At 72.5% G+C, this 56,259-nt stretch carries 52 protein-coding genes (1 of these 52 only partly in view); 7 read left to right on the top strand and 45 right to left on the bottom strand.

The window, feature by feature from the left end; all coding sequences use genetic code 11:
* Positions 1–499 precede the first annotated feature (499 nt).
* Positions 500–1,801: a tyrosine--tRNA ligase gene (gene tyrS / locus IEY71_RS14050; RefSeq protein ID WP_229781762.1), complete on the bottom strand. Its 1,302-nt coding sequence runs from the start codon at positions 1,799–1,801 to the stop codon at positions 500–502.
* Between the two features lie 76 nt (positions 1,802–1,877).
* Here tyrS and IEY71_RS14055 point away from each other — a divergent pair, with 76 nt between their 5' ends.
* Positions 1,878–2,546 (top strand): DNA-binding protein, encoded by a 669-nt coding sequence (locus tag IEY71_RS14055; protein WP_229781763.1) that lies wholly within the window; start codon positions 1,878–1,880, stop codon positions 2,544–2,546.
* Entirely contained in the window at positions 2,543–3,136 is a 594-nt protein-coding gene (locus IEY71_RS14060; protein ID WP_189086000.1) for a hypothetical protein, read from the top strand. Before IEY71_RS14055 ends, IEY71_RS14060 begins: the two co-directional genes overlap by 4 nt.
* Before the next feature lie 18 nt (positions 3,137–3,154).
* Here the strand turns inward: IEY71_RS14060 and IEY71_RS14065 are convergent, their stop codons facing one another.
* The 18 genes from IEY71_RS14065 to infC form a co-directional block, all read right to left on the bottom strand.
* Positions 3,155–3,760, bottom strand: a complete 606-nt coding sequence (locus IEY71_RS14065; RefSeq protein ID WP_189086001.1) for a DNA-3-methyladenine glycosylase — start codon at positions 3,758–3,760, stop codon at positions 3,155–3,157.
* 8 nt (positions 3,761–3,768) lie between these two features.
* Positions 3,769–5,217, bottom strand: a complete 1,449-nt coding sequence (argH, locus tag IEY71_RS14070) for an argininosuccinate lyase (RefSeq protein ID WP_189086002.1) — start codon at positions 5,215–5,217, stop codon at positions 3,769–3,771.
* Positions 5,214–6,149: an ornithine carbamoyltransferase gene (gene argF, locus IEY71_RS14075; RefSeq protein ID WP_189086188.1), complete on the bottom strand. Its 936-nt coding sequence runs from the start codon at positions 6,147–6,149 to the stop codon at positions 5,214–5,216. Before argF ends, argH begins: the two co-directional genes overlap by 4 nt.
* Positions 6,150–6,172: 23 nt before the next feature.
* Positions 6,173–7,357 (bottom strand): acetylornithine transaminase, encoded by a 1,185-nt coding sequence (locus IEY71_RS14080; RefSeq protein WP_189086003.1) that lies wholly within the window; start codon positions 7,355–7,357, stop codon positions 6,173–6,175.
* Positions 7,354–8,277 (bottom strand): acetylglutamate kinase, encoded by a 924-nt coding sequence (argB, locus tag IEY71_RS14085; protein WP_189086004.1) that lies wholly within the window; start codon positions 8,275–8,277, stop codon positions 7,354–7,356. The genes IEY71_RS14080 and argB overlap by 4 nt, the downstream gene beginning before the upstream one ends.
* Positions 8,278–8,279: 2 nt before the next feature.
* On the bottom strand, positions 8,280–9,437 hold the full coding sequence (gene argJ / locus IEY71_RS14090) for a bifunctional glutamate N-acetyltransferase/amino-acid acetyltransferase ArgJ (protein WP_189086005.1): 1,158 nt from the start codon (positions 9,435–9,437) through the stop codon (positions 8,280–8,282).
* Complete coding sequence (gene argC / locus IEY71_RS14095) at positions 9,434–10,477, bottom strand: N-acetyl-gamma-glutamyl-phosphate reductase (protein WP_189086006.1); 1,044 nt, start codon at positions 10,475–10,477, stop codon at positions 9,434–9,436. Before argC ends, argJ begins: the two co-directional genes overlap by 4 nt.
* 280 nt (positions 10,478–10,757) lie before the next feature.
* Positions 10,758–13,283: a phenylalanine--tRNA ligase subunit beta gene (gene pheT / locus IEY71_RS14100; RefSeq protein ID WP_189086007.1), complete on the bottom strand. Its 2,526-nt coding sequence runs from the start codon at positions 13,281–13,283 to the stop codon at positions 10,758–10,760.
* Between the two features lie 2 nt (positions 13,284–13,285).
* The gene (gene pheS, locus IEY71_RS14105) at positions 13,286–14,326 is read right to left on the bottom strand and encodes a phenylalanine--tRNA ligase subunit alpha (protein WP_189086008.1); all 1,041 of its coding nucleotides are present in this window, start codon (positions 14,324–14,326) and stop codon (positions 13,286–13,288) included.
* Between the two features lie 46 nt (positions 14,327–14,372).
* Positions 14,373–15,275, bottom strand: coding sequence for an amino acid ABC transporter permease (locus tag IEY71_RS14110; protein ID WP_189086009.1), 903 nt, complete (start codon positions 15,273–15,275; stop codon positions 14,373–14,375).
* Positions 15,272–15,928 carry an amino acid ABC transporter permease gene (locus IEY71_RS14115; protein ID WP_189086010.1) on the bottom strand — a complete coding sequence of 219 codons (657 nt, stop codon included), beginning with the start codon at positions 15,926–15,928 and terminating at the stop codon, positions 15,272–15,274. Before IEY71_RS14115 ends, IEY71_RS14110 begins: the two co-directional genes overlap by 4 nt.
* Before the next feature lie 68 nt (positions 15,929–15,996).
* Positions 15,997–16,896 carry a glutamate ABC transporter substrate-binding protein gene (locus IEY71_RS14120; RefSeq protein ID WP_189086011.1) on the bottom strand — a complete coding sequence of 300 codons (900 nt, stop codon included), beginning with the start codon at positions 16,894–16,896 and terminating at the stop codon, positions 15,997–15,999.
* Between the two features lie 56 nt (positions 16,897–16,952).
* The gene (locus IEY71_RS18650; RefSeq protein WP_505594848.1) at positions 16,953–17,285 is read right to left on the bottom strand and encodes an amino acid ABC transporter ATP-binding protein; all 333 of its coding nucleotides are present in this window, start codon (positions 17,283–17,285) and stop codon (positions 16,953–16,955) included.
* The gene (locus tag IEY71_RS14125; protein WP_505594847.1) at positions 17,222–17,740 is read right to left on the bottom strand and encodes an ATP-binding cassette domain-containing protein; all 519 of its coding nucleotides are present in this window, start codon (positions 17,738–17,740) and stop codon (positions 17,222–17,224) included. Before IEY71_RS14125 ends, IEY71_RS18650 begins: the two co-directional genes overlap by 64 nt.
* A 68-nt stretch (positions 17,741–17,808) precedes the next feature.
* Positions 17,809–18,609, bottom strand: coding sequence for a TrmH family RNA methyltransferase (locus IEY71_RS14130; RefSeq protein WP_189086012.1), 801 nt, complete (start codon positions 18,607–18,609; stop codon positions 17,809–17,811).
* A 144-nt stretch (positions 18,610–18,753) separates the two neighbouring features.
* Entirely contained in the window at positions 18,754–19,137 is a 384-nt protein-coding gene (rplT, locus tag IEY71_RS14135) for a 50S ribosomal protein L20 (protein ID WP_189086013.1), read from the bottom strand.
* Positions 19,138–19,166: 29 nt separating this feature from the next.
* Positions 19,167–19,361 (bottom strand): 50S ribosomal protein L35, encoded by a 195-nt coding sequence (gene rpmI / locus IEY71_RS14140; RefSeq protein WP_189086014.1) that lies wholly within the window; start codon positions 19,359–19,361, stop codon positions 19,167–19,169.
* A gap of 46 nt (positions 19,362–19,407) precedes the next feature.
* Complete coding sequence (infC, locus tag IEY71_RS14145; RefSeq protein WP_189086189.1) at positions 19,408–20,028, bottom strand: translation initiation factor IF-3; 621 nt, start codon at positions 20,026–20,028, stop codon at positions 19,408–19,410.
* A 278-nt stretch (positions 20,029–20,306) separates the two neighbouring features.
* On the opposite strand from infC, the gene IEY71_RS14150 reads away from it, so the two are divergent.
* Positions 20,307–20,714 carry a DUF1844 domain-containing protein gene (locus tag IEY71_RS14150; RefSeq protein WP_189086015.1) on the top strand — a complete coding sequence of 136 codons (408 nt, stop codon included), beginning with the start codon at positions 20,307–20,309 and terminating at the stop codon, positions 20,712–20,714.
* A gap of 25 nt (positions 20,715–20,739) precedes the next feature.
* On the opposite strand, the gene IEY71_RS14155 is transcribed toward IEY71_RS14150, so the two are convergent.
* From IEY71_RS14155 to IEY71_RS14190, 8 genes are all read right to left on the bottom strand, one after another.
* Entirely contained in the window at positions 20,740–21,537 is a 798-nt protein-coding gene (locus tag IEY71_RS14155) for a DNA-formamidopyrimidine glycosylase family protein (RefSeq protein ID WP_189086016.1), read from the bottom strand.
* Positions 21,524–26,134 carry an ATP-dependent helicase gene (locus IEY71_RS14160; RefSeq protein WP_189086017.1) on the bottom strand — a complete coding sequence of 1,537 codons (4,611 nt, stop codon included), beginning with the start codon at positions 26,132–26,134 and terminating at the stop codon, positions 21,524–21,526. The genes IEY71_RS14155 and IEY71_RS14160 overlap by 14 nt, the downstream gene beginning before the upstream one ends.
* A gap of 39 nt (positions 26,135–26,173) precedes the next feature.
* Positions 26,174–27,031: an SseB family protein gene (locus tag IEY71_RS14165; RefSeq protein WP_189086018.1), complete on the bottom strand. Its 858-nt coding sequence runs from the start codon at positions 27,029–27,031 to the stop codon at positions 26,174–26,176.
* A 10-nt stretch (positions 27,032–27,041) separates the two neighbouring features.
* On the bottom strand, positions 27,042–27,788 hold the full coding sequence (priA, locus tag IEY71_RS14170; protein ID WP_189086019.1) for a bifunctional 1-(5-phosphoribosyl)-5-((5-phosphoribosylamino)methylideneamino)imidazole-4-carboxamide isomerase/phosphoribosylanthranilate isomerase PriA: 747 nt from the start codon (positions 27,786–27,788) through the stop codon (positions 27,042–27,044).
* Between the two features lie 122 nt (positions 27,789–27,910).
* A complete protein-coding gene (gene hisH / locus IEY71_RS14175; RefSeq protein ID WP_189086020.1) occupies positions 27,911–28,549 on the bottom strand; it encodes an imidazole glycerol phosphate synthase subunit HisH in 639 nt (212 codons plus the stop codon).
* Complete coding sequence (gene hisB / locus IEY71_RS14180; RefSeq protein ID WP_189086190.1) at positions 28,546–29,154, bottom strand: imidazoleglycerol-phosphate dehydratase HisB; 609 nt, start codon at positions 29,152–29,154, stop codon at positions 28,546–28,548. The genes hisH and hisB overlap by 4 nt, the downstream gene beginning before the upstream one ends.
* A 2-nt stretch (positions 29,155–29,156) precedes the next feature.
* Positions 29,157–30,257 (bottom strand): histidinol-phosphate transaminase, encoded by a 1,101-nt coding sequence (locus IEY71_RS14185; protein WP_189086021.1) that lies wholly within the window; start codon positions 30,255–30,257, stop codon positions 29,157–29,159.
* Positions 30,258–30,317: 60 nt separating this feature from the next.
* Complete coding sequence (locus IEY71_RS14190; RefSeq protein WP_229781764.1) at positions 30,318–30,686, bottom strand: LysM peptidoglycan-binding domain-containing protein; 369 nt, start codon at positions 30,684–30,686, stop codon at positions 30,318–30,320.
* 255 nt (positions 30,687–30,941) lie between these two features.
* Between IEY71_RS14190 and lexA the strand changes: the two genes are divergently transcribed.
* Complete coding sequence (gene lexA, locus IEY71_RS14195) at positions 30,942–31,631, top strand: transcriptional repressor LexA (RefSeq protein WP_229781765.1); 690 nt, start codon at positions 30,942–30,944, stop codon at positions 31,629–31,631.
* A gap of 81 nt (positions 31,632–31,712) precedes the next feature.
* Here the strand turns inward: lexA and metE are convergent, their stop codons facing one another.
* The 3 genes from metE to hflX form a co-directional block, all read right to left on the bottom strand.
* Positions 31,713–34,043 carry a 5-methyltetrahydropteroyltriglutamate--homocysteine S-methyltransferase gene (metE, locus tag IEY71_RS14200; RefSeq protein ID WP_189086022.1) on the bottom strand — a complete coding sequence of 777 codons (2,331 nt, stop codon included), beginning with the start codon at positions 34,041–34,043 and terminating at the stop codon, positions 31,713–31,715.
* A 108-nt stretch (positions 34,044–34,151) separates the two neighbouring features.
* Positions 34,152–35,105, bottom strand: coding sequence for a methylenetetrahydrofolate reductase (locus IEY71_RS14205; RefSeq protein WP_189086023.1), 954 nt, complete (start codon positions 35,103–35,105; stop codon positions 34,152–34,154).
* 248 nt (positions 35,106–35,353) lie between these two features.
* Positions 35,354–36,880, bottom strand: a complete 1,527-nt coding sequence (gene hflX, locus IEY71_RS14210; protein ID WP_189086024.1) for a GTPase HflX — start codon at positions 36,878–36,880, stop codon at positions 35,354–35,356.
* Between the two features lie 42 nt (positions 36,881–36,922).
* On the opposite strand from hflX, the gene IEY71_RS14215 reads away from it, so the two are divergent.
* On the top strand, positions 36,923–37,537 hold the full coding sequence (locus IEY71_RS14215; RefSeq protein ID WP_189086025.1) for a class I SAM-dependent methyltransferase: 615 nt from the start codon (positions 36,923–36,925) through the stop codon (positions 37,535–37,537).
* Between the two features lie 45 nt (positions 37,538–37,582).
* Here the strand turns inward: IEY71_RS14215 and IEY71_RS14220 are convergent, their stop codons facing one another.
* The 11 genes from IEY71_RS14220 to IEY71_RS14270 all read right to left on the bottom strand — a co-directional run bounded on the left by IEY71_RS14220 (position 37,583) and on the right by IEY71_RS14270 (position 48,497).
* The gene (locus tag IEY71_RS14220) at positions 37,583–38,842 is read right to left on the bottom strand and encodes an MFS transporter (protein WP_189086026.1); all 1,260 of its coding nucleotides are present in this window, start codon (positions 38,840–38,842) and stop codon (positions 37,583–37,585) included.
* Positions 38,839–39,720, bottom strand: coding sequence for a diaminopimelate epimerase (dapF, locus tag IEY71_RS14225; protein ID WP_189086027.1), 882 nt, complete (start codon positions 39,718–39,720; stop codon positions 38,839–38,841). The genes IEY71_RS14220 and dapF overlap by 4 nt, the downstream gene beginning before the upstream one ends.
* A 5-nt stretch (positions 39,721–39,725) precedes the next feature.
* Entirely contained in the window at positions 39,726–40,646 is a 921-nt protein-coding gene (gene miaA, locus IEY71_RS14230; RefSeq protein WP_189086028.1) for a tRNA (adenosine(37)-N6)-dimethylallyltransferase MiaA, read from the bottom strand.
* A 1-nt stretch (position 40,647) separates the two neighbouring features.
* Positions 40,648–42,249 carry a tRNA (N6-isopentenyl adenosine(37)-C2)-methylthiotransferase MiaB gene (gene miaB / locus IEY71_RS14235; RefSeq protein ID WP_189086029.1) on the bottom strand — a complete coding sequence of 534 codons (1,602 nt, stop codon included), beginning with the start codon at positions 42,247–42,249 and terminating at the stop codon, positions 40,648–40,650.
* A gap of 12 nt (positions 42,250–42,261) precedes the next feature.
* On the bottom strand, positions 42,262–42,912 hold the full coding sequence (locus tag IEY71_RS14240) for a regulatory protein RecX (protein ID WP_189086030.1): 651 nt from the start codon (positions 42,910–42,912) through the stop codon (positions 42,262–42,264).
* Positions 42,913–43,163: 251 nt separating this feature from the next.
* Positions 43,164–44,228 (bottom strand): recombinase RecA, encoded by a 1,065-nt coding sequence (gene recA, locus IEY71_RS14245; protein WP_189086031.1) that lies wholly within the window; start codon positions 44,226–44,228, stop codon positions 43,164–43,166.
* A 263-nt stretch (positions 44,229–44,491) separates the two neighbouring features.
* Positions 44,492–44,722 (bottom strand): DUF3046 domain-containing protein, encoded by a 231-nt coding sequence (locus IEY71_RS14250; protein WP_189086032.1) that lies wholly within the window; start codon positions 44,720–44,722, stop codon positions 44,492–44,494.
* A 92-nt stretch (positions 44,723–44,814) separates the two neighbouring features.
* The gene (locus tag IEY71_RS14255) at positions 44,815–45,123 is read right to left on the bottom strand and encodes a helix-turn-helix domain-containing protein (RefSeq protein ID WP_189086033.1); all 309 of its coding nucleotides are present in this window, start codon (positions 45,121–45,123) and stop codon (positions 44,815–44,817) included.
* Between the two features lie 212 nt (positions 45,124–45,335).
* On the bottom strand, positions 45,336–46,895 hold the full coding sequence (locus IEY71_RS14260) for a tripartite tricarboxylate transporter permease (protein WP_189086034.1): 1,560 nt from the start codon (positions 46,893–46,895) through the stop codon (positions 45,336–45,338).
* Complete coding sequence (locus tag IEY71_RS14265) at positions 46,888–47,442, bottom strand: tripartite tricarboxylate transporter TctB family protein (protein WP_189086035.1); 555 nt, start codon at positions 47,440–47,442, stop codon at positions 46,888–46,890. Before IEY71_RS14265 ends, IEY71_RS14260 begins: the two co-directional genes overlap by 8 nt.
* Positions 47,439–48,497 carry a Bug family tripartite tricarboxylate transporter substrate binding protein gene (locus IEY71_RS14270; protein ID WP_189086036.1) on the bottom strand — a complete coding sequence of 353 codons (1,059 nt, stop codon included), beginning with the start codon at positions 48,495–48,497 and terminating at the stop codon, positions 47,439–47,441. The genes IEY71_RS14265 and IEY71_RS14270 overlap by 4 nt, the downstream gene beginning before the upstream one ends.
* Before the next feature lie 183 nt (positions 48,498–48,680).
* Here IEY71_RS14270 and IEY71_RS14275 point away from each other — a divergent pair, with 183 nt between their 5' ends.
* Both IEY71_RS14275 and IEY71_RS14280 read left to right on the top strand, forming a co-directional pair.
* A complete protein-coding gene (locus tag IEY71_RS14275; RefSeq protein WP_229781766.1) occupies positions 48,681–50,282 on the top strand; it encodes an ATP-binding protein in 1,602 nt (533 codons plus the stop codon).
* Complete coding sequence (locus tag IEY71_RS14280; RefSeq protein WP_189086038.1) at positions 50,279–50,965, top strand: response regulator; 687 nt, start codon at positions 50,279–50,281, stop codon at positions 50,963–50,965. The genes IEY71_RS14275 and IEY71_RS14280 overlap by 4 nt, the downstream gene beginning before the upstream one ends.
* Positions 50,966–51,002: 37 nt before the next feature.
* Here IEY71_RS14280 and IEY71_RS14285 read toward each other — a convergent pair whose 3' ends face one another.
* From IEY71_RS14285 to IEY71_RS14300, 4 genes are all read right to left on the bottom strand, one after another.
* Entirely contained in the window at positions 51,003–51,554 is a 552-nt protein-coding gene (locus IEY71_RS14285) for a CinA family protein (RefSeq protein ID WP_189086039.1), read from the bottom strand.
* Positions 51,551–52,156, bottom strand: a complete 606-nt coding sequence (gene pgsA, locus IEY71_RS14290) for a CDP-diacylglycerol--glycerol-3-phosphate 3-phosphatidyltransferase (RefSeq protein WP_189086040.1) — start codon at positions 52,154–52,156, stop codon at positions 51,551–51,553. The genes IEY71_RS14285 and pgsA overlap by 4 nt, the downstream gene beginning before the upstream one ends.
* 18 nt (positions 52,157–52,174) lie before the next feature.
* Entirely contained in the window at positions 52,175–55,009 is a 2,835-nt protein-coding gene (locus IEY71_RS14295; protein ID WP_189086041.1) for an FtsK/SpoIIIE family DNA translocase, read from the bottom strand.
* 75 nt (positions 55,010–55,084) lie between these two features.
* Positions 55,085–56,259, bottom strand: partial view of an ABC transporter permease gene (locus IEY71_RS14300; RefSeq protein WP_229781767.1) — the 3' portion only. The gene runs 61 nt beyond the window's last position; the window shows 1,175 of its 1,236 coding nt (coding positions 62–1,236); the start codon falls outside the window, past its right edge — the gene reads right to left on this strand; it ends in the stop codon at positions 55,085–55,087.

Here is a 56,259-nt window from a genome sequence, read left to right on the forward strand (position 1 = left end):
ATCAATCAAAGGAATCCATACCCACTCCAAAAAGCAGGCTGGGGTTCAATAAATTGGCATTGAACATAGTGCACGCTGTTGAGTTCTCAAGAAACGGACGCACCCGCTTCACGACGTCAGACGCCGCTCATTCGGAGCAATCGTTCTTCACCCGGGCATCCTGAAAGGACGGAACCGAATGCTTCGAGAACAGAAGGAAGAACCTTCATGTCTCGGGATTGTTCTGCCACCTCGAAGCGGTGAGCTTCTCGCTCTTCCCGCTGCTGTGGGGCAACAGATGAATACTTTACGGAGATCGCCACCTCCCCGCAACTTCGCCCTACATCCCGGGCGTGTCGCGCCTTCGGCTGCCACCGCTGCGACACGGAAGTGCCGGATCAGCGCCGGATTCCGGGCTGCGCGAGCCGGAAACACGAGGCGGGCTCGAGGACCGCTCCCCGGACGCGAATCGGCCCCGCCTCCGAGATGGAGGCGGGGCCGATTCGAGGATTCGCGCGGATCAGACGACGAAGATGCCGGCGAGGGTCTTCTTGCCGCGCCGCAGCACGGCCATGCCGCCCGGCGCGACCCGCCCTTCGAGCGTCGCCTTCTCGTCGTCGACGCGGACGTTGTCGAGCGAAACCCCGCCCTGGGCGATCGCGCGACGCGCCTCGCTCGCGCTGGCGACCAGTCCGGTGTCGACGAGCAGCTGGGCGATCGGCGCATCCGGCGAGGTCGTCGTGTTCGGCAGCTCGCGCAGCGCGGACTCGAGGGTCGCGGCATCCAGTTCCGAGAGCTCGCCCTGCCCGAACAGCGCCTGCGATGCCGCGATGACCGCGGCCGTGGCCTCCGCCCCGTGCACCATCGTCGTCACCTCGTGCGCCAGCACCCGCTGCGCCTCGCGACGGAACGGCTCGCGCTCGACGAGCTCCGCCAGCTCCTCGATGCGGGCACGGCTCAGGAACGTGAACACCTTCAGGCGCTGCACCACGTCGGCGTCGTCGGTGTTGAGCCAGAACTGGTAGAAGCGGTACGGGCTGCACATGGCCGGATCGAGCCAGATGGCGTTGCCCTCGCTCTTGCCGAACTTCGTGCCGTCGGCGTTCGTGATGAGCGGGGTGCCGATCGCGTGCACCGAGGTGCTCTCGACGCGGTGGATGAGGTCCGTGCCGCTCGTGAGGTTGCCCCACTGGTCGCTGCCGCCCGTCTGGAGCACGCAGTCGTACTGGCGGAAGAGCTCGAGGTAGTCGTAGCCCTGCAGGATCTGGTAGCTGAACTCCGTGTAACTGATGCCGGCGTCCGAGTTCAACCGCGACGCGACCGCGTCCTTCTTCAGCATGGTGCCGACGCGGTAGTACTTGCCGATGTCGCGCAGGAAGTCGATGGCGCTGAGGTCGGCGGTCCAGTCGAGGTTGTTGACGAGACGCACCGCGCTCGGACCCTCGGCCGAGAGGAATCGGCTGACCTGCGCCTGCAGGAAGCCCACCCACTCCGAGACGGTCTCCTTCGTGTTGAGCACGCGCTCGGCCGTGGGCCTGGGGTCTCCGATGAGCCCGGTCGATCCGCCCACCAGTCCGAGCGGGCGGTGGCCGGCCAGCTGGAGCCGGCGCATCGTGAGCAGCTGCACCAGGTTGCCGAGGTGCAGGCTCGGCGCCGTGGGATCGAACCCGCAGTAATACGTGATCGGCTCGCCGGAAAGGAGCTCTTTCAGCGCAGCCTGGTCGGTCGACACGTGCACGAGGCCGCGCCAGACGAGCTCGTCCCAGACGTCCTCGAAGGAGGCGTCGTTCTGCTGGGTCGCGAGGATCTCGGGATCTGACACCACGTCAGGCTACCAGCGGAGAGATTCAGGATGGGTCACTAACTGATCTGTGATTAATGCCCTATCCTTATGGTGGATGACGCGGTCGCTCCGGCCGCTCGTCCCGACCCCGAGGAGCACCGTGATCGTCGTCACCGCCGACCAGGTCGCGAGCCGCACGCGGCCCGATCTCACCGCCGGCGAGCGCGACCGCCTCCAGACCGCGTACGGCGAACGCCTGCTGCTGCCGGTCGCCCGGAACGCCGGCGACGAGCTGCAGCTGCTGAGCGACGACCCGGGCGTCATCGTCGACATCGTCCTCGAGCTCGTGCGTTCGGGCGACTGGAGCGTCGGGGTGGGCGTCGGCGAGGTCCGTGAACCGCTGCCGGACGACATCCGGGAGGCGAGCGGCGCGGCGTTCTTCGCCGCGAGGGACGCGGTCGAGCGCGCCAAGAAGAGCTCGCCGCGCTTCGCGATCGGGGCCGCCTCCACGGATGCCGCCCACGTCGAGGCGCTGTTCCGGCTCGCCCTCGTGCTCCGAGACCGGCGCTCCCCCGAAGGCTGGGAAGTGTACGACCGACTCCGTGCCGGCGCCCGCCAGACCGACATCGCCGACGAATTGGGCGTCAGCGCCCCCGCGATCAGCGCCAGGATGAAGTCGGCGAACATCCGCACCGAGCTCGACGCCCTCCCCGCGCTCGCCCGCCTGCTCGAACTCCTCGATGCCGCATCCGGCTCCGACGCCCCGATGGAAGGACGACCGTGACCACCTGGTACCTCGGCGAACTGCTCGGATGGATCCTGCTCGCGCTCGCACTGGGTGCTGCGACCGTCTTCGCGGTGCTCGCCTACTGGCGGCCCCGACGCCTGCACCTCTGGCTCGCGGCCGGTGCGCTCGCGCTCGCGCTCGTCGCCGCGGCGAGCCTGCCCTCCCCCGCCCCGCTCGGCATCGGCGTGCTGACCTCCGCGGCGGCGATCGCCGTCGCGGTCTTCGGCGGCGGCCCGGCGGCCGCCGTCGCGCTCGACCTCGCGATGGGCGGCTCGGTGCGGCACGGGCTGCACGGCGGCATCCTCGTGGACGCCAAGCACGGCGAGGATGTCGCGGGCGCTCGTCCGGCGCAGCGCGAGGTGCTGCGGGGCGGACGCACGATCGGGGTGCTCGAGCGGCTCGCGACGGCCGGGGCGATCGTCGCCGGCTTCCCTGAGGCGCTCGCGATCGTCGTCGCCGTGAAGGGCGTCGGCCGATTCACCGAGCTCGAGGCCCCCGAGGCGCGGGAGCGATTCATCATCGGCACTCTCGCGAGTCTCATCTGGGCCGCCGCCGCCGGGCTCGTCGCCCACCTCGTGCTGCGCTGAAGCCCGGCGCGAGTCCGCTCAGGCGTGCGCGCCAGCGTGCCGGCGGTACGGGGAGACGCCCGGATCTCCCGGGATCCAGAACCGCCACGGATACGCGGCGCCGCCGCCGGCCCCGTTCACGCCGGTGCGCGGTCCCGTCGCGAACGGGACCGGCGCGCTCGGCACGCGAAGCTCGAACGGCGACGCCAGCAGGTCGGCGCCCGTCGCCGCGAGCGGCACGCCGAGCGCGATGGCGAGCCGCGCCGGCCCGCGGGCGAGGTCCCGATCGGATGCCCCACCACGGCGAACCCGCGCGAGCTCGATCCCCTCGACCACGGTGGCGCCGCGAAGCAGCACGGCCGAAGCCTCGCCTGCCGGCCGCGACACGATGTTCAGGCAGGTGTGCATGCCGTAGCTGAAGTAGGCGTAGAGGTGCGCGGCCTCGCCGAACATCACCGCGGTGCGCGGCGTGAGCCCCCGATTCGCGTGCGAGCCGGGATCCTCGCCGACCCCGCGGTACGCCTCGACCTCGGAGAGGCGGATCGCGACCCGGCCTTCGGGCGTCTCGTGACTGAGCACGGCGCCGAGCAGCAGCGGCGCGAGCTCGACGGGGTCGCGCTCGAAGAAGGAGCGCGACGCCGTCATGAGCTCGCTCAGCGCACGGCCTCCGGGAGCTGCCCCACGAGCTGGCGGACGCGATCGGCGAGCGCCGAGAGCTGCTCGGCGACGCGCGCGGGCGCCGTGCCGCCGATGCCGTCGCGGCTCGCGACCGAGCCCTCGACCGAGAGCACCTCGCGCACCTCGGGAACCAGGTGCGGCGAGACCGCGGCGAGCTGGGCGTCGTCGAGGTCTTCGAGGCCGACCCCGCGCTCCTCGGCGGCCCGGACGAGCGCGCCCGTGATCTCGTGCGCATCGCGGAACGGCACATGGCGCTTCACGAGCCACTCGGCGACATCCGTCGCCAGAGAGAAGCCGGCGGGCGCGAGCTCCGCCATCCGCTCGGTGTGGAAGGTCAGCGTCGCGACCATGCCGGTGAAGGCCGGCAGGAGCACTTCGAGCGTCTCGACGGAGTCGAAGACGGGCTCCTTGTCCTCCTGGAGATCGCGGTTGTATGCGAGCGGCAGCGCCTTGAGCGTCGCCAGCAGGCCGGTGAGGTTGCCGATGAGGCGGCCGGCCTTGCCGCGAGCGAGCTCCGCGATGTCGGGGTTCTTCTTCTGCGGCATGATCGACGAGCCCGTCGAGTAGCCGTCGTCGAGGGTCACGAAGCCGAACTCGCGGGTGTTCCAGAGGATGATCTCCTCGGAGATGCGCGAGAGGTCGATGCCGATCAGGGCCGCGACGAAGGCGAACTCCGCGACGACGTCGCGGCTCGCCGTGCCGTCGATCGAGTTCGGCGCGGGGCTCGCGAGGCCGAGATCGCTCGCCACGGCGGCGGCGTCCAGCCCGAGGGTCGAGCCCGCCAGCGCTCCCCCGCCGTACGGCGAGACGTCGGCGCGCTTCGTCCAGTCCACGAGTCGCTCGAGGTCGCGCGACAGCGCCCAGCCGTGCGCGAGCAGATGGTGCGCGAGCAGCACCGGCTGCGCGTGCTGCAGGTGCGTGCGGCCCGGCATGATCGCCGAGGGGTGGGCGTCGGCCTGCGCGACGAGCGCGTCGATCAGGTGCACGAGTTCGCGGCCGATGACGGCGGCGTGATCCTTCAGGTACAGGCGCACGAGCGTCGCGATTTGGTCGTTCCGGCTGCGCCCCGCGCGGAGCTTGCCGCCGAGCTCGGGGCCGACGACCTCGATGAGCGCCGCCTCGAGCGCGCCGTGCACGTCCTCGTCAGACTCGGCGGCGACGAGCTCGCCCGTCTCGATGCGCGCTTCGAGCGCGTCGAGGCCGGCGAGCATGCCGTCGAGCTCGGCCGGCTGCAGGTACCCCGCGGCGGCGAGCGCGCGGGCGTGCGCCCGGGACCCGGCGAGGTCGTAGCGGGCGAGCTGCCAGTCGAAGTGCGTCGACTTGGACAGCCGGGCGAGCTCGGGCGAGGGGCCGCTCGCGAAACGGGCTCCCCAGAGCGAGCCCTCGTTCGTGCCGTGCGCCTCGGTGTTCGTGCCGTCGGTCATCGTGCCTCCTCCTGCTTCGCGAGCAGCCAGACCAGCAGCGCCTTCTGCGCGTGCAGCCGGTTCTCGGCCTCGTCCCAGACGACGGACTGCGGCCCGTCGATGACCTCGGCGTCGACCTCGACCCCGCGGTACGCGGGCAGGCAGTGCAGGAACACCGCCTCGGCGCCGGCCTCGGCCATGAGCCGCGCGGTCACCCGGTAGTCGCCGAAGGTCGCGAGCCGCTCGGCCTTCTCGCTTTCCTGGCCCATGGAGACCCAGGTGTCGGTCACGATCACGTCGGCGCCGCGAGCCGCGGCCGAGGCATCCGTCGTCACGGTCACCGAGCCGCCGGTCTTCGCGGCGATGCGCTCGGCGTCGGCGACCAGGTCGGCCCGCGGCGCGTAGTCGGCCGGCGCGGCGATGCGCACGTGCATGCCGGCGGTCACGCCGCCGAGCAGGTACGAGTGCGCCATGTTGTTCGCCCCGTCGCCGAAGTAGGCGAGGGTGAGCCCGGCGAGCTCGCCCTTGCGCTCGCGCACGGTCTGCAGGTCCGCGAGGATCTGGCAGGGGTGGAAGTCGTCGGAGAGGGCGTTCACGACGGGAACCGTGGTGCCCGCCGCCATCTCCTCGAGCCCCGACTGGGCGTAGGTGCGCCACACGACCGCGGAGACCATCCGCTCGAGGACGCGGGCGGTGTCGGCGACCGACTCCTTGCCGCCCAGCTGGCTCTCGGAGGAGCTGATCACGAGCGGCACGCCGCCGAGGTCGGCGATGCCGACCGAGAAGGAGACGCGCGTGCGGGTGGAGGTCTTGTCGAAGAGCACGGCGACCGTCTGCGGGCCGGCGAGCGGGCGCTCGGCGTAGCGGTCGGCCTTGAGCCGGGCGGCCAGCTCGAGCACCTCGGCCTGCTCGGCCGGGCTCAGATCGTCGTCGCGGAGGAAGTGGCGGGTCATCGGCATCCGTTCGTTGCGTGCGGTCATCCGGCGACGGCAGCGAGCGCGCGGCCGAACCGCGCCTCGAACTCGTCGAGCTCCGCGTCGCCGATCGTGAGCGGCGGCGCGATCCGGATGGTGTGGTCGTTGGCGGCGTTCACGATGAGCCCCTCGCGCATCGCCTCGGCGACGACGGCCTGGGCCGCCGGTTCGGCGAGGCCGACCCCGACGAGGAGCCCGCGCCCGCGGACGCCGGAGACGAGGGGCGAGCCGAGGCCGAGCACACGCTCGCGCAGCTCGATCCCGCGCCGCGCGGCGTTCTCGACGAGCCCGGCGCGCTCGATCTCGCCGAGCACCGCGTTCGCGACCGCCGTCGCGAGCGGGTTGCCGCCGAAGGTCGAGCCGTGCATGCCCTTCTGGTACAGCTCCGAGGCGGCACCGAAGGTGACCAGGCCGCCGATCGGGAAGCCGCCGCCGATCCCCTTGGCGACCGTGATGGCGTCGGGCGTGATGCCCGCGTGCTGGAAGCCGAACCAGGCGCCGGTGCGGCCCGCACCGGTCTGGATCTCGTCGACGATGAGCAGGGCGCCGTGCCGGCTCGTGAGCGCCCTGGCCGCCTCGAGGTAGCCCTCCGGCAGCTCGACCACGCCGGCCTCGCCCTGGATCGGCTCCAGGATCAGCGCGGAGACCGCGTCGTCGACGGATGCCTCGAGCGCCTCGATCGTCGCGGGGATGTGCTCGACGCCGCCGGGCAGGGGCTCGAAGGCCTGACGCATCTGCGGCTTGCCGGTGAGGGCGAGCGAACCCATCGTGCGCCCGTGGAACGCGTCGACGAGCGCGAGCACCCGCGTGCGCGCGCCGCCGCCGTTGTTGAGTCGCGCGAGTTTGAAGGCCGCCTCGTTCGCCTCGGCGCCCGAGTTGCCGAACCAGGCCCGGCCCGCCTCGCCGGCGCCGGCGAGTCGCACGATCCGCTCGGCGAGCTCGAGCGCCGGCTCGGTCGTGAAGTAGTTCGACACGTGCGCGAGCTTCGCCGCCTGCTCGGACACCGCCTGCACGAACACCGGGTGCGCGTGGCCGAGGGCGTTCACGGCGATGCCGGCGAGGAAGTCGAGGTAGCGGGTGCCCTGGTCGTCCCAGACCCACGCGCCCTCGCCCCGCTCGAGCTTCGCGAGCGGGAGCCCGATCGAGCGCATGATGCGCGCTTCGAAGCGCGGCTGCCAGGCGGTCATGCCGCGGTCTCCTTCGTCGTCGCCGGCACGACCTCCGTGCCGGAGCCCTGGGTGGTGAACACCTCGAGCAGGATCGAGTGCGGCTCGCGACCGTCGATGATCGCGGCCTTCGCGACGCCGCCGTACACCGCATCGAGGCACGCGGTCATCTTCGGGATCATGCCCGATTCGAGCGAGGGCAGCAGCGCCGCGAGCTCGTCGGCGTCGATCACCGACACGAGCGAGTCGCGGTTCGGCCAATCGCGATAGAGGCCCGCGACATCCGTGAGGATCACGAGTTTCGCCGCGCCGAGCGCGACCGCCAGCGAGGCGGCCGCCGAGTCGGCGTTCACGTTGAGCGACTGCCCGGGGTGCTCGCCGTCCGGCGCGATCGAGGAGACCACCGGGATCTGCCCCGCCGCGAGCTGCGCGAGCACGGGCGCCGGGTCGACCGCGACCACGTCGCCGACGAGACCGAGGTCCACCTCTTCGCCATCGACGACGGCACCGCGGCGGCGTCCCGTGAAGAGGCCTGCGTCCTCGCCCGAGAGCCCGGAGGCGAGCGGGCCGTGCTCGTTGATGAGGCTCACGAGCTCCCGGTTCACCTGCCCGGAGAGCACCATCCGCACGACGTCCATCGTCTCGGGCGTCGTCACCCGGTATCCCCCGCGGAACTCGCTCTCGATGCCGAGCCGGCCGAGCATCGAGGATATCTGCGGGCCGCCGCCGTGCACCACGACGGGCTTCACACCCGCGTAGCGGAGGTAGACCATGTCCTCGGCGAAGGCGCGCTGGAGCTCGGGGCTCACCATCGCGTTGCCGCCGAACTTCACGACGATCGTCTCGCCGTGGAAGCGCTTCAGCCACGGCAGGGAGTCGATCAGGGTCTGCGCCTTCGACGCGGCATCCGCGTCTGCGCCGGAATCGCGCTGCTCGGTCATGCTCAACTCGCGTACGCGCTGTTCTCGTGCACGTAGTCGTGCGTGAGGTCGTTGGTGAGGATGGTCGCCGTCGCCGGGCCGTTGTGCAGCTCGATGAGCACGTGCGTCGCGCGCGGCGCGAGGTCGACCTCGTCGCGCGGGCGATCGGGGCGACCGGCGTGGCAGACGCGCACCCCGTTCATCGACACGTCGACCAGGTAGGGGTCGAACGGGGCGGTCGTGGTGCCGATCGCGGCGAGCACCCGGCCCCAGTTCGGGTCGTTGCCGAAGATCGCCGCCTTGAAGAGGTTGTTGCGCGCGACCGAGCGGCCGACCTCGACGGCGTCGTCCTCGGTGACCGCGCCGCGCACCTCGATGGTGATGTCGTGGCTCGCCCCCTCGGCGTCGGCCTGCAGCTGCGCGGCGAGGTCGAGGCAGGCCCGGGCGAGCGCGTCGGCGAACTCCGCCTCGTCGGGGACGACGCCGGAGGCCCCGCTCGACAGGAGCGTGACCTGGTCGTTCGTCGACATGCAGCCGTCGGAGTCGAGCCGGTCGAAGCTCACCCGGGTCGCGTTGCGCAGCGCCCGGTCGAGGGCGCCGGCGTCGAGCACCGCGTCGGTCGTGAGCACGACGAGCATCGTCGCGAGCCCGGGCGCCAGCATGCCGGCGCCCTTGGCCATGCCGCCGATGCGCCAGCCGGCGCCCTCGACGATCACGGTCTTCGGCTTCGTGTCGGTCGTCATGATGGCCCGTGCCGCGTCGTCGCCCGAGCCGTCGTCCGCGCCGAGCCGGGCGACGGCCGAGAGCACGCCCTCCTCGAGGACCTCGCCGTCGAGCTGCTCGCCGATGAGCCCGGTCGAGCAGACCAGGACGTCACCGGCGGCCACGCCGAGCGCCGAGGCCGCGGCCTCGGCGGTGCGGTGCACGACCTGGAAGCCCTCGGGCCCGGTGAAGCAGTTCGCGCCGCCGGAGTTCAGGACGACGGCGGAGACGAGACCGTCCTTCGCCGCCTCCTTCGACCAGAGGATCGGGTTCGCCTGCGCGCGGTTCGCGGTGAACACGACGGCCGCCTGCTGGGCGGGGCCGCGGTTCACCACGACGGCGAGGTCGAGTGCGCCGGAGCGCTTGATGCCGGCGGCGATCCCCGCCGCCTCGAAGCCTGCTGGGGCGGTGACGGTCACGGGGCGACTCCGTTCACGGGGAGGCCGGTCGACTCGGCGAGGCCGAGCGCGAGGTTGGCGGATTGGATGGCGGCACCCGCGGTGCCCTTCACGAGGTTGTCGACGGCGGTGACGACGACGACGCGGCCCGCGGCCTCGTCGACGGCGACGCCCATCAGCGCCGTATTCGCGCCGAGCACGTCGGCGGTGCGCGGGAACTGGCCCTCGGGGAGCAGCTGCACGAAGCGCTCCCCCGCGTACGCGTCCTCCCAGGCCGCCCGGACCGCCGCGGCGCTCGTGCCCGGCACGATGCGTGCGGTCGAGGTGGCGAGGATCCCCCGGGACATCGGCACGATCACCGGCGTGAAGGAGATCGTCGGCGCCGCGGCCCCCGCCCAGCGGAGTGCCTGCTGGATCTCCGGGATGTGCCGGTGCGTGCCGCCCACCGCGTACGGGTTCGCGGAGCCGAGGATCTCGGAGGCGAGCAGGTGCGTCTTCGCGCTCTTGCCGGCGCCCGAGGGCCCGACGGCGAGGACGCTCACGAGGTCGGTCGGCTCGACGACCCCGGCCCGGATGCCGGGCGCGAGCGACAGCGCCACGGTCGACGCGTTGCAGCCGGGCGCCGCGATGCGCCGGGTCTTCGCGAGCCGGTCGCGCTGGGTGCCGGAGAGCCGGGGCAGCTCGGGGACGCCGTAGGTCCACGCACCGTGGAAGTCGCCGCCGTAGAACGCGGTCCAGTCGGCGGCGCTCTCGAGGCGGTGGTCGGCGCCGCAGTCGATGACGAGGGCGTCGTCGGCGAGCTCCGCCGCGACCGCGCCCGAGGCGCCGTGCGGCAGGGCGAGGAAGACGAGGTCGTGACCGGAGAGGGTCGCGGCGCTCGTCTCCTGCAGCGTGAGATGCGTGTAGCTGCGCAGATGCGGCTGCACCTGCACGAGCGGCTGGCCCGCGTTCTGATGCGCGGTGACGGTGCGCACCTCGAACTCGGGATGGTCGGCGAGGAGCCTGAGGATCTCTCCCCCGGCATAGCCGGACGCGCCGGAGACGGCGACGGAGTAGGTCATGAGTCCACCTTAAAGGTCTGAGCGGTCGTGGGTCGGCTCCGGCGACACCGGTGCACGGCGGCATCGCCGTGCACGGGGTCGCCTAGCGTCGGCGAGCGCCCCGGCGTCGGTCGCGCAGCGCGGCGGCGCGCAGAGGCTGCGCCGCGGCGAGGGACCGAAGGGAGGACATGCTGCGACCCTACCGACTCGGCGGGAGGGATGCCAAACCGGAGGTCGTCGGATGACGAACGGCCCCGACCGGCGGGTGCCGGGCGGGGCCGTTCGGACGGTGCTCCGCGGCTCAGTCGCGGATGGCCGCGCCGAAGCGCTCGGCCGCGAGCCGGGCGCCGGCGAGCTTCGCCTCGCTCGCCTCCGCGGCGGTCAGCGTGCGGTCGGCCGCGCGGAAGCGGAGCGCGAAGGTGAGGCTCTTGCTGCCCTCGGCCACACCCTGGCCCCGATAGTCGTCGACGAGGTGCAGCGCCTCGAGGAGCTCACCGGCCCCCTCGCGCACAGCGGCGCCGACCTCGGCGGCCGGCGTCTCGATCGGCACGACGAGCGACAGGTCCTGCGTCGCCGCGGGGTGCGTGCCGAGGGGGCTCGCCTCGACGGTGCGGTCGGTCGCGACGATGAGCGCGTCGAGGTCGAGCTCGGCCACCGCGACGACGCGCGGGAGGTCGGCCTCCTCGGCGATGGTCGGGTGCAGCTCGCCGGCGTAGCCGATGCGCACGCCGCCGACGCGGAGCTCCGCGGTGCGGCCCGGGTGCATCGCCTGGTGGCGGCCCTGCACGACCTCGATCTCTCCGCCGGTCGCGAGCGCGATGCGGCGCACCGCGTCGAGCGCGTCGGCGAGCCCGGCGGGCACGGCGGGCTGGCCGGGCTGCTTCTCGACGACGTCGCCCGTGAACAGCACGGCGACGTGGCGCGGCTGCGGCGGGATGCCGTCGATGAGCGCGGCCAGCTCGGCGTCGCTTGGCCGCGCGGCCGCCGCCGGCAGCACGGCGGTGCCGTACGCCCGGCCCGCCTCGGGCAGGAAGACGAGTCCCAGCTCGAAGAGCTCGAGGTCGACGAGGCCGCGCGACAGGTTGCGGCGCGCGATCTCGATGAGCCCGGGGAGGAGGGAGCGACGGAGGAACGGACGGCTCGCGTCGAGCGCGTTCGCGACGCGGACGGAGGCGACCGGCTCGCCGTCGGCGCTGCCGAACACCGCATTGTCGCGCTCGGCCACGAACGGGAACGCGAGCACCTCGGTGCCGCCGCCGGCGGCGAGGACGTCGGCGGTGCGCTTGCGCAGGCGCTGGGCGCGGGTGAGCCCGCGTCCCGGCGGCGCGACCGGGAGCACCGAGGGGATGCGGTGATACCCGACGAGCCGCGCCACCTCCTCGGCGAGCTCGGCCTTGCCGGTGAGGTCGGGGCGCCAGCTCGGCGGCGTGACCGCGAGGCCGCCCTCGGCCTCGTCGACGCGGGCGCCGATCTCGGCCAGGGCCTCGCGGATCTCGGCGTCGGTGTACTCGACGCCGATGAGGCCGGAGACGTAGCCGTCGGGCAGTGCGATGGCCTCGCGGGCGGGCGTCTCGTCGATCAGCCCGCCGACCGGGTCGGCGGTGCCGCCGGCGAGGTCGACCATGAGCTGGGCGACGCGACTCGCGGCGGCCGCGGCGATCTCCGGGTCGACCCCGCGCTCGAAGCGGCGCGAGGCCTCGCTCGGAAGCTTGTGCCGGCGCGCGGCGCGCGCGATCGACACGGTGTCGAAGTTCGCGGCCTCGATCAGGACGTTCCTGGTGGCGTCGCTCATCTCGGTGCGGGCGCCGCCCATCACCCCGGCGATGCCGATGGGCCCGGCCTCGTCGGTGATCAGCAGGTCCTCGACGTGCAGCGTGCGCTGCTTGCCGTCGAGGGTCTCGATCGTCTCGCCCTCGCGCGCCCGGCGCACGGTGATGCCGCCGACGAGCGTGTCGAGGTCGTAGCCGTGCATCGGCTGGCCGAACTCGAGCATCACGTAGTTCGTGATGTCGATGAGCAGCGACAAGGAGCGGATGCCGGCGAGCTTCAGCCGCGCGACCATCCAGGGCGGCGTCGGGCGCGAGGGGTCGACCCCGCGAACGATGCGGGTCGCGAAGACGCTCGAGCCGACGCGGCCGCGGATCGGCGCGTCGTCGGCGATGACGACGGGGAAGGCCTCGCCCGAGGCATCCGCCGGCGCAGAGAGGGCGACCGGGTCTCGGAAGGCGGCCCCCGTGGCGTGCGCGTACTCGCGCGCGACCCCGCGGATCGAGAAGGCGTAGCCGCGGTCGGGCGTGACATTGATCTCGACCGCGGCGTCGTTCAGGCCGAGCAGTTCGATCGCGTCGCTGCCGACGGGCGCGTCGATGCCGAGCTCCGCGAGCCGGAGGATGCCGTCGTGGTCCTCGCCGAGCCCGAGCTCGCGCGCCGAGGCGATCATGCCGTCGGACACATGGCCGTAGGTCTTGCGCGCCGCGATCGGGAACGGGCCGGGCAGCACCGAGCCGGGCAGGGTCACGACGACCTTGTCGCCGGCGAAGAAGTTGCGGGCGCCGCAGACGATGCCGTGCACGGCGTCGCCGCCGTCGGCCGCCGTCTCACCCTCGGGCGCGACGCGGACCTGGCACCAGCGGATCGTCTTGCCGTTGGACTGCGGCTCCTCGACGAACTCGAGCACCTCGCCCACGACGATCGGGCCCTGGAGCTCGAAGCCGTGCACTTCTTCTTCTTCGAGGCCGACCTTCACGAGGGCGGCGTGGACGTCCTCGGGCGTCGTCCCGGGGACGAGCTCGACGTACTCGGCGAGCCAGCTGAGCGGCACTCGCATCGTCAGACCACCATTCCGAACTGCTGGGAGAAGCGGATATCGCCTTCGGCCATGTCGCGCATGTCCGAGACGTCGTTGCGGAGCATCAGGCCGCGCTCGACGCCCATGCCGAACGCGAAGCCCGAGTAGACCTCGGGGTCGATGCCCGCGGAGCGCAGCACGTTCGGGTGGATCATGCCGCAGCCGCCCCACTCGATCCAGCGCGCCCCGCCCTTGAACGTCGGGTGCCAGAAGTCGAGCTCCGCGCTCGGCTCCGTGAACGGGAAGTAGCTCGGGCGGAGGCGGATCTTCGCCTCCTCGCCGAAGACGGCCTTGACGAAGTGGTCGAGCGTGCCCTTCAGGTGCGCCATCGTCAGGCCGCGGTCGACCGCGAGGCCCTCGAACTGCATGAACACCGGCAGGTGCGTCGCGTCGAACTCGTCGGTGCGGTAGACGCGGCCGGGCGCGAGCACGTAGATCGGCACCTCGCGCTCGAGCATCGAGCGCACCTGGACGGGGCTCGTGTGCGTGCGCAGCACGAGGTGCTGCTCGGGCGGGTCGATGAAGAAGGTGTCCTGCATCGCCCGCGCCGGGTGATCGGGGTCGAAGTTCAGCGCGTCGAAGTTGAACCACTCGCTCTCGACCTCGGGGCCCTCCGCGATCTCCCAGCCCATGCCGGTGAAGATCTCGGTCACCCGGTCCTGCAGCAGGGTGAGCGGATGCCTCGCGCCGGCCGTGTAGCGCGAGGGCAGCGCCGTCACGTCGACGGCCTCGGCGGCGAGGCGCGCTTCGGCCTCCGCGGCGGTGATCTCGGCCTCCCGAGCCGCGAACGCCTGGTTCACGCGCCCGCGCGCGCTGCCGACGAGCTTGCCGAGGGCGGCCTTCTGCTCGTTGGGGACGCTGCGCAGCAGGGCGTTCAGCCGAGCGAGCGGCGACTTCTCGCCGGTGTGCTCGGCGCGGACCTGCTTGAGCGCGGCGGAGTCGTCGGCGGCGGCGATCGCCGCGAGGGCGGCATCGACGGCCGCGGCGACCGCGGGCTCGGTGATTTCAGTGGGCTCTGGCACGAAGATCGAGTCTAGTCGGCCGCTGCGACCGGGCGGTGCCGGGCGTTCAGCGGCGCGGCTCGGGGTCGTCGAGCCCGGCCTGCACGGCGACGGCGCGCGTCGCCGTCATGGCGTCGTCCGCCGGGGCGACGCCCTTGCCGAGCTTCGCCGTCCGCCGCAGCCGCCGCTCCACCCGGTTCGCCACGAAGGAGAGGATGAGGCAGAGGGCGATGTAGATCGCGCCGACCACGATTGTCGCCGGCACGATCGGCGAGCCGTACGTCGACTGCGAGCCGATGTAGCGGGCGTAGAACAGCAGCTCCTGGTACGTGATGATGTAGCCGAGCGCCGTGTCCTTCAGCGTGACGACGAGCTGGGCGATGATGACCGGCATCATCGCTCGGATCGCCTGAGGCAGCAGGACGAGCCGCATCACGGCCGCCTTGCGCAGGCCGATCGCGTAGCCCGCCTCGCTCTGCCCGCGGGGCAGCGACTCGACACCAGCGCGGATCACCTCGGCGAGCACCGAGCCGTTGTAGGCGATGAGTGCGATGACGACCGCCCAGAACGGCTCCATGCGGACGCCGAGCACCGGGAGCCCGTAGTACAGCAGGAACATGAACACGAGCACGGGGACGGCCCGCAGCACCTCGACGACCGCGCCGATCGGCCCGCGCAGCCACGGGTGGTCGCTGAGCCGCCCGATCGCGAGAGCGAAGCCGAGGGCGAGCGCGCCGACGGCGGCGACGGCGAAGGCGGCGAGCGTGCGCCCCGTGGCGAGCGCGATCTGCAGCCAGACGTTCGAGTAGGTGAAGGCGTCCCACTTCTCGGCGGAGAACTGGCCGGTGTCCCAGAGCCGCCAGACGATGAAGCCGAGGATGGCGAGCACCACGAGCACGGTGATGACGCCGAGGATGCGGTTCCGCGCGATGGCGCGGGGCCCGGGGACGTCGTACAGGACGCTGCTCATCGCGCCACCTTCCAACGGTTCTCGAGCGCTCGCTGCGCCCAGGACAGCAGCAGCACGAGCACGACGAAGACGACCATGACCCAGAGGATCGCCACGAACTGGTTCTCACCGCGCTCGCTGAGGTAGCTGCGGATCGAGCCGAGGTTTACGACGGAGAAGCCCGCCGCGACGGTCGTGTTCTTCAGCAGGGCGATGAAGACGCTCATCATGGGCGGGATGACTGAGCGGAACGCCTGCGGCAGCACGACGAGCGTCATCACCTGCCCGAAGGTGAGGCCCAGGGCGCGCGCCGCCTCCGCCTGCCCGACGGGCACGGTGTTGATGCCGGAGCGGATCGTCTCGGCCACGTAGGTGGCGGTGTAGATGCCCAGCGCGCAGATCGCGAGGGTCAGCGACACGTCGCCGGTGAGCCGGAGGCCGAGCAGCGGCGGCAGCGCGAACGCGAAGGCGAAGAAGACGAGGGTGAGCGGGGTGTTGCGGATGGTGTTGACGTAGAAGGTGCCGACCGCCCGGGCGACCGGGATGGGCGACACCCGCATCGCCCCCACGAGCGTACCGAGGACGAGCGCGAGCAGCCCGCCCGCGACGAACAGCACGAGGGTGCCGAGCAGGGTCGACGACCAGAGGTCGAGATTGTCGGTGATGATGCCCATCGTGCTCCTCCGCGGTTCGGGTCGGACGGCGGTGCGGGCGGGGGCCGACCGCCCCCGCCCGCGCCGGCTCAGTCGACGGCCGGCTGCTCGCCCTTGATGCCGGCGGGTGCGAGGTGCTCGTCGAAGAGCGCCTGCCACACGTCGCCGCCATCGGTGAAGAGCTCGTTGATGTGCGCCTGCAGCTCGGAGTCGCCCTTCGCGATGCCGACGCCGTAGCGCTCCTCGCTGAACGGCTCGCCCGCGATCTTCAGCTCGTCGGGCTGCTGGGCCACGTAGCCGGCGAGGATCGCCTCGTCGGTCGTGATGGCGTCCACCGAGCCCTGCACGAGCTGGTCGACGCACTGCGAGTAGGTGTCGTACTCGACCGTGTCGCCCGGGTTGTACTCGTCGCGGATGCGCTGCAGCGGCGTCGAGCCCGTCACCGAGCAGACGATCTTGCCGGCCAGGTCGTCGGGGCCGTTGATGTCCTTGTTGTCGGCTGCGACCAGCAGGCCCTGGCCGGTGATCAGGTACGGGCCGGCGAAGTCGATCTGCTCCTTGCGCTTGTCGGTGATCGAGTAGGTGCCGACGTAGTAGTCGATGTCACCGTTCACGATCGCCTGCTCGCGGTTCGCCGAGGGGATCGTCTGGTACTCGATCTGGTCCTCGTCGAAGCCGAGCGAGGCCGCGATCCAGCGCGCGATGTCGATGTCGAAGCCGCTGCGCTCGCCCGAGGCGGCGTCCTCGTAGCCGAGGCCGGGCTGGTCGTTCTTCACGCCGATGACGACCTTGCCACGCTTCGTCATCGCGTCGAAGGTCGGGCTGCCCTCGAGCTGCACGTCGCTCGCGACCTCCCAGAGCGGCGCGTCGCTCGCGTCGCCGGCGCCGTCGCTCGGGTCTCCGGGGCTCCCGCTGTTGCAGCCGGTCAGGGCGAGTGCCGCGACCGCGAGGCCGGCGATCGCGCCGGCGAGTCGTGTTCTGCTTCGCATGTGATCCTCCTGGTTTCGTATCGTCGTTCGGGTCGCCGCGGCAGGGCGCGGACGTCTCAGTGGGTGATGAGCTTCGAGAGGAAGTCCTTCGCCCGCGCGCTCTTGGGGGCGATGAAGAACTCCTCGGGCGCGGCCTCCTCGACGATCTGGCCGTCGGCCATGAAGACGACGCGGTCGGCCGCCTTCCGCGCGAAGCCCATCTCGTGGGTGACGACGATCATCGTCATGCCGTCCTGGGCGAGGCCGACCATGACGTCGAGGACCTCGTTGATCATCTCCGGGTCGAGGGCGCTCGTCGGCTCGTCGAAGAGCATCACCTTCGGGTTCATCGCGAGCGCGCGGGCGATGGCGACGCGCTGCTGCTGGCCGCCGGAGAGCTGACCGGGCAGCTTCTCCGCCTGCTGGGCGACGCCGACCGCTCCAGCAGCACGCGCGCCGCGCGCTCGGCATCCGCCTTCGACTGCCGCTTGACCTTGATCGGCCCGAGCGTCACATTGTCGAGCACCGTCAGGTGCGCGAAGAGGTTGAAGGACTGGAACACCATGCCGACGTCGGCGCGGAGCGCCGCGAGCGCCTTGCCCTCCTTCGGCAGCTCGTCGCCGTCGATGCGGATCGAGCCCGAGGTGAACGTCTCCAGCCGATTGATCGTGCGGCAGAGCGTCGACTTGCCCGAGCCGGACGGCCCGATGACGACGACGACCTCGCCGCGATCGACGCTGAGGGAGACGTCCTTCAACGCGTGGAACTGGCCGTAGTGCTTCTCGACGTGATCGACGACGACCAGCGGCTCTCCCCGGCGCACCGAGAAGTTCGACGTGTCCGGGGCGGGTTCGCTGCGCTGCATACCCCCCAAGTTAGGGACAATGCCGGTCGAACCGCCAGAGCTCGCCCGGCGGGTTTACCGATTCGTGATCAGCTCCGCTGCGCGAATGCGCTCTCGTAGAGGCAGACGGAGGCCGCCGTGGCGAGGTTCATCGACTCGGCGTTCCCGTAGATCGGCACCACCACTGCGCGGTCCGAGAGGGCGAGCTTGTCGTCGTCGAGGCCGCGCGCCTCGTTGCCGAAGATCCACGCCGTCGGCTGCGCCAGCAGGCCCTCGGTGCGCACGGCGAGCAGGTCGTCGCCCTTCACATCGGCGGCGAGCACGGTGAGGCCGCCGGCGCGGGCGCGGGTCACGATGTCCTCGAGCTCGGCGCCGACCGCGACGGGGAGGTGGAAGATCGAGCCCGTGGAGCTGCGCACCACCTTCGGGTTGTAGAGGTCGACCGCGCGACCGGTGAGGATCACGGCGTCGGCGCCGGCCGCGTCGGCGGCTCGGACGATCGTGCCGAGGTTGCCCGGGTCGCGCACCTCCTCGAGGATCGCGATGAGCTTCGGCCGGGCGGCGAAGACGTCCTTCACGGCCGTCGGGAACTGCCGGCACACGGCGACGAAGCCCTGCGGGGTGACCGTGTCGGCCATCGACTCGAGCACCTGCTCGGTGACGAACTCCACGTCCAGGCCGTGCTCGCGCGCACGTTCCGCGACCTCGGGGTGGCGCTCGAGCGCCGTCGGCGTCGCGAACAGTTCTTCCACGAGCTCCGGGCGGAACGTCAGGGCCTCGCCGACGGACTGCGGCCCCTCGAGCAGGAAGCGCCCGCTCTCCTGGCGGGCGGCCTTCTTCGCGAGCTTCGCCACGGCGCGGACGCGCGGCGAACGGGGGTTCTCGAGCATGGCTTCAGCCTAGCGAGCGCGGGCCGCGGATCCGGGCGCCCGCCCGCGCGGCGGCGGGACCGGGCGCACGACGTGCCTGCTGCGAACGGCGAAGGGCCCGGCATCCTCTGCAGGATGCCGGGCCCCTCGGGTGCCGGAGCGACGTTACGCGGCCGAAGGCGCGTTGACGTCGGCGGGGAGCGCCTTCTTGGCGGTCTCGACGAGCGCCGCGAACGCGGTGGGCTCGTTCACCGCGAGCTCGGCGAGGATGCGACGGTCGACCTCAACGCCGGCCAGGCCAAGGCCCTGGATGAGGCGGTTGTAGGTGAGGCCGTTCGCACGCGAGGCCGCGTTGATCCGCTGGATCCACAGGCGACGGAAGTCGCCCTTCTTCTTGCGGCGGTCGTTGTACGAGTAGACGAGGGAGTGGGTGACCTGCTCCTTCGCCTTGCGGTAGAGGCGCGACCGCTGACCGCGGTAGCCCTCGGCGCGCTCGAGGATGACCCGACGCTTCTTGTGCGCATTGACAGCGCGCTTCACTCTTGCCATGACGTGTGTTCCTTACGGGTCTCTTCGGCTCAGCGGCCGAGAAGCTTCTTGATGACCTTGGCGTCGGGCGCCGAGGCGACCTTGTCCTGGTTCAGGCGGCGGGTGCGCACCGAGGACTTGCCCTCGAGGTTGTGGCGCATACCGGCCTGCTGCTTCTTGATCTTGCCGCTGCCGGTGATCTTGAAGCGCTTCTTGGACCCGGAGTGGGTCTTCTGCTTCGGCATCTCGTGTTCTCCTTGGATCTGCCGCCACGGATGACGGACGGGGGTGTCAGGCTTCGTCCGTACCGGACTCTGCCGTCTGCGCCTCGGGCTCGCCGGCCTCGGCCGGTCGCGCCTTGGACGCAGCACGCTGTGCGTTCGCCTCGGCCTTGGCCTCGGACTTGTTCTTGAGCGGAGCGATGACCATGACCATGTTGCGGCCGTCGATGGTGGGCGTGTGCTCGACGGTGCCGAACTCCGCCACGTCCTCGGCGAAGCGCTGCAGCAGGCGGACGCCCATCTCGGGGCGCGACTGCTCGCGACCGCGGAAGAGGATCATCGCCTTGACCTTGTCGCCGGCCTTCAGGAAGCCGACGGCGCGCTTCATCTTGGTCTCGTAGTCGTGCTTGTCGATCTTGAGGCGGAACCGGACCTCTTTGAGGATGGTGTTCGCCTGATTGCGCCGGGCCTCCTTGGCCTTCTGCGCAGCCTCGTACTTGTACTTGCCGTAGTCCATGATCTTGACGACCGGCGGGCGGGAGTTCGGTGCGACCTCGACGAGGTCGAGGTCCGCCTCCTGCGCGAGCCGCAGGGCCACCTCGATCTTCACGACGCCGACCTGCTCTCCGCCAGGACCCACGAGACGAACCTCGGGGACGCGGATACGGTCATTGGTACGCGGATCGCTGATGCGTGTCTCCTCTGCTCAAGGCATTCTTCAGAAGCCGATCGGGAGACGGATGCCGCCCGACGACGAGAGCGGCACTCCTTGCCAGAAACTCTGGCACGCACTTCGGCCTCGGAACGGATTCCGAGGGCTGGTGCGGCACCCTGACTACCCGGCCTCTCACGAGACCCGGCGGAGTGCAACGACCCGGTAACCTTGAGCGGTCAGCGCGGGTGGGAGAAGATCCACTTTCGTACCGGGGATGAACCCCGGAGCCCGCAGAAGTTTAGCAGAGGAAATCCGTGACCGACAATTCCGCCGAGTCCCCCGCCGCCCACTCGCACGGGGAGGAGGCCGAGCAGTACGCCGCAGCGGTCGCGGCCGAGGCCGCCGACGCCACCCGCGACATCGCCGAGGTGCCCGCCGTCGAGGTGATCACGACGGCCGCGGTGCACCTCATGAGCGCCGCCGCCGTGAAGGTGGGCCTCGCCGACGACCCCGACTCGCAGCTCGACCTCGACGAGGCCCGCAAGCTCATCAACGCCCTCGCCGGCCTCATCACCGCCGGCGCGCCGGAGATCAGCGACATGCACGCCCGCTCGCTGCGCGACGGCCTGCGCTCGCTGCAGCTCGCCTTCCGCGAGACCTCGCCCATCCCCGACCCGATCGGGCAGGGCCCCGGCGAGAAGTGGACCGGCCCGGTCAGCTGAGCCGCGCGCACCGCCGGCCCGCCGTTCAGCGCTGGCAGTGCGGGCAGAGGTAGATCACGCGCTCCTGCGGGTCGGTGATCGAGTCGGTGCGTCCGCGACCGAGTTCGCCGCGCTCGACGAGCGTGCCGCAGCGGCGGCAGGGCGCGCCAGCCCGTCCGTACACCCAGAGCCGAGCACCGCGCCGGTCGACGCCGGTGGTGACCCGGGCCGTGCGCTCGCGGTTCGCCTGGATGAGGCGGTGCGCCAGCTCGACGATCCGCGCCGGGTCGCCCGCCTCGGCGACCGGTCGCTCCGGGCGGATGCCGCGGAGGAAGCACAGCTCGTTCACGTAGACGTTGCCGAGGCCGGCCATGACGCGCTGGTCGAGCAGCGCGACCGCGATCGGCTGCTCGCCCCGGGCGACGAGCCTCGCCGTCGCCTCGACCGGATCCCAGTCCTCGCCGAGCAGGTCGGGGCCGAGCCGGGCGAGGGCCGCGTCCTCCGCGTCGCGCGGCAGCAGTTCGACCTCGCCGAGTTCGAAGCCCACCGCGACGGCCTCGTCGTTCGCGAGCACGAGCTGCGCGAGGTGGGCGGGCTTGCCCCAGGGCTGGCCCGGCGCGTAGACCCGCCACTCCCCCTCCATCTTCAGGTGGCTGCGGACGCTCCACGACGGCGTGCGGACGAGCAGGTGCTTGCCCCGGCTCACGACCTGCTCGACGAGCTCGCCGCGGAGGTCGGCGGTCGCGTAGCGCGGCACGCGGAAGTCGCTGCGGACGAGCACCCGGCCGGCGAGCGCCTCCCGGAGCCGCGCGGCGGCCCGGTAGACCGTGTCACCTTCGGGCATCGAGCCGCACCCCCTTCGGGGTCTCGCCGAAGCCCGCGGCGCCGAGCGCGCGGCCGAATGCCGTGCCGAGCACGAAGACGCCGTTGACCGATTCCACGGCCAGCCGGCGCACCCGTCCCGAGTGCACGAGCTCCGCGAGCGCGGTGGCCGCGGCCTGCAGCGTCGCCTCGTCGTCGCGGTACGCCAGCACCGTCTTGCCGCCGCGCTCGACGTAGAGCACGAGCTCGCCGTCGACGAGCACCACGATGGCACCGGCCTTGCGCGCGGCCCGGTGCGAGCTCTCTCCCGGCGGGTCGGGCCAGGGCAGCGCGGCGCCGTACGCGTTCGCCGGATCGGTCGCGGCGAGGGCGACGGGCCGGGGCGTCGAAGCGGCTGCCTCCCGGCCGCCCGCGCCTCCGGCGTCCGACCCTCGGCGCCGGGGCGGGCCCCCTGCGCCGGGCTCGCGCTCGCCCGCCGACTCGGCGAAGCCGCGCAGCCGGTCGACGGCGCCCGGTGCGGCGAACTGCGCGGCGCCGAGGCGCTCGACGAAGTAGCCGCGCCGGGAGCGACCCGAGTCCTCGAAGCCGCGCAGCGTCTTGTAGGCGAGCGCGAAGCCGCCGAGCACGCCCTCGGCGACGACGCTGCCGCGGGTGACCACGCCGTAGCGGTCGAGCAGCGTCTCGCCGAGCGCGTGCGCGCGCCGCGTGGCATCCTCGTCGGCGACCGGCAGCACCGACCAGCGACCCGCGACGGACGGCGGCCCGCTGCGGCTCGGCACGGTCGCCCGCGGGAGTGCGCGGCCTCGGAGCATCCTCGCCCGCGGCGCGGGGCGCGAGGACTTGTGGGCGCTCCGCCCCGCGCCCACGAGCGCCCGCACGGGTGCGAAGGTGTCACCGGTGACGAGGCCCGACCAGGCGAGCCCCCAGAGCGCCTCGACGAGCGCCGCGTCGTCGGGGGCGTGCTCGAGCTCGCCGAAGGCGCCCACCGCGTCGGCCAACTGCCGGAAGAAGAAGGCGCCGCCGGAGCCGAGGGCGACGAGGAGCTCGCGCTGCACCGGATCGAGCTCGAGCGGGGCCGGCGCGGGCAGGGTCAGCGGAGCGGTCTCGGTCAGGTGCAGGGTGACCCAGCCGTCGTCGCCGGAGAGCGCGCCGGAGCCGGCCCAGAGCACCTCGCCGGCGGCCATCAGCTCATCGAGCATCGCCGGCGAGTAGTCGGCCACGCGGGCCGGCAGCACGAGCGACTCCCATGCCGAGGCGGGCAGCCGCGCACCCTCGAGCTGCTCGATCACGGCCACCACGCCGTCGAGCCCGCGGAGGGTGCCGCCGACGTGCTGCCAGGCCGGGAGGAAACGCGCCAGCGCCTCTTGCGGCACCGGCTCGATCTCGTGCCGGAGCGCCGCGAGCGAGCGACGGCGGAGCCGGCGCAACACTTCGGCGTCGCACCACTCGGTCGCGGTGCCGTGCGGACGGAACTCGCCCTCGACGACCCGGCGCTCGTCGGCGAGCCGGCGCAGCGCCGCGCGGGCGACCGCGACGCCGATGCCGAAGCGCTCGGCGAGCTCCTCGACCGCGAAGGGCCCGTGGGTGCGTGCGAAGCGTCCGACGAGGTCGCCGAGCGGATCTGCGACCCCCTCGCCGAAGGCGGCTGCGACCCCCGGCGGCACGGGCACGCCGAGCGCGTCGCGCAGCCGGCCGACGTCTTCGACCGCCGCGGCGAACTCGGCGCCCGCGAAGGAGACCCGCACCGCCCGGCGCTCCGCGACGAGCTCGGCCAGGGCGGCCTCGGCGTCGGTGGCGTCGTCGACCCGGGCCGCGAGCTCCTCGTCGCGGAGCGGGCCGAGCACCCGCAGGAGATCGGCGACGCCCTCGACGCCCTTGGCCCGTCGATCGGGGGCGAGCCGCTGCAGCTCGGCCTCGGTCTCGTCGATGACGCCGGGGTCGAGGAGCTCGCGCAGCTCGACCCGGCCGAGGAGCTCGCCGAGCAGCGACTGGTCGATCGCGAGCGCCGCGGCCCGGCGCTCGGCGAGCGGCGAGTCGCCCTCGTACATGAACGCGCCGACGTAGCCGAACAGCAGGGCGCTCGCGAACGGGCTCGGCGTGTCGGTGGTGACCTCGACGAGCCGCACCCGCCGCGCCGCGATGTCGGCGGCGATCTCGACGAGCCCGGGCACGTCGTAGACGTCTTGCAGCACCTCGCGCACCGTCTCGAGGATGATCGGGAACGTCGGGTACGCGCTCGCGACCTCGAGGAGCTGGGCGGCCTTCTGCCGCTGCTGCCAGAGCGGGGAACGGCGGCCGGGCTGGTACTGCGGGAGCAGCAGCGCCCGGGCCGCGCACTCGCGGAAGCGGCTCGCGAACAGCGCGGATCCGCCGACCTCGTCGGCGACGAGCTGCTCGAGCTCGCCCGCCTCGAAGACGAAGAGGTCCGCGCCGGGCGGGTCGACCCCGGTGTCGGGCACCCGCACGATGATGCCGTCGTCGGACGCCACGGCCGAGCCGTCGACGCCGAGCCGCTCCCGCACCCGGGCCGCGACGGCGAGCGCCCACGGCGCGTGCACGGGCATGCCGAACGGCGAGTGCAGGATGACCCTCCAGTCGCCGAGCTCGTCGCGGGTGCGCTCGACGACGAGCGTGCGGTCGCTCGGCACCTGTCCGGTGGCTCGGGCCTGGTCGGCGAGGAACGCGACGAGATTGCGCGCGGCGTTCTCGTCGAGCCCGGCGGCGCTGAGCCGGGCGAGCGCCGGCGACTCCGCCTCGGCGCCGAGCTCGCGCATGAACGCCCCGAGCGCGCGGCCGAGCTCGGCGGGTCGGCCGAGCGCATCGCCCTTCCAGAACGGCACCCGGCCGGGCTGACCGAAGGCGGGCACGACGTTCACCCGGTCGAAGGTGATCTCCTGGATGCGCCAGCTCGTGGCCCCCAGGGCGAACACGTCGCCGACCCGCGACTCGTACACCATCTCCTCGTCGAGCTCGCCGACGCGGCGCGCCGCGCCCTCGTCGGCGCCGACGAGGAACACGCCGAACATGCCGCGGTCGGGAATCGTGCCGCCGTTCGTGACCGCGAGCCGCTGCGCGCCGGGTCGGCCAGTGAGCACGCCCTGCTCGCGATGCCAGACGAGCCGGGGCCGCAGTTCGCCGAAGCGGTCGGAGGGATAGCGCCCCGCCAGGAGGTCGAGGGTCGCCTCGTACGCCGAGCGCGGCAGCGCGGCGAACGGGGCCGAGCGGCGGACGGTCGCGAACCAGCCCTCGACGTCGAGCTCGTCGACCGCCGCCGCGGCGATGGTCTGCTGGGCGAGGATGTCGAGCGGGTTCGCGGGGACCCGGAGCGTCTCGATCGCGCCCGCGAGCATGCGCTCGGAGGCGACCGCGGTGTGCACGAGGTCGGCCCGGTTCTTGGGGAACATCACGCCGCGGGAGACCTCGCCGACCTGGTGGCCGGCGCGCCCGAGCCGCTGCAGCCCGCTCGCGACCGAGGGCGGCGCCTCGACCTGGACGACCAGGTCGACCGCACCCATGTCGATGCCGAGCTCGAGGCTCGAGGTGGCGACGACGCAGCGGAGCCGGCCGGACTTCAGATCGTCCTCGATCTCGGCCCGCTGCTCCTTGCTGACCGAGCCGTGGTGCGCGCGGGCGATGACGGGCGGCGCGCCGCTCGTCTGTCCCGACTGCGCCATCACCTGGGCCGGCGGCCCGCCCGCCGCGGCCGCCACAGCCAGCTCCTCGCGTTCGACCTCTTCGAGCTGCAGCTCGTTGAGCCTCGCCGTCAGCCGCTCGGCGAGCCGGCGGGAGTTCGCGAAGACGATCGACGAACGGTTCGCGAGCACCTGATCGAGGATCGCCTGCTCGACGTGCGGCCAGATCGAGCCCGTGGCGTCGTCGCTCGCGGGCAGCTGCGCCATGTCCTCGACCGGCACGACGACCCGCAGCTCGAAGCGCTTGTCGGCCGGCGGCGCGACGATCTCGACGGGGGCGCTCGCGCAGAGGAAGCGCGCCACCTCCTCGACGGGGCGCACCGTGGCCGAGAGCCCGATGCGCTGGGCCGGACGTTCGAGCAGGGCGTCGAGCCGCTCGAGGGTCACGGCGAGGTGCGCGCCCCGTTTCGTGCCGGCGACCGCGTGGATCTCGTCGACGATGACCGTCTCGACGGAGCGGAGCGTCTCGCGCGCCTGCGAGGTCAGCATGAGGAACAGCGACTCGGGCGTCGTGATGAGGATGTCGGGCGGATGCCGCTGCAGCGCCCGTCGCTCGTCGGCCGGGGTGTCGCCCGAGCGCACGCCCACCGTGATCGGCGGCGGGGTGTCGCCGAGCCGCTCGGCCACCCGCCCGATGCCCGTGAGCGGCGCACGGAGGTTGCGTTCGACGTCGACGCCGAGCGCCTTCAACGGGGAGAGGTACACCACCCGGGTGCCCGGCTCACGAGCGGGCTCGCGGTGCAGCCGGTCGATGGCCGAGAGGAAGGCCGACAGCGTCTTGCCGGAACCGGTCGGGGCGACGACGAGCGCGTGCGAGCCTCGCCCGATCGCCGACCAGGCCCCGGCCTGCACGGGCGTCGGCGCGCGGAACGCCTCGGTGAACCACGTGCTCGTGGCCGCCGAGAACGCCGCGAGCGCATCGGTCATGGCATCCATTCAAGCGGATGCCGCCGACACTGCCGCCCTTCAGGCGGCGCGACCGCCCACGAGGCGCACCGCGAGCGAGTCGACGCCGGTCGCGATGGCATCGTCCTCCGCCCAGCGACGCGCGAGCCGGGCGGTCGTGGCGTCGAGCTCCTCGCGGGTGAGCCCCTCGACGAGGTGCAGCACGACGACGAGCTCGGGCCCGGCCAGCTGCGAGAGCGGATCGCCGGCGGCGAGGTCGATGCCGAGCACCGCGAGCTCGCTGCCGATCGAGCGCTCGAAGGCGAGCCGCACCGGGACGGACTCGAACGGCGGCACCCAGTCGTGCGACTGGGCGACCGCCCAGACCGCCGGCCGCCGCAGCACGAACTCGTTCCCCGAGCCGGCGTCGAGCACGACGAGCTCCGTGCCGTCGTCGGCGGCCGCGAGGCACACCCGGACGCCGTCGGCGGGCACCGGCCGCGCTTCGGGGTTCCATTCGCGCATCGCCTCGACGGAGGAGAACACGGGCAGCACGCGCCGCCCGTCCGGCCCCTCCACCGTCACGATCGAGAGCTCCTGGCTCTTGTCGACGGGGTGGCCGTGCGGGCCGAGCTCGGCGCCGCCGGACTCCCCCGAGCCCGCCGAGGGGTCGCCGAGCTCTGCGAGGAGCGGGATCAACAGCCGCGCTCGGCCGAACTCGGCGACCACGGCCGCCTGCGAGCCGTCGCCGTCCCGGAACCGCGCGAGCGCCGCCCCGAGCTCCGGCGGGGTCGAGCCGTCGTCACCGGCGTGCGGATTCGCCTCGAAGGCGCGTCCGGCCCACGGCACGCCCGCCGAGTCGGTGAGGTGTGCGGGAAGCTCCCGTGCGCCGTCCCGGCCTTCGCGACCGTCGCGGTCGGCTGCCTCGGCGTCGCTCATCGGAACGCCGTCAGTAGCCGGCGACGTCGAGGGCTTCGGCGAGCGTGAAGGCACCGGCGTACAGCGCCTTGCCGACGATCGAGCCCTCGAGCCCGAGCGGCACGAGCTCGCGGAGCGCGGCGATGTCGTCGAGGTTCGAGACGCCGCCGGAGGCGACGACGGGCCGGTGCGTGCGCTCCATGACCTGGCGGAGCAGCTCGAGGTTGGGGCCCTGCAGGGTGCCGTCCTTGGTCACGTCGGTGACGACGTAGCGGGCGGCCCCCGCCTCCTCCAGACGGTCCATGACCTGCCAGAGGTCGCCCCCGTCCTTCGTCCAGCCGCGCGCGGCCAGGGTCGTGCCGCGCACGTCGAGGCCGATGGCGATGGCCTCGCCGTACTGCGCGATGACGGAGGCGGCCCACTCGGGGTTCTCGAGCGCCGCGGTGCCGAGGTTGATGCGCTTCGCACCGATCTCGAGCGCGTTCTCGAGCGAGGCGTCGTCGCGGATGCCGCCGGAGAGCTCGACGTTGACGCCGCGCACCTGCCGGATGACCTTCTTCAGGATGCCCGCGTTCGAGCCGCGACCGAAGGCGGCGTCGAGGTCGACGAGGTGGATCCAGTCGGCGCCCTGGTCGGCCCACTCGGCCGCGGCGTCGACGGGGTCGCCGTAGTTGGTCTCGGTGCCCGCCTCCCCCTTGGTCAGGCGGACGGCTTTGCCGCCGGCGACGTCGACGGCCGGCAGGAGCACCAGGCGCGGGGTGTGGTTGAACTCGCTCATCACTGTCCTCGGAGAGAAGGCCGCTGTGCGGCACTCGGGCACAGTCACAGCATCCTAGTCGGGGCCGGCGGCCGCCGTTGACACGTGACGATCAGGGTCGGGACGGCGGGGCGTCCCAGTGCTCAGGAAAGGCTGCCGATCCAGTTGGAGAGCAGGCGGATGCCGGCATCCGCCGACTTCTCCGGGTGGAACTGCGTGGCGGACAGCGGGCCGTTCTCGACCGCCGCCAAGAAGCGGCCGCCGTGCTCGGCCCAGGTGAGCGAGGGCTGCGGGAACGGCGGGATCACGTCGAGACTCCACCGCTGGGCGGCGAAGGAGTGCACGAAGTAGAAGCGCTCGTCCTCGATGCCGTCGAAGAGCACGCTGCCGGCATCGGGCGTCACGGTGTTCCACCCCATGTGCGGCAGCACCTCGGCCGGCAGCTCCGTGACCTCGCCGGGCCACTCGCCGAGGCCCTCGGTGTCGGTGCCGCGCTCGACGCCGCGCTCGAACATGACCTGCATGCCCACGCAGATGCCGAGCACCGGGCGTCCGCCGGCGAGCCGCCGGTCGATGAGCTCGTCGCCGCGCACGGCGCGGAGCTGCTCCATCACCGCACGGAAGGCGCCGACCCCGGGCACGACGAGCCCGTCGGCCTCCATCACCGCCGCGCGGGCCGCGGTGACCTCGACCTCCGCCCCCGCCCGCTCGAGCGCCTTCGCCGCCGAATGCACGTTGCCGGAGCCGTAGTCGAGGACGACGACGCGCCGGGTGCGGCTCACAGCGCGCCCTTCGTGGACGGGATGCCGACGACGAGCGGGTCGAGGGCCTTCGCCTGTCGGAACGCCCGCGCGAACGCCTTGAACTCGGCCTCGGCGATGTGGTGCGGGTCGCGTCCGCCGAGCACGCGGACGTGCACGGTGAGCCCGGCGTTGAAGGTGATGGCCTCGAAGACGTGACGCACCATCGACCCCGTGAAGTGGCCGCCGATGAGGTGGAACTCGAAGCCCTCGGGCTCGCCCGTGTGCACGAGGTACGGCCGGCCCGAGATGTCGACGACGGCCTGCGCGAGCGCCTCGTCGAGCGGGACGAGCGCATCGCCGTAGCGCGAGATGCCGCGCTTGTCGCCGAGCGCCTGGCGGATGGCCTGGCCGAGCACGATGCCTGTGTCCTCGACGGTGTGGTGGACGTCGATGTGCACGTCGCCGCTGGCGCGCACGGTGAGATCGCTCAGCGAGTGCTTGGCGAAGGCGGTGAGCAGGTGGTCGTAGAACGGGACCCCCGTCTCGATGTCGCTCGTGCCGGTGCCGTCGAGATCGATCGAGAGGTCGATGCTCGACTCGCTCGTCTCGCGCTGGACGCGGGCCGTGCGGTGCTGGTTCGCCATGGTCATGCTCCGATCCTATTCGCGGCGCTCGGCGCGAACAGCGCGATCGCCTCGAGGAACGCGGTCGTCTCCGCCTCCGTGCCCGCGCTCACCCGGAGGCTGCCGGGCAGGCCGATGTCGCGGATCAGCACGCCCCGCTCGAGCAGCGCCTGCCAGAGCGCCCCCGGCTCGTCGACGCCGCCGAACAGGACGAAGTTCGATCCGCTCCGGTAGGGGCGGAAGCCGAGCCGGCCGAGCTCGCGCACGATGCGCTCGCGCTGTCCGCGGATCTCGTCGACCATCGCGAGCATCTCGTCGCTGTGCGCGAGGGCGGCGAGCGCGGCGGCCTGGGTGAGGGCGGAGAGGTGGTACGGGAGCCGCACGAGACGGAGGGCGTCGATCACCGCCGGGTCTGCGGCGAGGTAGCCGACCCGCGCGCCTGCGAAGGCGAACGCCTTGCTCATCGTGCGCGAGACGACGAGTCGCGGCCGGCCTTCGAGGAGCTCGAGCGCGCTCGGCGTGCCGGGGTCGGCGAACTCGAAGTACGCCTCGTCGACGATCACGATGCCGCGCGCCGCATCGGCGACCGCGCGGATGGTGTCGAGCGACACCGGAGTGCCGGTGGGGTTGTTCGGCGCGCAGAGGAAGACGACGTCGGGATCGTGCTGCTCGATGGCCGCGACGGCCGTCTCGGCGCTCAATTCGTAGTCGGCGTCGCGCGGGGCGTCGATCCACTCGGTGCCGGTGCCGGAGGCGAGCAGCGAGTACATCGAGTAGGTGGGCGAGAAGCCGAGCGCCCGGCGCCCCGGCCCCCCGAACGCCTGCAGCAGGTGCTGCAGCACCTCGTTCGAGCCGTTCGCCGCCCAGATCTGCTCGGGCGTGAGCCCGTGCCCGAGGTAGCGGGCGAAGGCCTCGCGCAGCTCGGTGAACTCGCGGTCGGGGTAGCGGTTCAGCTGGAGGATGGCCGCCGCGACTCGGGCAACGATGTCGTGCGCGACGTCCTCGGGGATCGGATGCGTGTTCTCGTTCACGTTGAGGGCGACCGGAACGACCTTCTGCGGAGCGCCGTAGGGCGAGCGCCCCCTGAGGTCATCGCGGATGGGCAGATCTTCGAAGCTCGTCACCACTTCATGCTAGTGATGCGCAACCCGCTGTGACGCCGCGCTGAGGCGGCACCGGAGCGTTCAGTTCGCGGCGGGAAGCGCCAGGCGCTGGCCCGGCTCGACCACCGAGGAGTCGAGCCCGTTGAGTCGGATGATGTCGTCGATGACCACCCGCGGATCGGCACCGGGGTCGGTCGCCTCGGCGATCTCCCACAGGGTGTCGCCGGCGCCGACCGTGACGTAGTCGAAGCTCGCGCCCGGTCCGCCGACAGCGTCATCCGCCGCCGCGACGCCGGCACCGAGCACGCTCAGCGCAGCCCAGATGACGAGCGGGAGCGCGCCGAGGGTCGTGAAGACGACGCGACCGCGTCGAGTCAGTCGGAGCCGCGTGCGGGCACCTGCGAAATCGTTCGCGGTGAACTCGGCACCGTTCGCCATGACTGCGCTCATCTCAACACCTCCAGGAGAATCGCACCCGGCCCTCGGCCGGGAGGGCCGGATGCGAAGCTGTGTTCCGAATCTATCTTCGATTGTTCGAATCTGCAAGCCGTTCTTCGAACATTGCGCCGCATCGGATTCGCGACACACTCGAAGGAATGTTTGCCGCACCCGCGTTGCGCGGATACAGTTTCGAATGTCAGAACAGAGTCCATCAGGGACCACCGACATTCCGGTCGCAAGACCGCCGACGAGGGGCGTCAGCACGTGAGCACCGAGACCGAGGGCAGCAAGCCGGCCGCACGTGCGCGCCGCCGCAAGAGCCTGAGCGCGAAGCAGATCTCGATCCTCGAGGTCATCCAGCGCTCGGTCGCGACGCGGGGCTACCCGCCGAGCATGCGCGAGATCGGCGACGCCGTGGGCCTGTCCTCGCTCTCGAGCGTCACCCATCAGCTCAACCAGCTGGAGTTGGCCGGCTACCTCCGGCGCGACCCGAACCGGCCCCGCGCGCTCGAGGTGCTGATCGAGCTCCCCGGCACCGAGGAGCGCCAGCCGAGCGACGGCGAACCCATCCCGGTCGGCGACGCCGCGATGGTGCCGCTCGTCGGCCGCATCGCCGCCGGCATCCCGATCACCGCCGAGCAGCAGATCGACGAGGTCTTCCCGCTCCCCCGCCAGCTCGTCGGCAAGGGCGAGCTGTTCATGCTGAAGGTCGTCGGCGACTCCATGGTCGACGCGGCGATCTGCGACGGCGACTGGGTCGTCGTGCGTTCGCAGCGCACCGCGGAGAACGGCGAGATCGTCGCGGCCATGCTCGACGAGGAGGCCACGGTGAAGGTCTTCCGGCAGCGCGACGGCCACACCTGGCTGCTCCCCCGCAACAGCGCCTTCGAGCCCATCCTGGGCGACGACGCCGAGGTGCTCGGCAAGGTCGTCGCGGTGCTCCGCGCGGTCTGACGCCGCCAGACGCCAGGAACGGCCCGGGATGCCTCGCATCCCGGGCCGTTCCGCGTCCGCAGCCGCGACGGCTCACGCCGATCAGGCGCGGGCGAGCGACTCCCGCACCGAGCGGGCGGCTCCGACGAGGTGCGTGAGCGAGGCGACCGTCTCGTCGTAGCCGCGCGTCTTCAGCCCGCAGTCCGGGTTCACCCAGAGCCGCGACGCCGGCACCTCGGCCACCGCGCGCTCCAGGAGCTCGCGGACCTCGTCCTCGCCGGGCACCCGGGGCGAGTGGATGTCGTAGACGCCGGGACCCACGCCGTGGTCGAAGCCGCTGCGGCCGAGGTCCTCGACCACCTCCATGCGGCTGCGCGCGGCCTCGATGCTCGTGACGTCGGCGTCGAGCCCCCGGATGGCGTCGATGACGACGCCGAACTCGGAGTAGCAGAGGTGCGTGTGCACCTGCGTCGCCGGCGCGGCCCCGGCCGTCGCGAGCCGGAACGCGCCGACCGACCAGTCGAGGTAGGCCGGCTGCTCCGCGCGGCGGAGCGGCAGCAGCTCCCGGAGCGCGGGCTCGTCGACCTGGATGATCCGGATGCCGGCGGCCTCCAGGTCCGCCACCTCGTCGCGGAGCGCGAGGCCCACCTGGCGCGCGGTGTCGCCGAGCGGCTGATCGTCGCGCACGAACGACCAGGCGAGGATCGTGACGGGCCCCGTCAGCATCCCCTTCAGGTGCCGTTGGGTCAGCGACTGCGCGTACGCCGACCAGCCGACGGTCATCGGGGCGGGACGGGAGACGTCGCCCCAGAGGATCGACGGGCGCGTGCAGCGCGAGCCGTAGGACTGCACCCAGCCGTGCTCGGTCACCGCGAAGCCGTCGAGCAGCTCGGCGAAGTACTGCACCATGTCGTTGCGCTCCGGCTCGCCGTGCACGAGCACGTCGAGGCCGAGTTCCTCCTGGAGCCGCACGACCCGCTCGATCTCCTGCTCGATGATCGCACGGTAGCCCGCGTCGTCGAGTTCGCCGCTCGCGAGCGCGGCGCGAGCGCGCCGGAGCTCGCCGGTCTGCGGGAAGGAGCCGATCGTCGTGGTCGGCAGCTCTGGCAGCCCGAGGTCGAGCTGGGCCTCGACGCGGGCGTCGTAGTCGACGCGGGCGAAGTCGGCGTCCGAGAGGGCGGCCAGCCGCTCCCGGACCGCCGGCACCCGCACCCCCGGCGCGCCGGCGCGGTCGACGAGGGCGGCCGAGGCATCCGCGAGCTCCGACTCGATCGCCTGACGGCCGTGCGCGAGCCCGCGCGCGAGCGTCGCGACCTGGGCGACCTTCTGATCGGCGAAGGCGAGCCAGCTCGCGAGGCGCGGGTCGAGCCGCTGCTCGTCCGCCAGGTCGTGCGGCACGTGTTGGAGCGAGGTGGAGCTCGCGATCGCGAGCGAGCCGGCCAGCCCCTCGAGCGCGACCGCGCGGTCGAACGCCGCCGCGAGGTCGCCCCGCCAGATGTTCCGCCCGTCGACGACGCCGGCGACGAGCGTCTTGCCCGCCAGGGCCGCGCGGGTGGCGTCGTCGAGTCCGCTCGGGAGCTCGCCGCGCACGAGGTCGAGCCCGATCGCCTCGACGGGCGTCGCGGCGAGCACGGCCACTCCCTCGCCGATGCCGCCGTACGGGGTCGCGACGAAGAGCGCCGGGCGCCGCTCCGCGGCCCCGAGCACGGCGTACGCCCGCGCCGCCGCCTCGCGGAGGCGGGCCGGGCTCTCGTCGAGGCTCTCGCTGGCGAGCGCCGGCTCGTCGAGCTGCACCCACTCGGCGCCCGCCTCGGCGAGGTGCGCCAGGAGCTCGGCGTAGACGGGGAGCAGCCGCTCCAGCGCGTCGAGCGGCCGGAAGCCCACCGGCGCCTCCGTCGCGGGCTTCGCGAGCGCGAGGAGCGTCACCGGGCCGACGAGCACCGGACGCGTGATCGACCCCTCCGCGAGCGCCTCCGCGAAGCGCGTCACGAGCCGTTCCGAGTGCGCGGCGAACGCGGTTCCCGGCGCGATCTCGGGCACGAGGTAGTGGTAGTTCGTGTCGAACCACTTCGTCATCTCGAGCGGCGGCTGCCCCGCCTCGCCGCGGGCGAGCACGAACTCGCCGTCGACATCGACCGAACCGTCGGCGGCACGGACGTGCGCGAAGCGCTCGGGCACCGCGCCGACCGCGAGGGCGGTGTCGAGCACCTGGTCGTAGGCCGCGAAGGAATCGGGGATGGCCGAGTCGTCGCCGAGCCCGAGCTCGATGAGCCGCGCGCGCGTCGCCGATCGCAGCTCGGCGGTCCGCCGCTCGAGCTCGGTGCGGTCGATGCGCCCGGCCCAGTAGGCCTCCACGGCGCGCTTGAGCTCGCGGCGGCGGCCGATCCGCGGGTAGCCGAGGATCGTGCCCGCGGGGAAGGCGGGTGCGGTCATGTGCTGGGTCCTTTCGTCGTGCTGCGGGGTCGACGAGACACCGCGGGATCGCGGGTCGCCGGTGAGGCCCGGGGCGGGGCGCCTCGGACCGGGTCTTCTCGTTCGGGCTCAGCCGTGCGTCGTGGCCGAGTGGATGCCGATCCGCTCGAGCACGGATCGCACCGTCCCGTGCTGGTTGTACGTGTAGAGGTGGAGGCCCGGGGCGCCGCCCTCCAGCACCGCGTCGGCGAGCGCCGCGGCATGCGTCTCCCCGATCTCGGCGCGAGCTTCGGCATCCGGCTCGATCTCGAGCGCGATCGCGAGCTCGGCCGGCGGTTCGACGCCCGTCAGCTGGGTGAGCCGGGCGAGCCGGGCCGGCGTCGTGACGGGCATGAGGCCGGGCAGGATCGGGATCGTGACGCCCGCCGCGCGCGCCCGCTCCACGAAGCCGAGATAGTCCTCGGCGCGCCAGAAGAGCTGTGTGATCGCGAGGGTCGCCCCGGCGACCTCCTTGGCGAGGAGCACGTCGACGTCCTGCGCGAGGCCGCGCGAGCGCGGGTGCCCGGTCGGGAACGCGGCGACGGCGACCCGCTCAGGTCGCGGCCTCGCCCGGATCCGCCGGGCGCGGGGCGTGCCCGGCACCCCCACCTGACCGAAGGGCTCGCGCTCCTCCTGCACCCGGTGGATGAGTTGCACGAGTTCGGCCGCCGAGCCGAGGTCGCCGAGTCCGGCGTCCGCGTCCCCGTCCTCGGGCGGGTCGCCGCGCAGGGCGAGGAAGCTCGTGATGCCGGCATCGAGGAACTCGCGCACGAGGCGGTTCGCCTCGGCGTGGGAGGAGCCGACGCAGGTGAGGTGCGCCATCGGCTCGACCCGGGTGTGCTCGAGGATGTACCGGAGCACCGTGAGGGATCGCCCGCGCGAGGAGCCGCCCGCGCCGAAGGTGACGGAGATGAAGGCGGGGTCGACCTCGGCCAGCCGATCGATCGTGCGTCCGAGCGCGATCGCCGCGGCATCGCTGCGCGGCGGGTACAGCTCGAAGGAGATCGGCGGGCGGCCGGGACAGTCGCCTGCGGCTCCGGTCATGCTGGCTCCTCGACGGGATGCCGCATGGGCGATGGCACGGCTTGCCGCGACCACCGCCGCACTGCGGCGGGTGGGTCTCGCGGGCGGGTGCCGGGCTCGGCGGTCGCTCCTGGCGGCGGGCATCCGGCCCGTCGCCGACGATCAGGAGCGACGATACGCCGACCGCGCCCGTCCCGCAGGAGTATGACCGAGGATGACGCCGCGGGACGCCGGATGACCCGCCGTCCCGCGACGGTGCGACTCGCTACTTACGCCGCGACCGGCGCCCGGAACTCGGCGAGCTGGCCCGCGAGCTCCGGCGAGACGAGCGCGCGCACCCGCGTGCCCTCCTCGACGTACTCGAGCTCGAGCACGCGGGAGGTCTCGTGCAGCGCGGAGACGATGTCGCCCCGCTCGTAGGGCACGAGCAGCTCGACCTCGACGGCCGGGTCGGGCAGCATACGCCCGATCGCCTCGAGCACGGCCTCGACGCCTTCGCCGGTGCGCGCGGAGACGAACACCGCGTCGGGCTCGAGCCCCTGGAGCACCAGGCGGTCCTCGGCGGTGACGAGGTCGGCCTTGTTGAACACGACGAGCTCGGGCACGTCGCGCGCGCCGACCTCGCCGATGACGTCGCGCACGGTGGCGATCTGCCCGGCGGGGTCGGGGTGCGCGGCGTCGACGACGTGCACGATGAGGTCGGCGTCGCCGACCTCCTCGAGCGTCGAGCGGAACGCCTCGACGAGCTGGTGCGGCAGGTTGCGCACGAAGCCGACCGTGTCGGCGATCGTGTACACCCGGCCGTCGGCCGTCGTGTTGCGCCGCACGGTCGCGTCGAGGGTCGCGAAGAGCGCGTTCTCGACGAGCACGCCCGCGCCGGTGATGCGGTTCAGGAGGCTCGATTTGCCGGCGTTCGTGTAGCCGGCGATCGCGACCGACGGCACCGCGTTGCGCTTGCGGTTGGCCCGCTTGGCCTCACGGGCCGGCTTCATGCCGACGATCTGCTTGCGGAGCTTCGCCATGCGGGAGTGGATGCGCCGACGGTCGAGCTCGAGCTTCGTCTCACCGGGACCGCGGCTGCCCATGCCCGCGCCGGCGCCGCCGACCTGTCCACCGGCCTGCCGCGACATCGACTCGCCCCAGCCGCGGAGCCGGGGAAGCAGGTACTCGAGCTGCGCGAGCTCGACCTGCGCCTTGCCCTCGCGGCTCTTCGCGTGCTGGCTGAAGATGTCGAGGATCACGGCCGTGCGGTCGATCACCTTGACCTTGACCGCGTCCTCCAGCGCACGGCGCTGGCTCGGTGCGAGCTCGGTGTCGGCGATCACGGTGTCGGCGCCGAGCGAGGCCACGATGTGGCGCAGCTCCTCGACCTTGCCGCGGCCGAGGTAGGTGGCGGGGTCGGGGTGCGGGCGGCGCTGCAGCACGCCGTCGAGGACCCGGGCACCGGCGGTCTCGGCGAGGGCCGAGAGCTCGCGCAGCGAGGTCTCGGCGTCGTCGAGCGAGCCCTGCGAGTAGACGCCGATGAGCACGACGTTCTCGAGCCGGAGCTGGCGGTACTCGACCTCGGTGACGTCTTCGAGCTCGGTCGACAGCCCGCTCACGCGGCGGAGCGCCGCCCGTTCCTCACGGTCGAGCTGTTCGCCGTCGGTGGACTGCCACGGCGAGGCATCCGCGCCGTCCTTCTGAATGGCTGCGGCGGCCTCGGCACCGAACCGGGCGATGCCGGCGCGCGTGTCGGCCGAGCGCAGCACGCGCTCGACGGCGTCGTCGGGGTGCTGTTCTGGGGCTTCGTTCATCGTGTCCAGCCTACTTCTCCCTCGTGCGATAGGTTCCCCTGTATGTCTCAGGAGCACTACTTCTCGTCCAAGCCCGCGTCGGAGGACGCGCTGCGCACCGTCCGGGTGCGCCTGGCAGGGCGTGAACTCGAGCTGCTCACCGCCGCCGGGGTGTTCAGCCCCGAGCACGTCGACCACGGCACCCGCGTGCTGCTCGACCACGCTCCCGAGCCGCCCGCCGACGGCCAGCTGCTCGACCTGGGCTGCGGCTGGGGGCCGATGGCGCTGACGCTCGCGCTCCGCTCCCCCGAAGCGACGGTCTGGGCCGTCGACGTCAACGAGCGGGCGCTCGACCTCGTGCGGCGGAACGCCGCACGGCTCGGGCTCGACAATGTCAACGCCGTGCTCCCCGCCGATGTTCCCGGCGACGTGGCGTTCCGTGCGATCTGGTCCAACCCGCCGATCCGCATCGGCAAGCCGCAGCTGCACGAGCTCCTCACCACGTGGCTGCCCCGCCTCGAGGCCGGTCGCTCGGCCTGGCTCGTCGTGCAGAAGAACCTCGGCGCCGACTCGCTGCAGCGCTGGCTCGGCGAGACGCTGCCGAGCGGCACGGCGGTCGAGCGGCACGCCACCGACAAGGGCTTCCGCCTCATCGAGGTGCGCTCGCCCGACGCGTAAGCCGGACGCGGCGGGCGCGGCGGGCGTCGCGCTCGACCCTCGCGATCAGTCCGCGGCGCCCGTGCGCGCCGCGCGGATCGCCGCCGTGCTCGTGAGCACGAGAAACCCGCTCGTCGCGAACAGCACCGCGAGCAGGGGCGCGGTCCAGGCGCCGGTCGACTCGTGCAAGGCGCCGAGCACGGGCGGCGCGGTCGCGGCGAGCAGGTAGCCGCCGGCCTGCACGAGCGCGGACATCTGCGTCGTCTCCCGGTCGGTGCGGGTGAACCGCACCACCGAGGCGATGATGACGACGAAGCCGCCGCCCTGCGCGATGCCGCCGGTGACCGTCCAGAGCAGGTACGCGTCCGGCGCGAGCAGCAGCCCGAGCGGCAGGCTCATCCAGAGCACGCCGACGATCGCGGGCTGCAGCCAGACGGGGCGCGCGCGGCCGAGGAACGGCACCCCGAGCGCGCCCACGACGGCGGCCAGCTGGAACAGCGAGGAGACGTTGCCCGCGGAGATCGCGTCGAGGCCGTGCTCGTCGCCGTAGAGGCTCGGCAGCCAGGCGCTCAGGCCGTAGTACGAGAACGACTGCGTGGCGAAGGCCGCGGCGAGCAGCCAGGTCATGCTGTTGCGCCATGCGGAGCGCTCCCCCGGGATCACCCCGGTCGGACCCGTCACCGCCTGCATCGACCCGGTGACGGCGAGCGCCTCCGCCGCCCTCGCCTCGCGGCTCTCGGCGACCGTGCGGCGGAGGTGCACGCCCCACACCGCGAGCGCGACGATGATCAGCACGCCCCAGACGGCGGTGGCCCACTGCCAGCCGATCTGCTCGGCGAGCGGCGCGGTGGCGGCGATCGTGAGCATCGAGCCGACGTTCATCATGGCCGAGTAGACGCCGGTGACGAGCTGCGCCCGCGCGGGCGGCACATCTCGCCTGATGACCACGGGGACGACGACGTTGCCGATCGCGATGGCGATGCCGATCACGATGGTGCCGACGAAGGCGGCGGCGGTCGTTCCGCCGGAGCGGATGATCGTGCCGATCAGGGTGCCGATGAGCGCGATCGCGACGGCGCGCTCGGCACCGGTGAGGCGGATCGTCCAGGCGGCGACGGGCGTGCCGAGGGCGAAGCAGAGCACGGGCAGGCTCGTCAGCAGCCCCGCGGTGGTCGGCGTGATGCCGAGGCTCTGCTCGATGTCCCCGATGACCGGGGAGATGGTGACGAGCGGTCCGCGGAAGTTCAGCGCGACGAGCGAGATGCCGACGAGCAGCAGCCAGGGGAAGGCGGAGCGGGCGGACTCGCTGCGGTCGGCGCCGCTCATGCGAGCGCGAGCACGCCGTCGTAGACGAGCTCGGCCGGGCCGGAGAGCGAGACGTGCTCGCCGTCGGGGGCGCTCACCATGCGGACGCCGAGCACCCCGCCGGGCACCTGGACGCGCCAGACGTCGGGCGCGCCCGCGCCGGCCCAGTGCCGCACGGCGAGCGCCGAGGCGACCGCGCCCGTGCCGCAGGACAGGGTCTCGCCCGAGCCGCGCTCGTGCACGCGCATGCGGATGCGGCCGACGCCATCCTCGACGAGGGGGTCGGCGGGCACCACGAACTCCACGTTCGCGCCGGCCTCGGGCTCGGGGTCGAGCACCGGCAGATAGCCGAGGTCGAGGCCCTCGAGCTCGGTCTCGTCGGCGAGGGCGACGACGACGTGCGGGTTGCCGACGTCGATGCCGAGGCCGGGCCGGGCGACGGGCAGGTTCTTCGCGCGCACGAGCGGCTCGCCGCCGGCGAGCCGCCACACGCCGAGGTCGGCCTGGTAGCCACTGCCGGCCCGCCGCACGTGCCGCACGCCGGCGCGGGTGCCGATGACGAGCTCGCCGCCGTCGGGCAGCTCGGCGAGTCCCTGGTCGAGCAGGTACGCGGCGTAGACGCGGATGCCGTTGCCGCACATCTCGGAGACGGAGCCGTCGGCGTTCCAGTAGTCCATGAACCAGACGGCCGCGGCGTCCTCGGCGAGGGCGTCGGCCCCGGCGTCGAGATTGCTGCTTCGGACCGCGCGGATGACGCCGTCGGCGCCGACGCCGAAGCGCCGGTCGCAGACCGCGCGGATCTGCTCGGGGGTCAGTTCGAGGTCGCCCTCGGGATCCGCGAAGAGCACGAAATCGTTGCCGGTGCCCTGCCCCTTGGTGAACCTGAGATCGAACGACATGCGCTTCAGTCTAGGGCGGCGAGGCGGTCGAGCTCCGCGGCGCGGGCGGCGTCGTCGAGCGGGTCGAGCACGACCGCTTCGCGGTACCGCTTGAACCAGCCCACCTGCCGCCTGGCGTACACGCGGGTGAGCTGCTGGGTCTCGGCGATCGCCTCGGCCCGCGGCATCCGGCCCTGCAGCTCGGCGAGCGCCTGCGCGTAGCCGATCGCCTTGCGCGCGGTGACTCCGCGCTCCAGGCCCTGAGGGACGAGTCCAGCCACCTCGTCGACGAGCCCGTCGCGCCACATCCGCTCGACCCGGGCGTCGAGCCGGGCGACGAGCGCGGCCCGATCGCTGCGGAGGTGCACGATGCGGTGCGGGCGCCACGGCACCGGCTCCTCGGGAAGGCGCGCCGCCTTCGGCTCGCCGGTCACCTCGATGACTTCGAGCGCCCGCACGATGCGCCGGCCGTTCTGCGCGTCCACCCCTGCGGCGGTCTCGGCGTCGATCTCGCGCAGCCGCGCGTGCAGGAGCCCCGGCCCGCGCTCGGCGAGCTCGGCCTCGAGCCGCGCACGCACCGCCGGGTCGGTGCCGGGGAAGCGGAAGTCGTGGATGACGCTCGAGACGTACAGCCCGGAGCCGCCGACGAGCACGGCGACGCCCCCGTCGCCCGTGATGCGGTCGACGGCGGCGCGCGCCTCGCGCTGGTACGCGGCGACGGAGGCCTCGGCGGTCACGTCGAGGACGTCGAGGAGGTGGTGCGGGATGCCTCGGCGCGCCTCGACGGGGAGCTTCGCCGTGCCGATGTCCATGCCGCGGTACAGCTGCATGGCGTCGGCGTTCACGATCTCGGCGTGCCGGCCGGTGCGGGCGAGCGACTCGGCGAGATCGAGCGCGAAGTCCGACTTGCCGGTGCCGGTGGCGCCGACGACCGCGACGAGGGTCACCTCAGCGCTGACCGTCGGTGGGGTCGTAGATCGGCATGGTGCCGACGCCCGGCGAGACGAGCGGCTCCCGCGCCACGCGTACGGAGGGCAGCCCGAGCGAGACGGGACCGGGAGCGCCCGCGGCGCCGCCGTCGCCCGGCACGCCGCAGCTCTCGGCCTGGGCGCGGTCCCAGGCATCGCCGGCGCGGGTGCGGCGGACGGCGAGCGGAGCACCGTCGGGCGAGTCGGCGATGAGGTGGAACGGCGCCGCCTGCGAGATGACGACGGTGACGACGTCGCCCGGGCGCGGGATCTCCGATCCTTCGGGCACCTCGAAGTGCACGAGCCGACTGTCTTCGGCGCGGCCGGAGAGCCGGTGCGTCTCGGCGTCCTTCTTGCCCTCGCCGGTCGCGACGAGCACCTCGGCGGTGCGGCCGATGAGGCGCTGGTTCTCCTCCCAGGAGATGCGCTCCTGGAGGGCGATGAGCCGCTCGTAGCGCTCCTGCACGACCTCCTTCGGAACCTGCTCCTCCATGGTGGCGGCGGGGGTGCCCGGGCGGATGGAGTACTGGAAGGTGAAGGCAGAGGCGAAGCGGGCCGCCTCGACGACGCGCAGCGTCTCCTGGAAGTCCTCCTCGGTCTCGCCGGGGAAGCCGACGATGATGTCGGTGGAGATCGCCGCGTTCGGGATCTTGGCGCGCACGCGGTCGAGGATGCCGAGGAAGCGCTCGGAGCGATAGGAGCGGCGCATGGCCTTCAGGATGCGGTCGGAGCCCGACTGCAAGGGCATGTGCAGCTGCGGCATCACGTTCGGCGTCTCGGCCATGGCGTCGATGACGTCGTCGGTGAAGGCGGCGGGATGCGGGCTCGTGAAGCGGATGCGCTCGAGGCCGTCGATCTGGCCTGCCGCGCGGAGGAGCTTGCCGAACGCCTGCCGGTCGCCGAACTCGACGCCGTAGGAGTTGACGTTCTGCCCGAGCAGCGTGACCTCGATGGCGCCGTCGTCGACGAGCGCCTGCACCTCGGCGAGGATCTCGCCGGGCCGGCGGTCCTTCTCCTTGCCGCGGAGGGCCGGCACGATGCAGAAGGTGCAGGTGTTGTTGCAGCCGACCGAGATCGAGACCCAGCCGCTGTAGGTGGAGTCCCGCTTGGTCGGCAACGTGGAAGGGAAGACCTCGAGCGCGTCGAGGATCTCCAGCTGCGCCTCGTCGTTGTGACGGGCCCGCTCGAGCAGGCTCGGCAGGGCGCCCATGTTGTGGGTGCCGAAGACGACGTCGACCCACGGCGCCTTCTCGAGGATGACGTTCTTGTCCTTCTGGGCGAGGCAGCCGCCGACGGCGATCTGCATGCCCGCGTGCCGGCGCTTCACGCCGGCGAGGTGGCCGAGGTTGCCGTAGAGCTTGTTGTCGGCGTTCTCGCGGACCGCGCAGGTGTTGATGACGACCACGTCGGCCTCGGCGCCGTTCGCGGGCACGTAGCCGGCGGCCTCGAGGGAGCCCGACAGCCGCTCGGAGTCGTGCACGTTCATCTGACAGCCGAAGGTGCGCACCTCGTAGGTGCGCGGGGCGGACTCTGCCTGGGCGGGGACGGCCTCGCCCGGCGAGACCTCGTGAAGCGTGCTCATGATCGCACCAGTCTACGAGCGTTCGCGAGGCAGCGCCGTCGCCACCGCCTCCCGCACCACGTCGCCCGGATACCCCCGCCTGGCGAGGAACGCCGAGAGCCGGCGCTCGGCGACCGCACGATCGAGCCCGCCGAGCTGCCTGGCCCGACGCTCCGCGACCGCGATCGCGTTCGTGAGCTCGACCTCGGGATCGAGCTCCCCGACGGCCTCGCGGGCGACGGCCACGTCGACGCCGCGCCGGCCGAGCTCGGCGAGGATCGCCCCGCTCCCCCGGCCCCGCCGCTCGCCGTGACTGTGCACGAGTTGCTCGGCGAGCCGGGCGTCGTCGAGGTAGCCGAGCCGCTCGTAGCGCTCGATCCAGTCCTCCACCTCGACGTCGTCGAGCCCGTGCTCGACGAGCACGGCGCGGACCTCGGAGACGGACAGCGCCGAACGCCGAAGCCGCCCGACCACGATGCGGTCGATGCGCTCGTCGCGCTCGGGCCCCGGCTCGTTAAACTCGGGGGTCTCCTCGGCCGGGGACCGGCGCCCGCGGGCGCTCCCCGCTCGCGAGCGCTCGGCCGGCTGCCGCCCGGTGCGCCGCCCGGCGGCGGCCCCAGCGGAGGTGGCCCCAGCGGAAGCGGCCCCGTCGGAGGCCGCCCCGTCGACGGGGTCTGGTGACACGGCGATGAGATGCGACCACTCACTGCCGCGCGGCGGTCGCGCCTCCAATTCGTGCGAGCGCGAGCGGCTCTGGCGCGACGTGGCCGAGCGCGCTGCCGACCCCGAATCGCCCTGGCGCGGGCTCGCATCGACGCCGGGGACCGCCCAGGGCAGATACGCGACGGGCGCGAGACGCTCGGACTCGGCCGGCGAACCGACCTCTCCCGAGCGCTCGCGCCCGCCACCCGGCTCGTGCCGACGGACCATGGGACTCAGGCGCCCCGGCGCTTCGCGTCGATGGATTCGACGTTGGCGCCGGTCTCGGCGGCCTGCTGCCCCTGCTTGCCGATGCCGAGCTTCACGAGGATCTTCTGCTCGATGTCGGCGGCGATGTCGGGGTTCTGCAGGAGGAAGTTGCGCGCGTTCTCCTTGCCCTGGCCCAGCTGGTCGCCGTCGTAGGTGTACCACGCGCCTGACTTCTTCACGATGGCCTGGTCGACGCCGTAATCGATGAGCGAGCCCTCGCGGGAGATGCCGACGCCGTAGAGGATGTCGAACTCGGCCTGCTTGAACGGCGGGGCCATCTTGTTCTTGACGACCTTGACACGGGTGCGGTTGCCGACCGCCTCGGTGCCGTCCTTCAGGGTCTCGATGCGACGGATGTCGAGGCGCACCGAGGCGTAGAACTTCAGCGCCTTGCCGCCGGCGGTCGTCTCGGGCGAGCCGAAGAACACGCCGATCTTCTCGCGGAGCTGGTTGATGAAGATCATGGTGGTGTTCGTCTGGTTGAGCCCACCGGTCAGCTTGCGGAGCGCCTGCGACATGAGGCGGGCCTGCAGACCGACGTGCGAGTCGCCCATCTCGCCCTCGATCTCGGCGCGGGGCACGAGCGCCGCGACGGAGTCGATGACGACGAGGTCGATGGAGCCCGAGCGGACGAGCATGTCGGCGATCTCGAGCGCCTGCTCGCCCGTGTCGGGCTGCGAGACGAGCAGCGAGTCGATGTCGACGCCCAGCTTCTTCGCGTAGTCGGGGTCGAGCGCGTGCTCGGCGTCGACGAAGGCGGCGATGCCGCCCGCGCGCTGCACGTTGGCGATCGCGTGCAGGGTGAGCGTGGTCTTGCCCGAGGACTCGGGGCCGTAGATCTCGATGATGCGGCCTCGGGGCAGGCCGCCGACGCCGAGCGCGACGTCGAGGGCGATGGAACCGGTCGGGATGACCTCGACCGGGGCGCGCTCTTCGCTGCCGAGGCGCATGACGGAGCCCTTGCCGAACTGACGGTCGATCTGGGCGAGGGCGGTTTCGAGGGCTTTCTCGCGGTCTGCGGGAGAGGGCATGAGGTGGGCTCCTTCTGAGTCGGTCGGCTGCCTCTAGGCTGTCGCGCCTCGCGCGGGGCCGTGACCCCACCCGTCTGACGACAAGGCTGGTTCGGATCGGAGGATCCGACGCCTCCGACGCTAGTCACCCCCACCGACACGGAGTGCCGGCAGCGATGGACCGTGGACGGATCCGCAGATCACCTCACCTGTTGAGGACAGTACCGCAGCACCGAACGCATGTTCGAACCCGACGCGGCGTGTCGAACAGATCTTCGGTGGGATCAGCTCGTCGCGCGCGGTTCGCGGATCGCCGGCCCGTGCCGGCGCGCCAGCGGAACATCCGTCGCCTCGCAGAGCGCCGCCCAGACCTCCCGGGCGGGAGCGCCGTCGGCGAGCGCCTCTTTGGCGGTGCGCCCGCCGAACGAGGCCAGTGCCAGGTCGGCGACGACCACCGCGCCGTAGCCCTCGCCGAACTCCTCGGCGACGGCGAGCTGGAACTCGCTGAGCTTCACGTCGACCTCCTGCCGGCCCATCGGCCGGGGACAGCCGAACGGCCGGTCGAGGACCGGCCGTTCGGGAAATCGGGGAGCACTGAACGGGAGGTTCAGCGCACCATCATGTCTGCGTCGAACTCGGCGACGAGCTCGTCGGGCAGGCTGTCGGGCACCGCGGTGAGACCCTCGAGCACGGCGATGCGATCGCCGACCTCGTGCATGATCACCGAGATGGGAGTGTCGAGCGCTTCGGCGACGGACGCGAGGATCTCGCTCGACGCCTCCTTCTGCCCGCGCTCGACCTCACTGAGGTAGCCGAGAGCGACGGACGCCTTGGACGCGACCTGACGAAGGGTGCGCCCCTTCTGCAGCCGGAAGTCCCTCAGCACATCGCCGATCTCCTGACGAACCAGAACCATCGGAACCTCCTTCTCTTCTGCCTCTCGGTCCGGTTGGACCGGAACGGGAGGGTCAGTCTAACCGACGTCTCCCGTGAGTCAGACTCTAGCCTTGCACACTGGATTTCCCGTGTGAACTCGTCACATGTAACGGCTCGGAGTCGGCGGGTATTCCGCGGGGCCCCGCGGCGATCCCGGGTGATCGCCACGGAGCCCCGCGCCCGTGCCTGCCGCTACTTCGTCGGCTCGTCGATCGCCTGGATCGCCGAGGTCGGCACGAGCTTGGGCGCGGCCTCGAGCTTCGCACGCCGGCGCTTCAACCAGATGCCGGTGAGCACGATCACGGCCATGGTCGAGTAGGCGATGATCGCGAAGGGGCTGTGCACCAGATAGAGCAGATCGCCCTGGCTGATCGCCATCGACTTGCGGACCTGCTCCTCGGCCATCGGCCCAAGGATGCCGCCGACGACCATCGGCGCGACCGGGTAGCCGTAGCGGCGCATCAGGAAGCCCGCGATCCCGACGACGAGCAGCGTGAGGGTGTCGAACACGTTGAAGTGCAGCGCGTAGGCCCCCAGGCCGGCGAAGGCGAGGATGCCGGCGTAGAGGTACGGGCGCGGGATGCGCAGCACCTTCACCCACATGCCGACGAGCGGCAGGTTCAGCACGAGGAGCAGTACGTTGCCGATGTAGAGGCTCGCGATGAGCGCCCACACGAGTCCGGACTGGTTCTCGAAGAGCAGCGGGCCCGGGCGGATGCCGTACGACTGGAATGCGGAGATGATGATCGCCGCGGTGGCCGTGGTCGGCAGGCCGAGCGTCAGCAGCGGCACGAGCACGCCGGCCGCAGCGGCGTTGTTCGCCGCCTCCGGGCCCGCGACGCCCTCGATCGCACCGCGCCCGAACTGCTCGCGCGCCCGCCCCTTGGCGAGCTTGCGCTCGCTGGCGTAGGAGAGGAAGGTCGCGACATCGGCGCCGCCGGCGGGAATCGTGCCGATCGGGAAGCCGATCGCGGTCCCGCGCAGCCACGGCTTCCACGAGCGGCGCCAGTCGCTGCGGGTCATCCAGCTGCGCCATCCTCGGGTGACCGGGATGATCTGCACCGCACCGTGACGCAGTCGGGACGCGACGTACAGGGTCTCGCCGAGCGCGAAGAGGCCGACCGCGATGAGGACGACGTCGATGCCGTCGGCGAGGCTCGGCACCCCGAAGGTGTAGCGCTGCTGGCCCGAGAGCACCTCAGTGCCGACGAGCCCGAGCATGAGGCCGAGGCCCAGCGAGACGAGCCCGCGCGGCACGCTCGAGCCGAGCAGTGCGCCGACGGTGAGGAACGCCACGACCATCAGGGCGAAGTAGTCCGCCGGCCCGAGCTGCACCGCGAGCTTCGCGATGCCCGGGGCGAGGAAGGTGAGCAGCACGGTGGCGATCGTGCCCGCGACGAAGGAGCCGATGGCCGCGGTCGCGAGCGCGGCGGCCCCGCGGCCGGCCTTCGCCATCCGATTGCCCTCGAGGGCGGTGACGATCGAGGCCGACTCCCCCGGGGTGTTCAGCAGGATCGAGGTGGTCGATCCGCCGTACATGCCGCCGTAGTAGATTCCGGCGAAGAGGATGAGGGCGCCCGTCGGGTCGAGCGAGTAGGTGAGCGGCAGCAGCAGCGCGACGGTCATCGCCGGACCGATGCCGGGCAGCACGCCGACCGCGGTGCCGACGAAGACGCCGAACAGCGCGTAGAGCAGGTATTGCGGCTGCAGTGCCGTGGTGAAGCCCTCGAGGAGGGCGGCGAGACTATCCATTGAAGATCGGGATCCAGTCGAGCAGGGGGCCGGCGGGGAGCGAGAGGCCCAGCCAGGTCCCGAAGAGCAGTTGCGTGGCGAGGCCGAGGCCGAGGCCGACGAGCACCGCGACCCACCAGCGCTTCGCGCCGAGGGTGAGCGCCGCGCCGGCGAAGACCACCGCGATCGCGATCGGCCAGCCGACGAACTCGATGAGCACGAGCTGCGAGCAGAACACGGCCACGAGCAGCACGACGGCCCGCCAGTCGGTCTTCGCGTCGGGGTCGACGTCCTCGCCCTCGTCGGGCTGGCCGCGATGCCCGGTCGCGATCGCGACGATGACGGCGATCGCGGCGACGAGCAGCAGCGCGCCGACGAAGTAGGGGAACACCCGGGGCCCGAGCACGCTCGCGGAGCCGGAGGGAACGCGGATGGCCCCGGCGCCGACGATGACGCCGACGCCGAGGAGCGCGCAGACGACGGCGAACGCGAGTTCGCCGATCGGCCGCCGGGGTCCGGCCCCCGCCGGGCGGGGGGCGCCGGCGGGGTCCGGAGTCTCGGTGGTCACTTCGCGACCAGGCCGATCGTCTGCAGCGTCTCGGTGACCTCGGTGATGTTGCCGTCGAGGAACTCCTGGAACTCGTCGCCGACGAGGAACGCGTCGCTCCAGCCCTTGTCGGCGAGGGTCTTGGTCCACGCGTCAGAGGCGTGCAGCTCGGTCACGAGCTCGACCAGCGCCTCGCGGTCGGCGTCGTCGATGCCGGGAGGGGCGAGGAGTCCGCGCCAGTTGGTCAGCTCGATGTCGTAGCCCTCGTCGCTCAGGGTCGGCACCTCGGGGAGCAGCTCGCTCGGCTCGCCCGAGGAGACCGCGAGCGCACGGAGCTCGCCCGCCTCGACCTGCTCGGCGAACTCGCCGACACCGGAGATGCCGGCCTGCACGGTGCCGCCGAGCAGCATCGTGACGGCTTCGCCGCCGCCGGAGTTCGGGATGTAGTTCAGCGTCGACGGCACGTCGGCGGGGTCGACCCCCGCCTCGGTGACGAGCATGCCGGCGAGGATGTGGTCGGCGCCGCCGGCCGAGCCGCCGGTGACCGAGATCGCGGCCCCGTCCTTGACGATCGCGTCGACGAGGTCGCCCACGGACTCGTAGGGCGACGACGAGGGCACGACCACGACGAGCGGCTCCTCGGTGAGTCGGGCGATCGGGGTGACGTCCTCGATGCGCGACTGCGAGGCGTTCGTCTCGACCGCGCCGACCATCACGAGGCCGGTCACCATGAGCGTGGCCGGGTCCTTCTCGTTGGCGAGGGCGGCGAGGCCGACGGTGCCGCCGGCGCCGCCGATGTTCTCGACGGGCGCCTTGCCGACGAGGTCCTCGCTGGTGAGCACCTCGCCGAGCGCGCGGGCGGTCTGGTCCCAGCCGCCGCCCGGGTCGGCCGGGGCGATGAGCTGGACGGCGTCGAGCGACACCGCCTCGGTGTCTCCTCCGCCGGTTGGCTGCGCGCCCGTGCCGGAGCAGGCCGCGAGGCCGAGTCCGGTCGCGAGCGCGAGCGTGGCGACGCCGAAGCGCCGTGCCGTGGGTCGGGAAAGGGCCGCGGACCGCGGTCCGGATGCTGATCGCAAGACTCCTCCTTGAGCGCCGGCCACCCTGGCCGGTCGATCGGTACTGCACGAAGTTAGAGCTTCGCTTCCGCCAGGCGGAATGCTGCGGTCGTAAGCGTCGTAAGGGTCGTTGCGGTCGTTTCGGTCGTAGTGTTCACGGCTCCGGATGCCTGGAGCCGCCGCCGCGTGCGGCACACTGTTCCAGTGGGCCGGTCGATGTCGCTGCGCATGCAGCTCCTGCTGCTGCAGGTGACGATCGTGCTCGCCACCGTCGTCGGCACCGGGCTCGTCGCCGCCCTCCTGCAGGAGCAGCAGCTCCGCGAGTCGTACGAGGACCGCATGGTCGCCGTGGCCCAGTCCGTCGCCTCGCTGCCCGTGATCATCGACGCCTTCGACGACCGGGCGCCCTCGCGCACGATCCAGCCCATCGCCGAAGTCGTCCGGGAGGCCTCCGACGTCACCTACGTCGTCGTCGCGAACGAGGACGGCATCCGCTACTCCCACCCGGATCCCGAGCGGATCGGCGAGCGGGTCTCGACCGACCCGTCCGTGCCGCTCTCCGGCCGGATCTACGTCGGCACGCAGACCGGCACGCTCGGCGAGTCCTGGCGGGTCAAGGTGCCCATCTTCGGGGCGGACGGCACGACCGTGATCGGCCAGGTCTCGGTCGGCATCCTCGAGTCCGAACTCCGCGAGGACTTCCTCGGCGGACTGTGGGCCCTCTTCGCGGCGCTCGTCGGGGCGACCCTCGTCGGCGTGCTCGGCTCGGCCTGGATCGGCGGGCTCATCCGGCGCCGCATCTACGGCCTCGAGCCCGACGAGATCCGCGCGCTGCTGGAGACCCGCGAGGCCATGCTGCACGGCATCCGCGAGGGCCTCGTCGCCCTCGACGGCGACCGGCGCATCGTGCTCGTGAACGACGCGGCCGCCCGACTGCTCGGCGTCGAGGCCGACGCCGTGCTCGGTCGCACGGTCGACGAGGTGCTGGACGGCGAGCTCGCCCGCTTCATCGTGGCCGACGAGCCGGCCGAGACCCCCGTGCTCTCCGGGGAACGCGTGCTGCTCGTGCACGCCGACCGCATCCGCGTGGACGGCCGAGAGGTGGGCTGGATCGCGATCCTCCGCGATCGCACCGAGCTGGAGACCATGCTGCGCGAACTGCAGGGCGCGCAGAGCCTCGCGGACGACCTGCGCGCCCAGTCGCACGAGTTCTCGAACACGCTGCACGTGCTCGGCGGGCTCATCGAGCTCGGCCAGTTGGAGGCGGCCACCGCCTTCATCGAGCGGGTCGGCGCCGGCGGCGCGCTCAGCTCACTGCACGACCACGGCGGCATCGCCGACGCCGAGACCGCGGCGCTCGTGCTCGCCAAGCGGTCCCGCGCGCACGAGCTCGGCATCGGGCTCGAGGTCGACGCCGCCTCGCATCTCGGGAGCGGGCATCCGGCGGCCGACGACATCCGCACCGTCGTGGCGAACCTCCTCGACAACGCCGTCGAGGCCTGCGTGCTCGGCGGCGGGGTGCGCCTGCTCGTGCGCGACGACCTCGAGCCCGACGTCGTGCTGGTGCAGGTCGACGACGACGGCCCCGGCGTCCCGGCCGAGCGGCGCGCCGCGATCTTCCAGCCCGACGTCAGCGACAAGCCGCCCGCTCCCGGCAAGGCCAGGCGCGGGATCGGCCTCACCATCGTCCAGCGCATCGCCCAGCGGCTCGGGGGCACCGCCGAGGCCGGCGGCTCCCCCGCCGGCGGCGCCCGTTTCACGGTGCGGCTCCCCTCGGCACGAGATCGGGCGGAGGCGGACGCATGAGCGATGTCCGCGTCGTCATCGTGGACGACGACTTCGCCGTCGCGCAGGTCAACCGGGCGTTCGTCGACGCCAGGCCGGGCTTCGTCGTCGTCGCGGAGGCTCACACCGGTGCCGCCGCGCTCGCGGCCATCGAGCAGCACCGCCCGGAGCTCGTCCTCCTCGACGTGTACCTGCCCGACCTGGGCGGCCTCGAAGTGCTCCGCCGGCTGCGCGCCTCGGGCGACGAGGTCGAGGTCATCGCCGTCACCGCGGCGCGCGACCTCGACACCGTGCGCCGAGCGCGACTGCTCGGCGTGCGGCAGTACCTCGTGAAGCCCTTCACCGGCGCGACCCTCGGCGAGCGGCTCGACGAGGTGCGACGCGAACTCCGCCGGGAGCGTCGCCCGGATGCGCTCGACCAGCAGGAGGTCGACCGGCTCCTCGGCACGGCCGCAGCACCGAGCGGCGCGCTGTCGGTGCCCAAGGGGCTGTCGGGGGTGAGTCTCGGCCGGGTCACCGCCGAGCTCGCGAACGCGGTGCCGGATGCCTCGGCCGCCGAGATCGCGCAGTCCCTCGGCATGAGCCGGGTGAGCGCCAGACGCTACCTCGAGCACCTCGTCGCGACCGGCGCGGCCGAAGTCGCCCCGCGGTACGGCGCGGCGGGCCGACCGGAGCACCGCTACCGGCGACGCGAGTCCCGCTAGCGCTCCGCGCGGACCGCGCCGGCGAGCCGGGGCGCCGCTACCGCCGGAGCGACTCCCGCTCGAGCTCGGCGCGCAGTTCGCGGACGGCGCGACGCACCGTCTCCGCGCGGATCGCCGCCCGATCCCCCGACAGCTGAAGCTCGACCGCCCGTTCGCCGTCCGGACCGCTGACGCCGACGTAGACGGTGCCCGGGGGCCGCCCGTCCTGCGGCTCCGGGCCGGCGACGCCGGTCGTGGCGATGCCGAGCTCCGCATCGCGTCCACCGACGGCGAGCGCCGCACGGGCCCCGCGGGCCATCTGCCTCGCAACCTCCGGGTGCACGGCCCCCTCGGCGGCCAGGAGCTCCGCGCCCACACCGAGCAGCCGATGCTTCAGCGGCGTGGCGTACGCGACGATGCCGCCGTTCACGACGGCCGAAGCGCCGGGGATGCGGATGAGCTCCGCGGCCAGCAGGCCGCCGGTGAGCGACTCGGCGACCGCGAGGCGCAGCCCGCGACGGGCCAGCTCCGCGACGAGACCCGCCGTCTCATCCGCCCGCGCCGCGCCGACGGCGGTCTGAGCGGACGAGGCACCCGCGCCGTCGCTCATGCGCGTCCCGCGCGCCCCTCGCGGGCGAGCCGGATCGCATCCCGCACGTACAGCAGGCCCGACCACACGGTCAGCACGAGCGCCGCAGCGATGAGCACCGCGTTCACCCACGCCATCCACTCGCCGAGCAGGACCGGCAGCGGCGCCAGCGCGACGGAGATCGCGACCGCCTGCACGACGGTCTTGAGCTTGCCGCCCGAGGACGCCGGCACGACATTGCCGCGGCCGAGTTCGACGAAGCGCCAGACCGTGATGCCGACTTCGCGGAGAATGATCAGTCCGGTCACCCACCACGGCACTTCGGCGAGGATCGAGAGGCAGACGAGCGCGCCGCTGGTGAGCAGCTTGTCGGCGATGGGGTCGAGGATCTTGCCGAGATCGGTGACGAGCCCGCGGCTGCGCGCGATGTGACCGTCGATGCCGTCGGTCGCGATCGCGACGACGAACAGCGCCGTCGCCGCCCAGCGGAGCGCGCCGCCCTCGCCCGCATCGGCCAGTACCAGCCAGAAGAAGATCGGCGCGAGCAGAATGCGCACGATCGTGATCGCGTTCGGCAGGTTCCAGTTCGCCGATCGAGCACGGCCTTCGGCGGAGGAGGTCATAGGGCCAAGGCTACCCGGTCAGTCGCGACCGGTGAGGCCCCAGGCATCCTCGTCGTCGTCCGCCTCGACCTCTTCGAGGCCCTCGGGGATGCGCCCGACCGGATCGTCGTAGCGATCGTCGATCTGCGGCGCCGCCGGCGGGGTCGCGGCGGCTGCGGCGGTCGGCGCGGCGGCGGGTGCCGGTCCGGACGGTTCGCCGCGGAGCTTGGCCAGCACCCCGGGCAGCTGCTCGGCGGTCACGAGCACGTCGCGCGCCTTCGAGCCCTCGGAGGGGCCGACGATCTCGCGGGATTCGAGGAGGTCCATGAGTCGTCCCGCCTTCGCGAAGCCGACCCGCAGCTTGCGCTGCAGCATCGAGGTCGAGCCGAACTGCGTCGACACGACGAGCTCGGCCGCCGCGAGCAGCAGCTCGAGGTCGTCGCCGATGTCGGAGTCGATCTCCTTGCGCTCGACCGCGGCCTGCACGTCCTGACGGTACTCGGGCCGTGCCTGACGCGTCACGTGCGAGACGACCCGTTCGATCTCGGCCTCGCTGACCCACGCGCCCTGCACGCGGAGCGCCTTCGACGCCCCCATCGGCAGGAACAGGCCGTCGCCCTGGCCGATGAGCTTGTCGGCACCGGGCTGGTCGAGGATGACGCGCGAGTCGGTCACGCTCGTCACCGCGAACGCGAGCCGCGACGGGACGTTCGCCTTGATGAGGCCCGTCACGACGTCGACGGAGGGGCGCTGGGTCGCGAGCACCAGGTGGATGCCGGAGGCGCGGGCGAGCTGCGTGATGCGGACGATGGAGTCCTCGACGTCGCGCGGGGCCACCATCATCAGATCGGCGAGCTCGTCGACGACGACGAGCAGGTACGGGTACGGCTTCAGCACCCGCTCGCTGCCCGCCGGCAGCACGATCTCATCGTTCACGACGGCCTTGTTGAAGTCGTCGATGTGGCGGAAGCCGAACGACGCGAGGTCGTCGTACCGCATGTCCATCTCCTTCACGACCCACTGCAGCGCTTCGGCCGCCTTCTTCGGGTTCGTGATGATGGGCGTGATGAGGTGCGGGACGCCCGCGTACGGGGCGAGCTCGACGCGCTTCGGGTCGATGAGCACCATGCGGACGTCGCTCGGCTTCGCGCGCATCAGCAGGCTCGTGATCATGGAGTTCACGAAGCTCGACTTGCCGGAGCCGGTGGAGCCGGCGACGAGGAGGTGCGGCATCTTCGCGAGGTTCGCGATGACGTAGCCGCCGCCCACGTCCTTGCCGACGCCGATCGTCATCGGGTGCTTCGCGTTCGCCGCCGCCGGCGCCCGGAGGACGTCGCCGAGCGTCACGATCTCGCGGTCGGCGTTCGGGATCTCGACGCCGATCGCGCTCTTGCCGGGGATCGGCGAGAGGATGCGCACCTCGTTCGACGCGACGGCGTAGGAGAGGTTCTTCGACAGCGCGGTGACCCGCTCGACCTTCACGCCGGGCCCGAGCTCGATCTCGTACTGGGTCACGGTCGGGCCGCGCGAGAAGCCGGTGACCTTCGCATCGACCGAGAACTGCTCGAGCACGCCCGTGATGGCACGGACCACGTCGTCGTTGGCCTGGGAGCGGGTCTTCGCCGGCGCCCCCGCCGCGAGCGTCGAGGAGGCGGGCAGGTGGTACGGGCGATCCGGCTGCGGCTCGGCGGCCTCGTCGGGAACGAGCCCGGGCGCAGCGTCGGCCCCCGGCTCGTCGTCGAGGCCGGCCAGCGGCTCGAGCACCGCGGTCGCGCCCGCGTCGTCGCCCCGGAGCCCGGTGCCGCCGTGCGGCACCTCGCCCGTGAACCGGGCGACCGCCGACTCGGCGCGCTCGAGCTCGCCGATGACCTCGGCGTCGTAGCCGTCGCCCTCGAGCGCCGACTCGAAGCTGCCGTCCGCGGATCCGGGACCGAACACCTCGGTGAGCCCGTCGACGCCGGGCGGCTCGAAGCTCGGGTCCTCCTCGCGGTTCGAGCTGTTGCGGCGCCACCACGGTACGAGGCCGGTCGCGCTGGGTTCGTCGTCGTCGTCGAGGCCGTCGAGCTCGACCGGCTCGCTGCGCTCCTTCTTGCGGCGACCGGGCTTCGCTTCCGGCTCGGCCTCGGCGGCTTCGGCCTCGGGTGCTCCGAAGAGCCAGACGTAGAGCTCCCGGACGCGCGCACCGATGCGGTTCGGCGGCGTCTTGGTCATGATGAGCAGGGCGAGCAGGAGCAGGAGGATGACGACGGCGGTCGCGCCGATCGGCGTGATCAGGAAGATCAGCGGCTGTGCGAGTGTCCAGCCGAGCACGCCGCCCGCCTTCGCGAGCGCCATGATGCCCTCGCTCGGGTCGGGCTGGCCGCCGAAGATGTGGCAGAGCGCGGCGACGGTGACGAGGAGCAGCGCGAGCCCGATGCCGATGCGGGTGTTGTCGTGCACGGAGCTCGGGTGCCGGAACAGCCAGACCGCGAAGAGCAGCATGATGATGGGCAGCGCGAAGGCGACCCGCCCGAAGAGCGCGCCGAAGCTCCACGCGTCGAGCGTCTGCGCCACGGGGTCGTTGATGAGGAACCACTCGATCACGGCGCCCGCGATCGCGAGGAGCACGAGGAAGAAGGGCAGCCCGTCGCGGCGCTCCTCCTTCTGCAGGGTCTCGGGGCCGAGCGCACGGGCGGCCCCGCCCGCGACATGGGCGAGCCCCATCCAGGCGCGCACGAGCAGGTTCGGCCCCTCGGGCTGCGCCGCCTTCGCCTGGGCGGCCTTGCTCTGCTTGGCGGTCGCGGCGGGCAGCTTCTTGGTCGGGGCAGTGCGCGCGGCGGTGCCGCGGGTCGAGCTACCCGAGGCACGGCCCGTCGACTTCGTGCTCGTTGCCATGCCCACCAGGCTACGGCCGCCCGCCGTCACTGGCCCGCAGCTGCGCGGGAATGTTCCGGATCCGCGTGCGCACGCTCAGAACCGGATCGCGTCGATGACCCGCACCCGCACGGCCGCCAGCGCCGGCAGCACCCCGGCGAGGGCGCCGACGAGCACGGCCGAGCCGAGTCCGACGATCGCCGCCTCGATCGGGAAGCCGGGGAGGTCCTCGAGCTCGGCGCCGCCGAGCACCATGGTCATCAGCGGGCTGCGGACGAGCAGGATCGCGACGCCCACCCCGACCACGCCGGCGACGAAGGTGCCGACGACGCTCTCCATCAGCACCGCGAAGAACACTCGCCCGGCGGTCGCGCCGAAGGTGCGGCGGATGCCGATCTCACGGATCCGGGTGCGGACGGTGACGAGCGCGATGTTCACGAGACCGAGCGCGCCGAGCAGGAGGATGACGACGGCGACGCCCGCGACGAGGAGCTTCACGAAGAGGAGCGGGTCCTCGCCGAACGCCGCGTAGTCGCTGCGGAACCCGTCGACCTGGGCGCCGTCGCCGAGCGCGCCCGCGAAGTCGCGCCGGATCGCCTCGATCAGCGGTTCCGCCTGGTTCTGGTCGAGCCACGCCTCGAAGCTCGGCAGCTGGCCGCCCATCATGCCGCCGCTCCCGCTCGCGGGGATCGCCGCGTAGGCGTCGGCGAGCATGAACGCGCTCGGCTCCGTGTCCCACTCCCCCGTCTTGGGCGTGACGCCGACGACCACCGCGGTCACCCCGCCCTCCGCGAGCAGCTCGACCGTCGGGTTGGTGGCGAGCGCCGGCCGGCCGATCCGATCCCAGAACGGCTCGTTGATGACGATCGCCGGCGCCAGCCGCTCGGCGTCGCCGGGGGCGAACCAACTCCCCTCGCTCACCCGGACCCGGTGGATCACCCCGTACGCCGGATCCACCGCCTGGGTCGCGACCGGCACCGCGCCGTCCGCGAACTGCACCGTCAGCTGGCCGTAGACGATCCGGCTGCCGTAGGCGATGCCGTAGCGTTCGAGCACCTCGCCCCACGCTGCGTTCAGCTGCGCCGGATCGGGCGGCGTGGAGGCGTTGACGTTGAACTGGGCGGTCGCCGCCCGTCCGCCGCTGCGCTCCGAGACCTCGCGCACGCCCTGCTCGGCGACCGCGCCGGCCCCGACCACGGTCGCGAGCGCGCACACCGCGACCGCGACGCCGACGAGCGAGAGCAGCACGCGGCCGCGATGGATGCGGAGCT

The organism is Agromyces mediolanus (genome assembly GCF_014648575.1).
In the GTDB taxonomy this organism is placed as follows: domain Bacteria; phylum Actinomycetota; class Actinomycetes; order Actinomycetales; family Microbacteriaceae; genus Agromyces; species Agromyces mediolanus.

What these genes read in the sequence shown, in the direction of transcription:
- IEY71_RS14165 (WP_189086018.1), bottom strand. Translation starts at nt 27,031, where the DNA reads ATGAGCGACGCCGAGGCAGCCGACCGCGACGGTCGCGAAGGCCGGGAC.
- IEY71_RS14130 (WP_189086012.1), bottom strand. Translation starts at nt 18,609, where the DNA reads ATGCTCGAGAACCCCCGTTCGCCGCGCGTCCGCGCCGTGGCGAAGCTC.
- pheT (WP_189086007.1), bottom strand. Translation starts at nt 13,283, where the DNA reads ATGCGAGTGCCGCTCAGCTGGCTCGCCGAGTACGTCGAGCTCGTCCCC.
- IEY71_RS14295 (WP_189086041.1), bottom strand. Translation starts at nt 55,009, where the DNA reads ATGGCAACGAGCACGAAGTCGACGGGCCGTGCCTCGGGTAGCTCGACC.
- recA (WP_189086031.1), bottom strand. Translation starts at nt 44,228, where the DNA reads ATGCCCTCTCCCGCAGACCGCGAGAAAGCCCTCGAAACCGCCCTCGCC.
- IEY71_RS14065 (WP_189086001.1), bottom strand. Translation starts at nt 3,760, where the DNA reads ATGACGGCGTCGCGCTCCTTCTTCGAGCGCGACCCCGTCGAGCTCGCG.
- IEY71_RS14205 (WP_189086023.1), bottom strand. Translation starts at nt 35,105, where the DNA reads ATGACCGGAGCCGCAGGCGACTGTCCCGGCCGCCCGCCGATCTCCTTC.
- argH (WP_189086002.1), bottom strand. Translation starts at nt 5,217, where the DNA reads ATGACCGACGGCACGAACACCGAGGCGCACGGCACGAACGAGGGCTCG.
- metE (WP_189086022.1), bottom strand. Translation starts at nt 34,043, where the DNA reads ATGACCGCACCCGCCTTCCCCGCGGGCACGATCCTCGGCTACCCGCGG.
- pgsA (WP_189086040.1), bottom strand. Translation starts at nt 52,156, where the DNA reads ATGACCTCCTCCGCCGAAGGCCGTGCTCGATCGGCGAACTGGAACCTG.
- IEY71_RS14110 (WP_189086009.1), bottom strand. Translation starts at nt 15,275, where the DNA reads ATGAGCAGCGTCCTGTACGACGTCCCCGGGCCCCGCGCCATCGCGCGG.
- IEY71_RS14260 (WP_189086034.1), bottom strand. Translation starts at nt 46,895, where the DNA reads ATGGATAGTCTCGCCGCCCTCCTCGAGGGCTTCACCACGGCACTGCAG.
- priA (WP_189086019.1), bottom strand. Translation starts at nt 27,788, where the DNA reads ATGAGCGAGTTCAACCACACCCCGCGCCTGGTGCTCCTGCCGGCCGTC.
- IEY71_RS14190 (WP_229781764.1), bottom strand. Translation starts at nt 30,686, where the DNA reads ATGAGCGCAGTCATGGCGAACGGTGCCGAGTTCACCGCGAACGATTTC.
- rplT (WP_189086013.1), bottom strand. Translation starts at nt 19,137, where the DNA reads ATGGCAAGAGTGAAGCGCGCTGTCAATGCGCACAAGAAGCGTCGGGTC.
- IEY71_RS14160 (WP_189086017.1), bottom strand. Translation starts at nt 26,134, where the DNA reads ATGACCGATGCGCTCGCGGCGTTCTCGGCGGCCACGAGCACGTGGTTC.
- argB (WP_189086004.1), bottom strand. Translation starts at nt 8,277, where the DNA reads ATGACCGAGCAGCGCGATTCCGGCGCAGACGCGGATGCCGCGTCGAAG.
- IEY71_RS14255 (WP_189086033.1), bottom strand. Translation starts at nt 45,123, where the DNA reads ATGGTTCTGGTTCGTCAGGAGATCGGCGATGTGCTGAGGGACTTCCGG.
- IEY71_RS14220 (WP_189086026.1), bottom strand. Translation starts at nt 38,842, where the DNA reads ATGAGCGGCGCCGACCGCAGCGAGTCCGCCCGCTCCGCCTTCCCCTGG.
- hisB (WP_189086190.1), bottom strand. Translation starts at nt 29,154, where the DNA reads ATGGCGAACCAGCACCGCACGGCCCGCGTCCAGCGCGAGACGAGCGAG.
- IEY71_RS14125 (WP_505594847.1), bottom strand. Translation starts at nt 17,740, where the DNA reads ATGCAGCGCAGCGAACCCGCCCCGGACACGTCGAACTTCTCGGTGCGC.
- argC (WP_189086006.1), bottom strand. Translation starts at nt 10,477, where the DNA reads ATGACCTACTCCGTCGCCGTCTCCGGCGCGTCCGGCTATGCCGGGGGA.
- IEY71_RS14280 (WP_189086038.1), top strand. Translation starts at nt 50,279, where the DNA reads ATGAGCGATGTCCGCGTCGTCATCGTGGACGACGACTTCGCCGTCGCG.
- IEY71_RS14115 (WP_189086010.1), bottom strand. Translation starts at nt 15,928, where the DNA reads ATGGGCATCATCACCGACAATCTCGACCTCTGGTCGTCGACCCTGCTC.
- dapF (WP_189086027.1), bottom strand. Translation starts at nt 39,720, where the DNA reads ATGTCGTTCGATCTCAGGTTCACCAAGGGGCAGGGCACCGGCAACGAT.
- hflX (WP_189086024.1), bottom strand. Translation starts at nt 36,880, where the DNA reads ATGAACGAAGCCCCAGAACAGCACCCCGACGACGCCGTCGAGCGCGTG.
- IEY71_RS14155 (WP_189086016.1), bottom strand. Translation starts at nt 21,537, where the DNA reads ATGCCCGAAGGTGACACGGTCTACCGGGCCGCCGCGCGGCTCCGGGAG.
- IEY71_RS14215 (WP_189086025.1), top strand. Translation starts at nt 36,923, where the DNA reads ATGTCTCAGGAGCACTACTTCTCGTCCAAGCCCGCGTCGGAGGACGCG.
- argF (WP_189086188.1), bottom strand. Translation starts at nt 6,149, where the DNA reads ATGACCCGCCACTTCCTCCGCGACGACGATCTGAGCCCGGCCGAGCAG.
- IEY71_RS14120 (WP_189086011.1), bottom strand. Translation starts at nt 16,896, where the DNA reads ATGCGAAGCAGAACACGACTCGCCGGCGCGATCGCCGGCCTCGCGGTC.
- IEY71_RS14055 (WP_229781763.1), top strand. Translation starts at nt 1,878, where the DNA reads ATGACGCGGTCGCTCCGGCCGCTCGTCCCGACCCCGAGGAGCACCGTG.
- miaB (WP_189086029.1), bottom strand. Translation starts at nt 42,249, where the DNA reads ATGAGCACGCTTCACGAGGTCTCGCCGGGCGAGGCCGTCCCCGCCCAG.
- IEY71_RS14080 (WP_189086003.1), bottom strand. Translation starts at nt 7,357, where the DNA reads ATGACCGCCTGGCAGCCGCGCTTCGAAGCGCGCATCATGCGCTCGATC.
- IEY71_RS14285 (WP_189086039.1), bottom strand. Translation starts at nt 51,554, where the DNA reads ATGAGCGACGGCGCGGGTGCCTCGTCCGCTCAGACCGCCGTCGGCGCG.
- rpmI (WP_189086014.1), bottom strand. Translation starts at nt 19,361, where the DNA reads ATGCCGAAGCAGAAGACCCACTCCGGGTCCAAGAAGCGCTTCAAGATC.